This is a genomic window from Jannaschia seohaensis (assembly GCF_900116765.1).
In the GTDB taxonomy this organism is placed as follows: domain Bacteria; phylum Pseudomonadota; class Alphaproteobacteria; order Rhodobacterales; family Rhodobacteraceae; genus Jannaschia; species Jannaschia seohaensis.
In genome coordinates this window covers 1-41,909 of record NZ_UETC01000020.1, presented here as the reverse complement: position 1 = coordinate 41,909, position 41,909 = coordinate 1, and the positions used below count along the sequence as shown (strand labels likewise).

General features: G+C 67.9%; 40 protein-coding genes and 3 pseudogenes. 18 read left to right on the top strand and 25 right to left on the bottom strand.

Annotated elements, in window-relative coordinates:
- The first annotated feature begins 843 nt into the window (after positions 1-843).
- On the top strand, positions 844-3,459 hold the full coding sequence (locus tag DTQ71_RS21710; RefSeq protein WP_109566391.1) for an EAL domain-containing protein: 2,616 nt from the start codon (positions 844-846) through the stop codon (positions 3,457-3,459).
- Between the two features lie 155 nt (positions 3,460-3,614).
- On the opposite strand, the gene DTQ71_RS21705 is transcribed toward DTQ71_RS21710, so the two are convergent.
- The 4 genes from DTQ71_RS21705 to DTQ71_RS21690 form a co-directional block, all read right to left on the bottom strand.
- A complete protein-coding gene (locus DTQ71_RS21705) occupies positions 3,615-4,583 on the bottom strand; it encodes an ABC transporter ATP-binding protein (protein WP_109566390.1) in 969 nt (322 codons plus the stop codon).
- Positions 4,580-6,460 (bottom strand): dipeptide/oligopeptide/nickel ABC transporter permease/ATP-binding protein, encoded by a 1,881-nt coding sequence (locus tag DTQ71_RS21700; protein WP_109566389.1) that lies wholly within the window; start codon positions 6,458-6,460, stop codon positions 4,580-4,582. Before DTQ71_RS21700 ends, DTQ71_RS21705 begins: the two co-directional genes overlap by 4 nt.
- On the bottom strand, positions 6,457-7,404 hold the full coding sequence (locus DTQ71_RS21695) for an ABC transporter permease (RefSeq protein WP_109566388.1): 948 nt from the start codon (positions 7,402-7,404) through the stop codon (positions 6,457-6,459). Before DTQ71_RS21695 ends, DTQ71_RS21700 begins: the two co-directional genes overlap by 4 nt.
- A gap of 133 nt (positions 7,405-7,537) precedes the next feature.
- On the bottom strand, positions 7,538-9,121 hold the full coding sequence (locus DTQ71_RS21690; protein WP_109566387.1) for an ABC transporter substrate-binding protein: 1,584 nt from the start codon (positions 9,119-9,121) through the stop codon (positions 7,538-7,540).
- Between the two features lie 118 nt (positions 9,122-9,239).
- Here DTQ71_RS21690 and DTQ71_RS21685 point away from each other — a divergent pair, with 118 nt between their 5' ends.
- Positions 9,240-9,929 carry a DUF1028 domain-containing protein gene (locus tag DTQ71_RS21685; protein ID WP_109566386.1) on the top strand — a complete coding sequence of 230 codons (690 nt, stop codon included), beginning with the start codon at positions 9,240-9,242 and terminating at the stop codon, positions 9,927-9,929.
- Here the strand turns inward: DTQ71_RS21685 and DTQ71_RS25005 are convergent.
- Both DTQ71_RS25005 and DTQ71_RS21675 read right to left on the bottom strand, forming a co-directional pair.
- On the bottom strand, positions 9,842-10,066 hold the full coding sequence (locus DTQ71_RS25005; RefSeq protein ID WP_407066423.1) for a glutaminase: 225 nt from the start codon (positions 10,064-10,066) through the stop codon (positions 9,842-9,844). The two genes, DTQ71_RS21685 and DTQ71_RS25005, sit on opposite strands and share 88 nt — an antisense overlap.
- Positions 10,067-10,426: 360 nt before the next feature.
- Complete coding sequence (locus DTQ71_RS21675; protein ID WP_109566384.1) at positions 10,427-11,194, bottom strand: FadR/GntR family transcriptional regulator; 768 nt, start codon at positions 11,192-11,194, stop codon at positions 10,427-10,429.
- Between the two features lie 74 nt (positions 11,195-11,268).
- Between DTQ71_RS21675 and DTQ71_RS21670 the strand changes: the two genes are divergently transcribed.
- Complete coding sequence (locus tag DTQ71_RS21670; RefSeq protein WP_109566383.1) at positions 11,269-12,492, top strand: M20 family metallo-hydrolase; 1,224 nt, start codon at positions 11,269-11,271, stop codon at positions 12,490-12,492.
- 391 nt (positions 12,493-12,883) lie between these two features.
- Here the strand turns inward: DTQ71_RS21670 and DTQ71_RS23710 are convergent, their stop codons facing one another.
- The 7 genes from DTQ71_RS23710 to DTQ71_RS23705 form a co-directional block, all read right to left on the bottom strand.
- On the bottom strand, positions 12,884-13,042 hold the full coding sequence (locus DTQ71_RS23710) for a hypothetical protein (protein ID WP_170125538.1): 159 nt from the start codon (positions 13,040-13,042) through the stop codon (positions 12,884-12,886).
- A gap of 328 nt (positions 13,043-13,370) precedes the next feature.
- Complete coding sequence (locus tag DTQ71_RS23275; RefSeq protein ID WP_146204916.1) at positions 13,371-13,601, bottom strand: hypothetical protein; 231 nt, start codon at positions 13,599-13,601, stop codon at positions 13,371-13,373.
- Positions 13,602-13,942: 341 nt separating this feature from the next.
- Entirely contained in the window at positions 13,943-14,773 is an 831-nt protein-coding gene (locus tag DTQ71_RS21660; RefSeq protein WP_109566381.1) for a 3-oxoadipate:acetyl-CoA acetyltransferase, read from the bottom strand.
- Complete coding sequence (locus DTQ71_RS24480; RefSeq protein WP_245947691.1) at positions 14,770-14,934, bottom strand: hypothetical protein; 165 nt, start codon at positions 14,932-14,934, stop codon at positions 14,770-14,772. The genes DTQ71_RS21660 and DTQ71_RS24480 overlap by 4 nt, the downstream gene beginning before the upstream one ends.
- Positions 14,931-15,203: a dioxygenase family protein gene (locus DTQ71_RS24475; protein ID WP_245947690.1), complete on the bottom strand. Its 273-nt coding sequence runs from the start codon at positions 15,201-15,203 to the stop codon at positions 14,931-14,933. The genes DTQ71_RS24480 and DTQ71_RS24475 overlap by 4 nt, the downstream gene beginning before the upstream one ends.
- A gap of 27 nt (positions 15,204-15,230) precedes the next feature.
- Entirely contained in the window at positions 15,231-15,470 is a 240-nt protein-coding gene (locus DTQ71_RS24470) for a hypothetical protein (RefSeq protein ID WP_245947689.1), read from the bottom strand.
- A gap of 61 nt (positions 15,471-15,531) precedes the next feature.
- Positions 15,532-15,678, bottom strand: coding sequence for a hypothetical protein (locus tag DTQ71_RS23705; RefSeq protein ID WP_170125537.1), 147 nt, complete (start codon positions 15,676-15,678; stop codon positions 15,532-15,534).
- 253 nt (positions 15,679-15,931) lie between these two features.
- Here DTQ71_RS23705 and DTQ71_RS21650 point away from each other — a divergent pair, with 253 nt between their 5' ends.
- From DTQ71_RS21650 to DTQ71_RS21640, 3 genes are all read left to right on the top strand, one after another.
- On the top strand, positions 15,932-16,219 hold the full coding sequence (locus tag DTQ71_RS21650) for a hypothetical protein (RefSeq protein ID WP_109566380.1): 288 nt from the start codon (positions 15,932-15,934) through the stop codon (positions 16,217-16,219).
- Between the two features lie 217 nt (positions 16,220-16,436).
- Entirely contained in the window at positions 16,437-16,625 is a 189-nt protein-coding gene (locus tag DTQ71_RS21645) for a hypothetical protein (protein ID WP_109566379.1), read from the top strand.
- 61 nt (positions 16,626-16,686) lie between these two features.
- Entirely contained in the window at positions 16,687-17,145 is a 459-nt protein-coding gene (locus tag DTQ71_RS21640) for a TauD/TfdA dioxygenase family protein (protein WP_170125536.1), read from the top strand.
- A 357-nt stretch (positions 17,146-17,502) separates the two neighbouring features.
- On the opposite strand, the gene DTQ71_RS21635 is transcribed toward DTQ71_RS21640, so the two are convergent.
- Complete coding sequence (locus DTQ71_RS21635) at positions 17,503-18,423, bottom strand: LysR substrate-binding domain-containing protein (protein WP_170125535.1); 921 nt, start codon at positions 18,421-18,423, stop codon at positions 17,503-17,505.
- A 107-nt stretch (positions 18,424-18,530) separates the two neighbouring features.
- On the opposite strand from DTQ71_RS21635, the gene DTQ71_RS21630 reads away from it, so the two are divergent.
- From DTQ71_RS21630 to DTQ71_RS24465, 5 genes and pseudogenes are all read left to right on the top strand, one after another.
- Complete coding sequence (locus DTQ71_RS21630) at positions 18,531-19,661, top strand: TauD/TfdA family dioxygenase (protein WP_109566376.1); 1,131 nt, start codon at positions 18,531-18,533, stop codon at positions 19,659-19,661.
- The gene (locus tag DTQ71_RS21625; RefSeq protein WP_109566375.1) at positions 19,658-20,401 is read left to right on the top strand and encodes a class II aldolase/adducin family protein; all 744 of its coding nucleotides are present in this window, start codon (positions 19,658-19,660) and stop codon (positions 20,399-20,401) included. The genes DTQ71_RS21630 and DTQ71_RS21625 overlap by 4 nt, the downstream gene beginning before the upstream one ends.
- A gap of 43 nt (positions 20,402-20,444) precedes the next feature.
- A complete protein-coding gene (locus DTQ71_RS21620; RefSeq protein ID WP_109566374.1) occupies positions 20,445-21,410 on the top strand; it encodes an NAD(P)-dependent oxidoreductase in 966 nt (321 codons plus the stop codon).
- 358 nt (positions 21,411-21,768) lie between these two features.
- Positions 21,769-22,011: a hypothetical protein gene (locus DTQ71_RS21615; protein ID WP_146204915.1), complete on the top strand. Its 243-nt coding sequence runs from the start codon at positions 21,769-21,771 to the stop codon at positions 22,009-22,011.
- Positions 22,012-22,189: 178 nt separating this feature from the next.
- Positions 22,190-22,496: pseudogene (locus tag DTQ71_RS24465) on the top strand (integrase core domain-containing protein); the annotation flags it as partial.
- Positions 22,497-22,690: 194 nt separating this feature from the next.
- On the opposite strand, the gene DTQ71_RS21605 reads toward DTQ71_RS24465, so the two are convergent.
- Positions 22,691-23,413 carry an SDR family oxidoreductase gene (locus DTQ71_RS21605; protein WP_211317175.1) on the bottom strand — a complete coding sequence of 241 codons (723 nt, stop codon included), beginning with the start codon at positions 23,411-23,413 and terminating at the stop codon, positions 22,691-22,693.
- Between the two features lie 234 nt (positions 23,414-23,647).
- Between DTQ71_RS21605 and DTQ71_RS21600 the strand changes: the two genes are divergently transcribed.
- The 3 genes from DTQ71_RS21600 to DTQ71_RS21590 are packed head-to-tail and all read left to right on the top strand — an operon-like array spanning position 23,648 to position 26,504.
- Positions 23,648-24,673, top strand: a complete 1,026-nt coding sequence (locus tag DTQ71_RS21600; protein ID WP_109566371.1) for a TRAP transporter substrate-binding protein — start codon at positions 23,648-23,650, stop codon at positions 24,671-24,673.
- Complete coding sequence (locus DTQ71_RS21595) at positions 24,670-25,191, top strand: TRAP transporter small permease (protein WP_109566370.1); 522 nt, start codon at positions 24,670-24,672, stop codon at positions 25,189-25,191. Before DTQ71_RS21600 ends, DTQ71_RS21595 begins: the two co-directional genes overlap by 4 nt.
- Positions 25,188-26,504, top strand: coding sequence for a TRAP transporter large permease (locus DTQ71_RS21590; RefSeq protein WP_109566369.1), 1,317 nt, complete (start codon positions 25,188-25,190; stop codon positions 26,502-26,504). The genes DTQ71_RS21595 and DTQ71_RS21590 overlap by 4 nt, the downstream gene beginning before the upstream one ends.
- On the opposite strand, the gene DTQ71_RS21585 is transcribed toward DTQ71_RS21590, so the two are convergent.
- Entirely contained in the window at positions 26,501-27,481 is a 981-nt protein-coding gene (locus DTQ71_RS21585) for an NAD-dependent epimerase/dehydratase family protein (protein ID WP_109566368.1), read from the bottom strand. The genes DTQ71_RS21590 and DTQ71_RS21585 overlap by 4 nt on opposite strands.
- Here DTQ71_RS21585 and DTQ71_RS21580 point away from each other — a divergent pair.
- Positions 27,480-28,898 (top strand): NAD(P)-binding domain-containing protein, encoded by a 1,419-nt coding sequence (locus DTQ71_RS21580; protein WP_109566367.1) that lies wholly within the window; start codon positions 27,480-27,482, stop codon positions 28,896-28,898. The genes DTQ71_RS21585 and DTQ71_RS21580 overlap by 2 nt on opposite strands.
- 847 nt (positions 28,899-29,745) lie before the next feature.
- Here DTQ71_RS21580 and DTQ71_RS21575 read toward each other — a convergent pair.
- The 9 genes from DTQ71_RS21575 to DTQ71_RS21535 all read right to left on the bottom strand — a co-directional run bounded on the left by DTQ71_RS21575 (position 29,746) and on the right by DTQ71_RS21535 (position 39,871).
- Complete coding sequence (locus DTQ71_RS21575; protein ID WP_109566366.1) at positions 29,746-30,447, bottom strand: SDR family oxidoreductase; 702 nt, start codon at positions 30,445-30,447, stop codon at positions 29,746-29,748.
- Positions 30,448-30,574: 127 nt separating this feature from the next.
- A complete protein-coding gene (locus DTQ71_RS21570) occupies positions 30,575-31,336 on the bottom strand; it encodes a sulfite exporter TauE/SafE family protein (protein ID WP_109566365.1) in 762 nt (253 codons plus the stop codon).
- A 4-nt stretch (positions 31,337-31,340) separates the two neighbouring features.
- Complete coding sequence (locus DTQ71_RS21565; RefSeq protein ID WP_211317174.1) at positions 31,341-33,215, bottom strand: ABC transporter ATP-binding protein; 1,875 nt, start codon at positions 33,213-33,215, stop codon at positions 31,341-31,343.
- On the bottom strand, positions 33,212-34,153 hold the full coding sequence (locus DTQ71_RS21560; protein WP_109566363.1) for an ABC transporter permease: 942 nt from the start codon (positions 34,151-34,153) through the stop codon (positions 33,212-33,214). The genes DTQ71_RS21565 and DTQ71_RS21560 overlap by 4 nt, the downstream gene beginning before the upstream one ends.
- Positions 34,154-34,158: 5 nt before the next feature.
- The gene (locus DTQ71_RS21555; RefSeq protein ID WP_109566362.1) at positions 34,159-35,085 is read right to left on the bottom strand and encodes an ABC transporter permease; all 927 of its coding nucleotides are present in this window, start codon (positions 35,083-35,085) and stop codon (positions 34,159-34,161) included.
- A 19-nt stretch (positions 35,086-35,104) separates the two neighbouring features.
- Entirely contained in the window at positions 35,105-36,589 is a 1,485-nt protein-coding gene (locus DTQ71_RS21550; protein WP_211317173.1) for an ABC transporter substrate-binding protein, read from the bottom strand.
- Positions 36,590-36,812: 223 nt separating this feature from the next.
- A complete protein-coding gene (locus DTQ71_RS21545; protein ID WP_109566361.1) occupies positions 36,813-38,048 on the bottom strand; it encodes a D-amino acid dehydrogenase in 1,236 nt (411 codons plus the stop codon).
- Between the two features lie 3 nt (positions 38,049-38,051).
- Positions 38,052-38,996, bottom strand: a complete 945-nt coding sequence (locus DTQ71_RS21540; protein ID WP_109566360.1) for a dihydrodipicolinate synthase family protein — start codon at positions 38,994-38,996, stop codon at positions 38,052-38,054.
- Between the two features lie 95 nt (positions 38,997-39,091).
- On the bottom strand, positions 39,092-39,871 hold the full coding sequence (locus DTQ71_RS21535; RefSeq protein WP_109566392.1) for an SDR family oxidoreductase: 780 nt from the start codon (positions 39,869-39,871) through the stop codon (positions 39,092-39,094).
- Positions 39,872-40,207: 336 nt separating this feature from the next.
- On the opposite strand from DTQ71_RS21535, the pseudogene DTQ71_RS21530 reads away from it, so the two are divergent.
- The 3 genes and pseudogenes from DTQ71_RS21530 to DTQ71_RS21520 form a co-directional block, all read left to right on the top strand.
- Positions 40,208-40,327, top strand: a pseudogene (locus DTQ71_RS21530) (IS5/IS1182 family transposase); the annotation flags it as partial.
- Positions 40,328-40,432: 105 nt separating this feature from the next.
- A complete protein-coding gene (locus DTQ71_RS21525; RefSeq protein WP_109566359.1) occupies positions 40,433-41,491 on the top strand; it encodes an IS110 family RNA-guided transposase in 1,059 nt (352 codons plus the stop codon).
- A 335-nt stretch (positions 41,492-41,826) separates the two neighbouring features.
- Positions 41,827-41,909, top strand: a pseudogene (locus tag DTQ71_RS21520) (IS5/IS1182 family transposase); the annotation flags it as partial.

Here is a 41,909-nt window from a genome sequence, read left to right as displayed (position 1 = left end):
GATCGGCTCGATCTGTCGAATGTTCAGCGCAGACGAATGCCGGAACTACCTCCGTCATGCAGGCTATGCGCCTACGTAAAGGTCCGCCGCTTTAGATCACTCCTCCGCTGCTGTCACGGCCCTTCGATGGAGATGCGATGTCGTGTGGCCAAGGGATGGGCTGGGTGAAGATCAGGCCCAGAAATGCCGGATTCTGCGACAAAAGCATGGTGACCGTAATGATCGCTGCCCAGGCGAGCATGACCACCCGGCTTTCCCGAACGGCGCGAATGGATGTCAAAATGACAGAAATGAAATCGATGGCGTCTGTAAGGTCGCAACAGCGGCTCCGAACCGGCTCAATGACGCTGCCAGATCGTCCGTGGAGAGGGAGACCATCTCGCTCGGCCGAAAGCGCGTATCCGCCGGCAGCGGCTCAGCCATGATGCTGCGCGCAACGGTCGGCTGCACCATGAGATGCACCGCCAACCGCTACCCGTGGAGCGTCGCGTGTCCAGTGGTGGGCCCCACGACGGGCGCGGTAACGACGGCTGCCTTTTGACAGACCGGCGACACCGTCGTTAACCGTTTTTTAACAAGGAGAGCCTACCGAAGGGACCTGGGTGTCAGGCTGGCCGGACCACGCCGAGCGGGATGAGATTTGTAGTGTGGATGCGCCCTGAGACCCTTGGGGCAGGCGGCACGGCCTGTCGCGTGGCGTCGCAATGCGCCCCAAAAACGAGAGGCATGAGGCCATATTCGACCGATCGGGGCGGCCACGTCACGCGACGGGGACCAAACGTACAGCACGCCCCCCATGGATCAGGACGCTCCGATGGCTGATGCGACTTTCGGAAAGACGATATGACGCTTCCCCCTCTCTCTCGGCTCTTCGAGCAATCCGCGCTGATCGAACGTCTCTTGCGCGTGGTTTTGCAGGACGCGCCGCTTCGGGATCTCCTGACCGAGGCCTTGAAGGAACTGCTTCAGGTAAGCTGGCTGAAATTGTTGCCCAAGGGCGGAATTTTTGTCGCCGACGAAGGGACCGAGACACTCCGTCTCTACGCGGAGCACAATCTCGGTCACCAAATCACACGGCTCTGCAAAAACATCGAGTTCGGCCAGTGCTTATGTGGTCGAGCGGCGCTGCACCGTGTGACACAGTATGCGCATTGCGTGGACGGACGGCACGAGATCGTCTTCGAGGGCATCCAGCCGCATGGGCATTACAACGTCCCGATCAAGAATTCCGGAAAGCTCATCGGCGTTCTGGTCGTCTATCTGCCGCACGGCCATTCCCGGAGCGGTGAGGAAATCCGTTTTCTCGAGAGTTTCGCCGACATCTTGGCGCTCATCCTGACGGCAAAACAGCGTGAAGAGGATTTGAGCCTGGCGCATGAGCAGTTGAAATCGGCTCTGGCCGATTCCAACAGTCTGATGCGCGCGGTTCGACAGCATACGATCTTTAGCCAGACGACGCGCGAAGGCCTCATCACCGAGGTCAACGAGGCCTTTTGCAGGATAAGCGGATACGCCCGGAGCGAGCTGATCGGCGCGGATCACAGGATCATCAATTCCGGAACGCACCCGCCGGAATTCTGGGCGGATTTCTGGCGCACGATCCGATCGGGGCAGGCCTGGCGCGGGGAAATCTGCAACCGGGCCAAGGATGGCGAGGTCTATTGGGTTGATAGTATCGTCATGCCGTTTCGCGCGGCGGATGGCGCGATCGAGCGCTTCATCTCGATCCGCAACGACATAACCGAGCGCAAGCGCGCGGAAGAGGCTCTGGCGCGGATGGCGCGGATCCTGGAGCACTCGTCCAACGAGATCTACGTATTCGATGCCGCCACGCTCAGATTCCTTCTGGTCAATCGGGGCGCGCGCGACAATCTGGGATATTCCCGCGACGAGATCACGGCCCTCGGCCCGCTCGACATCAAGCCCGACTATTCCGAAGAGGCGTTTCTGGGCCTCATCTCGCCGCTTCTCGGCAACGAGACCGACATGCTCACCTTTGAGACGATCCACGCACGCAAGGACGGGTCGGTCTATCCGGTTCACATCAACCTGCATTTCGCGCGGGAGGAACATCCGCCGGTCTTCGTCGCAGTCGTCCAGGACATCACCGATCGCCGCCGCAAAGACGAGGAGATCCGCAAGCTGGCGCATTACGATCAGCTGACGGGCCTCGCCAATCGCGCCCTCTTCAGCGAACGCATGGAGGAGGCCATCGCCCAGGCCGTGCAGCAGGGCGCGAACGCGCATCTGCTCTATATGGACCTGGACCGGTTCAAGCAGATCAACGACGCGCTCGGACATGCGATCGGCGACGAGGTGCTCAGGCAAGTGGCCAACCGGCTGACCGAGGCGCTGCCCAGCGGTCACACGCTCGCGCGGGTCGGCGGGGACGAATTCGTCGCCGTTCTGCCGGGCCAGAGTGACGACGCCCTCAGCCATATCGTGGACGCCGCGCTCGACATCGTTGAGACCCCTTTCGACATCGACGGTCGCAAGCTGGATCTCGGCATCAGCATGGGGGTGACGACCTATCCCGACCACGCGCAGACAGCGGAGGAACTGCTCCGTTTCGCGGATATCGCGATGTATGCGGCCAAGGTCGGTGGCGGCGGCGCACGCATCTTCGAGCACAATATGGACGGGCAGCTGACGCGCAGGCAGCTTGTCGGCGAACGTCTGATCCATTCTCTGCGTAATGACGCGCTCGACCTCGCCTTCCAGCCCATCATCGACCTGTGCACGGGCTGTCTCTCGGGGGCTGAGGTGCTGCTGCGGTGGGAGGACGATGAACTCGGGCAGGTCAGCCCCGCCGAGGTGATCCCCGTCGCCGACGAATACCGGCTGACGTCGAAGCTCGGCGCCTGGGTCATCGACCGCACCTGTCGGCAAATCGCCGAGTGGGAGCGTCAGGGCATGGCGGTGCCGCCGACCGTCGCCGTCAACGTCTCCGTTCAGCAACTCGAAGACCGGACACTCTGCCAGGATATTCAAGCGGCCTGCACCGCGCACGGGGTCTCGCCGCGGCGGCTCGCGGTCGAAATCACCGAGAGCAGCATGATGTCGAACACCGAAACCACGCAGACCATGCTGACCCAATTGAAGACGCTCGGCGTTGCGGTCTCGATCGATGACTTTGGGACGGGCTATTCGTCTCTCGCCTATCTCAAGCAGTTCGCCGTCGAGAAGCTCAAGATCGACATCTCTTTCGTTAAGGATCTTCTCGACGACGAAACGTCCGGTCAGATCGTGGCGGCCACCATCGCCATGGCCAATGGCCTGGGGCTTCGCATCGTGGCCGAAGGCGTGGAGTCCGCGGACGTTGCGGCAAAGCTTCTGTCGATGGGATGTTCCGATGCCCAGGGCTTTTTCTACGAGGCCCCCGTCTCAGGCACGACGTTCAGGGAGAAATGGCTCGCGCCGCGCGAGGATGTGAGCAAGGTCATATCCGCCTGCGCCTGAAGCGCAGGGGGCGATGCGCTCCGTTAGCCGGGCTCCGCCCCCGGGTGGCGGCCTGCCCGCGCCCGGATGCCGGCCCGACGGATCATAGCCGGTCCGCCGAGGCGGGGCCGACATGCCGTCGTGCGGGCGGGATGTAGGACGCAAGGGCGGTCGCCTCAGGCGGTGGGCGCGTCCAGCGGGTGGAAACAGGCCGCGCGCGTCCCGTCGCCGGTATCGTCCAATCTCGGGACGGTGCTGCGGCATTGTTCGGTCGCGCGCAGGCACCGGGCGGCGAAGGCGCAGCCCGGGGGCGGGTTCAAGGGATCGGGCAATTCGCTGCCCTTGGCCTCCGGCGCGGTCAGCGGGCGGCCGACGACCGGGGCGCTGTCGGCCAGGAGCTTGGTGTAGGGATGGCGGGGCGCGGCGAAGACCTGCGCCGCCGGCCCGATCTCCACGACGGAGCCGAAATAGAGCACGGCAATCCGGTCCGCGACCGCCTCGACCACGGCGAGGTCGTGGGAGATGAAGAGGTAGGTCAGGTCACGCTTACCTTTCAGGTCCGCCAGCAGGTTCAACACCTGCGCCTGCACCGAGACGTCGAGCGCGGAGACCGGCTCGTCCAGGATCAGGATCGAGGCGTCGGCGGCGAGCGCCCGGGCGATCCCGATCCGCTGCGCCTGTCCGCCGGAGAACTCGTGTGGGTAGCGGTCGAGAAACTCCTCCCGCAGGTTCACATCGGCGAAGATCTCGCGGATGCGCGCCTCCCGCTCGGCGCGCTTCATGCCGTGGAGGTGCCGCAACGGCGCCTCCATCACCTGCCGGATGGTCTTGCGCGGGTTCAGGCTGCTGATCGGGTCCTGAAAGACGTATTGGATGCGCTTGCCGAAGGCGGTCGGGTCGGCGGTATCGAGCGCGGCGCCCTCGATCTCGATGCTGCCGGTGCTCGGCGGCAACAGCCCGACCAGCATCCGCGCGAGGGTGGACTTGCCGCACCCGCTCTCGCCGACGATGCCCAGCGTCTCGCCGCGCGGCACCGTCAGGTCGATGGGATGGACGGCCTTGACGCTGGCGGTGGGCTTTCCCAGCCAGCCACGGCCCACGGGAAAGGTCTTCGAGAGGCCGTCGAGGCGCAGCGCGGCGGTCATTGTGCAGCCTCCATCACAGGCGTTTCGGGGTAGAGACAGCGCACAGCGCGCGGCCCCGCGCGGCTGAGCGCGATTTCGCCCTGGCGGCACTCCGCCCGCGCCTTGGCGCAGCGGTCGGCGAAGGCGCAACCGGGCGGCAGCTTGTCGACGGCAGGCGGCAGGCCGGGGATCGCCTCCAGCCGCCGCCGGCCTTCGCCCAGTTCGGGCACGCAGGCCATCAGCCGCGCGGTATAAGGATGGCAGGGCGTCTCCAGGATGGAAGCGGTCGGTCCTTCTTCGACGATCCGGCCCGCATACATCACCGCCACTCGGTCGCAGAGTTGCGCCACGACGCCGAAATCGTGGGTGATGAAGACGATGGCCAGGCCCCGGCTCCGCCGCAGATCGTCGAGCAGGCTCAAGATCTGGGCCTGCACCGTCACGTCCAGCGCGGTCGTCGGCTCGTCGGCGATGATGACATCCGGGTCGTTCGCCAGCGCCATGGCGATACCGATCCGCTGGCGCATCCCGCCCGACAATTCATGCGGATAGTCCGAGATGCGCTTGGCGGCATTCGGAATGCGCACCGCCTCCAGCAGTTCGATCGCCTTGGCCCGGCCCTCGGCCCGCCCGATGGGCCGATGGGCGCGGATCGCCTCCACCAACTGATCGCCCACGCGATAGAGCGGGTGCAGCGTCGCCAGCGGGTCCTGGAAGATATAGGCCACCTTGCGCCCGCGCAGATCGCGCAGCCGCCTATAGGGCGTCCCGATCATGTCCTCCCCCTCGACCCGCACCGCGCCGCCGGTGATGACCCCCGGTGGCGAGGCAACGAGGCCCATGACCGAGAGCGCCGTGACCGACTTGCCCGAGCCGGACTCGCCGATGATGCCCAGGCACTCGCCCTGCTCGACATGCAAGCTGACGCCGCCGACCGCGCGATAGGTGCGCGGGCCGACATGGAATTCAGTCCGCAGGTCCTGAACCTCCAGCAGGCCGCGGCCCTCGGAGGCGGGGACGGGGCCTTTCCGCTCCACCAGCGTGGCGGCGCGCGGACGAGACAGCGCGCCCGATTTCAGCCGCGGGTCCAGCGCGTCCCGCACCCCGTCCCCCAGCAGATTGATCGACATGACCACGATCAGGATCATCGCGCCGGGCACGATCGAGGTATGCGGATGCGAGATCAGCGCCGCCCGCGCCTCCCCCAGCATCGACCCCAGATCGGCCTGCGGCGGCTGGCTTCCGAGGCCCAGGAAGGACAGGCCCGCCGTCTCCAGGATCATCCAGCCCACTGTCGTAGACATTGCGATGACGATCACGGGCACGACATTGGGCAGCACCTCCGACAAGATGATGCGCGTGTCCGACAAGCCCGAAAGGCGTGCCGCGTCCACGAACTCCCGATGGGCCAGTCCTACGGTGATGCCGCGGATATTCCGCGCGAAGAAGGGCACGTTGACCGCCGCCACCGCGATCAGCGCGTTCATCAGGCCGGGGCCGAGCGCGGCGACGATGGCCAGAGCCAGCAGGATGTAGGGAAAGGCCATCAGCATATCGACGCCGCGCATCACCACATTGTCGAGCCAGCCGCCGAAATAGCCCGCGACGATGCCGATGGCGGCGCCGATCGTGGCCGCGGAGATGGCCGCCGCAAAGCCCACGGCCAGCGACAGCCGCGTGCCCCAGAGCAGCCGCGAGAGCAGGTCGCGCCCCAGATGGTCGGTGCCCAGCAACGCGCCCTCCGAGAAGGGCGGCAGGAAGCGGCGCGCCGTGTCGGTCACGTCCGGGTCCGCCAAGGGCAGGATCGGAGTCACCAGGGCCAGCAGGACGACCAGTGCCATCACGACGCCGCCGCCCAACGCCAGGCGGTTGCGCGCCAAGAGGGTCAGGAACTTCATGTCTTGATCCTCGGGTCCAACAGGGCCTGGCCGACATCCACTGCGATGTTGAACATCACGTAGCAGGCCGCGACCACGACCACGCCGCCCTGCACCAGCAGGATGTCGCGCTTGAGGATCGCGTCGACCAGCATCCGCCCGATCCCGGGCCACTGGAACACGATCTCGATATAGACCGCCCCCGACAGCACGAAGCCCGCCTGGATGCCCAGCACGGGGATGATCGAGACCATGGCGGCGCGCAGCGCATGCCGCCAGATCACCCCCCGCTCCCGCACGCCCTTGGCGCGGGCGGTGCGTATGAAGTCCTGGCGCAGCACCTCCAACATGGCGGAGCGGGAGAGGCGCGCGATCACCCCCGTGGCGACGACGGCCAGGGCCGAGGCGGGCAGGATCAGGTGGTCGAGCAGCGCCCAGACGTCCCGCGCCCCGTAGATCGGCCACATGCCCGAGACCGGGAACCAGCGCAGCTGCACCGAGAAGATCAGGATCATCATCATGCCGAGGAAGAAGGACGGGATGGAAATGCCCAGGAGGACGGTGAAGGTGATCGCCTTGTCCGCCGCCCCATATTGGTTGGCCGCGCTCACGACTCCCGCCGCGACCCCAAGCAGCGAACACAAAACGAAAGCCGTCCCCGCCAGGATCAGCGTCGCCCCGAACCGCTCCATCACCTCGTCCAGCACCGGGCGGTTGAGCGCGAAGGAGGTCCCGAAATCCCCGGTCAGCATATTGCCGAGCCAGATGAAATATTGCTGCACGAGCGGCTTATCGAGCCCCAGATCGGCGTTCAGCTTGGCCACGTTCTCGGGCGTCGCATAGCTGCCGAGGATCGCCGTCGCCGGATCGCCAGGGATCAACGCCATGATCAGGAAGACGATCACCGTGATCCCCAACAGCACCGGGATCGCGGAGACCAGCCGCTTCAGGATGTATCCGCCCATTCGACGCCCTCTCTCGCCAGGCCCGCGACGGGGGCGCCTGCGGTCGGCGCCTCCTCATCTTGCCTGAAATACCTCGGGGGGTCCGGGGGGCGGAGCCCCCCGGCGGGTTGGACCGGCGAAGCCGGTCCGAAACTCAGTTCTTCACGACATCGTCGAGCAGCAGGAAGAAGGACGGCTGCAAAGAGAAGCCCTCGACCCGGTCCGAGGTGACGGCGTTCTGCTTCCAGTTCGCCACGAAGACCCAGGGCGCGTCCTCCTGCACGATCTCCTGCATCTCCTTGTAGAGCCGCGCGCGCTCGTCTTGGTCGGTCGCCACGCGCGCCTGTTCCAGCAGCGCGTCCACCTCCGGGTTGGAATAGTAGCCCGAGTTGAAGCCGCCCTGGTCCGGCCAGGCCTCGGTGCGCAGCGCGAGATAGGGCAGGGTGTCGGGATCGTTCGTCATCCAGGCCATTTGCGCCATGTCGGCCTTGCCTTCGAGACCCGGGTTCACGTTACCCAAGAAGGTGTTCCACTCATAGGTCTCGATGCTCACATCGAAGCCCACCGCCTCCAGGTCGGCCTGCATCGCGGTGCCCATGGCGACCGGGTCCAGCATGCCCGAGCCGCCCTCAGTCACGTAGAAGGTCAGCTCCGCCCCCTCGGCCCCCGCTTCGGCGATCAACGCGCGCGCCTTGTCGGGATCGTAGGGATAGGGCTCCAGCGCCTCGTTATAGGCCCAGGCGAAGGCGGGCGGGGTCGGCCCCGCGGCGACTTCGGCGGTGCCCTCCAGCACGTCGTTCACGATGGCCGATTTGTTGATCGCGTAATTCGCGGCCTGGCGGACGCGGACATCGGCGAAGGGGCCCTCCTTGGCGTTCAGGATCAGAAACCAGACATGGGGGCCGGCCTGTTCGTGGACGGTGTAGGGGGCGTCCTGGAACTGCGACAGCGCGACGGGGGGCACCTCGACCATCAGGTCGATGCCGCCCGCCAGCATCTCGGCGGTGCGGGTGTTCGCATCGGTGATCGGGCGGAAGACGACCGCCTGCAACTCCGGCGCGCCGTCCCAGTAATCGGGATTGGCCTCGATCACGACGGCCTCGTTGGCGCGCCATTCCGCAAAGGTGAAGGCGCCGGTGCCCGAGGGGTTACGGCCGAACTCTGCCCCGTGCTCCGCGACCGCGGCGGGCGAGACGATCAGGCCGGTGGGGTAGGCGAGGTTCGACAGAAAGGGCGCGTAGGGCGCGTCCAGCGTGAACTTGACCGTCAGCGGGTCGACGACCTCGACCTCCTGGACGGCCGAGAAGAAGAAGGCCAGCGGGAAGGGCCCGGTATCGTGATAGGGATGGCTCTCGTCGAGCATCCGGTCGAAGTTGAACTTCACCGCTTCCGCGTCGAACGCGCTGCCATCATGGAAGGTCACGCCTTCGCGCAAGGTGAACGTGTATTCGGTGCCGTCCTCGCTGATCTCCCAGGAGGTGGCCAGCGCCGGTTCCACCTCCAGCGTGCCGTCCTTGTAGCGCACCAGCCCATCATAGACGTTCATCAGGATGCGGAAATCGTTGACGGCGGTGACGGCGGCGGGGTCCAGCGCCTTCGGTTCCGCGATCTGGCCCACGATCAGCACGCCCGGCGGCGTCTGGGCAGTGGCGGGGGGCGGGGAAAGGGCCAGAAGCCCCAAGCCAAGGGCCGTCCCTGCGGCGAGCAGACCGCGGCGGCTGAGGGAGAGAAGGGACATGTTCGGGGCCTCCGTGCTGGTGCCGGGGGTTGCTTCGGTCCGGCTAATTTATCACTATAAATTCAGTCTGGGCGAATTCTCATGATAAATGCAAGCCCCGAGGAGGAGGACAGCACGCATGACGATCTCGATCCTCGCGCGCGATGAAGAATCGGGCAGCCTGGGGAGCGCTGCGGCGACCGGCAGCCTCTGCGTCGGCGGCTGGGTCTTGCGCGGCGACCTGGAGGCGGGGCTTTCCGCCTCGCAAGGGGCGCTGCCCTCGACGCTCTGGGGCGAGGACGTGCTGGCGGCGATGCGCGCGGGGCAGGGCGCTGCGGCGGCGGTGGCGGGCGTGGTCGCGCCCGATCCGGGGCGCGAGATGCGCCAGTTGTCGGCGCTGGACGCGGGCGGCGGCACCGGCGCCCATACCGGCACGGGCAACACGCCCGCCGCCGGGGCGCGGACGGCCCCGGAGGTGATCGTGGCAGGCAACCTTTTGGCCTCGGAGGCAGTTCTGGACGCCTGTCTCGATGGCTTTCTCTCCGCGCGCGGCGATCTCGCCGCCCGGCTGCTGGCCGCGCTCGACGCCGCGGCGGAGGCGGGGGGCGACAGCCGCGGGTTTCAGTCGGCGGCGCTCCTGGTGCTGGCTCGGGACGCCGCGCCGCTGACGCTGCGCATCGACCGGGCGGAGCGGCCCCTGGCGGATTTGCGTGCCCTGCACCTGGCCGCCACGACCGGAGACTATGCCGCCTGGGCCGCCGAAGTGCCCACCCGCGCCACGCCTTGGCGCGGCGCCGCCAGCCGCCAGAAGGCGGACCACCCCGCATAGATGGCGACCTGCTCGGTCAGCTGAGTCCCCACCTTGCGGCTGCCGTAATAGTCGAAACCCGGCGACCGCACCGCGACAGAAGCGCGGCCCGGCGCGACGACCAGAATGTCGCCGTCCACACCGCTCCTGCCCGGCAGGCCGGCTCGGAGGGCGAATTTGCCGAACCCCTCATATTGGCCGCAGGTGCCATCCTCGCGTGCACCAGCCGCGCCGCGTCAGCACCGGACCGCGCCAACCGCGCGCAATCCATCGCGACGGCGCAATGACGGGCATAGATGCCGAAATCCGTGTCCGGTGGCTCCTGCCCGACGCGGTGCTACGGATCGGCGCCGCTCCGGCCCAGCACCAGCGCCAGGGGACCCCTTCGAGACGCTCCGGACCGAGTAGGGCAGGCGCCCGTTCTCCGGGCCGATCACCTCTCCGCCGGGCAGGCAGAGGCCGACACGGCGACGGGTAGACCGACGCGGCGAGATGGGGCCGCACGCCTGCGGGATCGGTCAGTCCGCGAAGAAGCGCTTGAGCACCACGGCCTGCTGGTCCTCCATCAGGCGGCGGGCCAGCTGCATATGTTCAAGCATGATGTCATGGGCGGCCTCCGCGTCGCCCCGCTCCAGCGCGGCGATCAGGGCGATATGGTGGTCGCGCCCCTCGCGCCACAGCTGGTGGTTCGGCTGGGAGTAGAGCTTTTGGAAGACCGTCAGATCGGTCAGGATCTGCGCCAGGAAGCCGATGAAGAAGCCTAGCAGCGCGTTCTCGGCAAAGGAGGCGAGCCGGGCGTGGAACTCTAGCGACGCGACATGCTGCGCGCGTTCCTCGGCGGCGTCGGTGGCGGGGGCCGCGTAGCGGCTGAGGATCGCCCGCAACTCGTCCAACTGCGCGGCGGTCAGCCGTCCGGCCAGGGCCGCGGCGTTGTCCGGCTCCAGCCGGATGCGCAGCGCGTAGACATCGTCGATGGAGATGTCGCGGAAGTAGAAGTAGTTCGCCAGCAGCGACTGCGCCCGCTCGGTCGAGACCTCGCCCACGAAGCTGCCGCCCCCCGGGCCGGTCTTAGTCTCGATCAGCCCCTGGGCTTGGAGCAGGCGCATCGCCTCGCGGATCGTGCCCTTGGCCATGCCGAACCGCGCGATCATCTCCGCCTCGCCCGGCAGCCGGTCACCGGGCCGTAGGCCCTGTTCCACGACCCAGCCCTTGATCGCTTCGGCGACCTGGACCGGGCGGGATCTTCGCGGGCGGAGCGGGTCGGGTCGGGACAAACGGGCCTCCATGGGGCTGGCGCGCTTCGGCGGAAGGCGTTAGGAACAGAAGCAATTTATCATGATAAATGCAAGGAGCTTTGCGCATGCCCGATGACGGATCCCTCGCGGCGGAGCGTCTGGCGCGCATCGCGGGCTGTAGCGCGGGCAGGCCGGGTGTTACGCGCTTGCCCTGGACGCCCGAGCATCGCGCCGCCTTGCAGGAAATCGAGGCCTGGATGCGGGATGCGGGGCTGGAGGTCGCGCTGGACGCGGCCGGCACGCTGCGCGGCCGGTCGCCCGCGGCGGCGGCCACGCCCCGGCTGCTGCTGGGCTCCCATCAGGACAGTGTCCGGCGCGGAGGCGCCTACGACGGCATCATGGGCATCGCGCTGGGCTGCCTCGCCGCCGCGCGTTTCCGGGACCGCTGGGACGCGCTGCCCTTCGGGCTGGAAGTGCTGGCCTTCGCCGACGAAGAGGGGGTGCGCTTTCCCACGGCGCTGATCGGCCCGCGCGCGCTGGCCGGGACGCTGGACCCGGCCGTGCTGATGATGCGCGACGCGGACGGGGTCGAGATGGGCGCCGCGATGCGCGATTTCGGGGTCGAGACGTCGGGTCTCGCCTCCTTGGCCGATTGGGACGCGCCGCCTGTCGGGTATCTGGAGGCGCATATCGAGCAGGGCCCAGTGCTGGAGCGGGCGGGCCAGCCGCTCGGCATCGTGACGGCGATCTGCGGCATCGCCCGTTATGCAGTGACCGTCGCCGGAGAAACCGGCCATGCCGGGACGGTGCCGATGCGCGGCCGCCGCGACGCGCTGGTCGGCGCCGCGCGCATGATCGACGCCGTGGCGCGGGAGGCGGTGGAGGCCGGAGAGATCCGCGCGACGGTCGGTACGCTGACCCTTGGCCCCGGCGCGGTTAACGCGATCCCCGACCGGGTCGCTTTCACCCTGGAAGTCCGGGCGCCCAGGGACGCCGCCCGCGATGCCTTCGTCGCCCGGATGAAGGAGCGCTTCGCCAGCCTCGCCCAGGCGGAGGGTCTCGGGGTCACGATGGAGCGGACCTATGCCCAGGCCGCAACCGCCTGCGACCCCGGCCTGATGGCGGCCCTTGCCACCGGCGCGGGCGGCGATGCACCGCATCTGCCCTCCGGCGCGACCCATGACGCCTCGGCCATGGCCGACCTCTGCCCCGTCGCGATGCTCTTTCTGCCGTGCCGGGGCGGCGTCAGCCACCGCCCGGACGAATACGCCGCGCCAGAGGACATGGGCGCGGCGGTCGATGCGCTGGAGGGCGCGATCCGGGCGCTGGCCGCTCGGACGCCCCGCTGATCCCTGGCCTCAGAGCGCGCGTCCAATGGCCAGCAGCCGCTCCTCCCTGGCCGGGACTGCAGGTGCGGACTTGCCGCTCCTGTTGAGGATGGAGGCGTAGGGGCGCCAGCACCAGTCCTCTGGCGCTTCGCCCGGCGGCGCCTCCGTCGTCTCGATCAAGCAGGCGGGGCTGATCGCCGAGGGGTAGAGCAGGGCGTCGTAGGGTTTGACGAAGCGATGCGCCTCGGCCGTGAGCGCGCGCCGCTTATTGAGAGCGTGCTGACAGGCGCCTGTGTCGATCGCGCGGCTTGCTCCGGCGGGGAGGGAACGAGAAAGCCCACATAGCTGGTGGTCCGGAACACGCCGAAGGGTTCGGCCCTGGGGCACCGGCCGATCGGGGAGCTCGAACCGCTCACCCAGCTCCGAGAACCGGGCGCTCTTGCCAGCGGATGCCGCGGATGTCGTTGTCCTGTTTGTGCCCTTCGAAGCCAGTGCCCGCGATCACGATCCTGTCGCCCGGCGCCCAGCCCTCGGGCAGCGTGGCGAAGGCGATGGAGGTGTCGCCCGACATGGGGCGCGTCCGAGACCTTGGCATGGGCCTGAACCGTCGCTCCATGGATCGTCGGGCTGCTCAGCGCGATCATCTCGCGGCCCGGCAGCATCGGGTCCCATCCGGTGTCGACGGCACCGGAATGGACGTAGTCGATGGTCACCTCGCCGGTGACCAGGATCTCCGCCGTGCCGATGGTCAGGCGACCGCTCGGTCACGTGACCATCCTGTCGAGCCGCATTCGCGCGGCCCCCTCGGTGGTGAAGGTCAGTCCGGTGGCCGTCGACCTGCAGCGTGAACAGGGCTGCCTCCGCAACGCCGCCATAGGCGAGCTCGATCCTCTCGGGGATCAAAACGCGGGGGCTCGCGCCCGGCACCTCGCCCTCGGACCGGATGGCGGGATCGAACCAGTCGCCATGGACGACCGCGCGACCAGATAGAGCACGGCCATATGCTCGGCATGCTTGGCAGGGGCGGCGTCATGCGCGGATGCCTCGGGCGCGACCCGGGCCTCCGCGCCCTCGGGCGTGTCGATGCGGTGGAAGGCGCCGGTCCGGTGCGCGTCGCTCTGGGGGGGCATGAAGCGGGGGCGCCGTCTGGACCGGCGTGGATCACGTCACCGATGGGCCCGGTCCGCGCCTTCAGGGGACTTGGAGCATCGGTTAGGCGAGCTGTGGAACGCGGATACGGTGGACCAGAGGCGCGCCGTCCGGTGTCGATCCGCGATGACCAGGCGGGCCGTCGCCCAAATCCCCGCAAAGCCGCACCGGGCTCCCATCTCTCCCGGAAAAGCCCTTGGGGCGCTCCGGTCCGGGCAGGGTGCGCCCCATCCTGACCTGACGCCTTCGTCCCGCCCTTCGTACCGGGCCCCGCGATGCCGCCCGCCCCACGGTGCCCCGTGCGACAGGCTCACGCGCCCCGTCAGGCGGCGCGCAGGCCCAGAATCGCGCGGGCCTCGGCGGGGGTGGCGACCGGTCGTCCGTGACGCGCGGCCACCTCGACCGTGCGCGCGACCAGGGCGGCGTTCGACGGCGCCAGCGTATCGCGGTCGAGGCGGATGTTGTCCTCCAGTCCGGTGCGGGCATGGCCACCGGCCGCGATGGCCCAGTCGTTCAGCTCCAGCTGCGCCGGGCCGATCCCCGCCGCGCACCAGGGCGCATCGCCGAAGAGGTGGCGCTTGGACGTCAGCATCGCGTCGAAGGCGACGCGATCCGCGGGCATCGCGTTCTTCACGCCCATCACGAACTGGCAATAGGGCAGCCGGGGCAGCCGCCCGTCCGCATGCATCTTCGCGGCCTGGTAGAGATGGCTCAGGTCGAAGCATTCGATCTCGGGCACCACGTCATAGGCGGCCATCTCGGCGGCCAGCCAGTCGACCAGATCGGGCGGGTTCTCGTAGACGCGGGTGGGGAAGTTGTTGGATCCGACCGAGAGCGAGCACATGTCCGGGCGCAGCGGGATCATCCCACCCCTTTCCTGGCCGGCCCCCGACCGACCTCCGGTGGAGAGCTGAACGATCATGCCGGGGCAATGCGCCTCGATGCCCTCCTTGAGCCGTGCGAAGCGCTCCGGGTCCGAGGTCGGCGTGCCGTCATCCAAACGGACATGGCAATGGGCGATGCTGGCGCCCGCCTCGAAGGCCGCCTGGGTGGACTCGAGCTGTTCCTCCACTGTGATCGGCACCGCCGGGTTGTCCGATTTGCGTGGCACGGAGCCGGTGATTGCAACGCAAATGATGACTGGATCGCTCATGTCGGAGTTCCCGGATCGTGATGGGTAACGGCCATCTGACCCTGATCTGCGGCCAAGGTAAAGTCGAAGACAACGTCCCAGAACGGCCCGGGCATGCCGGCCTCGGCGGTGGCGGCCGGGTCGTCGATGAATACGAACTCGGCAAGCAGCGATTGCTTCACGCCGGACACCGCGTCCGAGCGGATATGGGGGCGCCCGGATCAAAGATATGCGTGGCCAGCGGGTCGTGCCCCGGCGCCTGCACGGTGTAATGCAGATGCGCGGGCCGGTAGGGATGACGTCCGAGCGCGCCCAGCAGCTTGCCCACCGGCCCGTGATCCGGGATCGGATAGAATTTCGGCTTCACCGCCTTGAACCAATAGCTGCCATCCGCGCCGGTCCTGAACCGGCCGCGCAGGTTGAAATCGGGTTGCAGCCCCTTTTGCTGCACGTGGTAGAAACCTTCGTCATTGGCCTGCTAGACATCGAGCAGGGCGCCCTCGACGTCATGGATATCGAACCCGTCTTTCTTGAAGGCGATGGCTGCGCGGGCCGCCGCCCGCTGGGCCTCGGCGGCTTCGGTCGCGTCGGTGCGCGCGGCCATCGCGGCCCGAATGCGCGCGGCGTCCATGGCTTTGACGGTCCGAGTATTTGCCGAGGTCAAGTCGATTTCCAGCTCCGCGTCGCCCACGACTTTCCTTGCGCCCCGCGTCGCCATGGCGGCCTCCATCCCTCGCGGTAGGCCACGAAGCGGATGAGATCCGAGCGGAACAGAATGTTCATCGAGCTGCGAATTCCCGCCCTGAGAGGCGGTCGCGCAGGCGCTCGGTGACGCCGCCGGCGGCCTGGGAATGGCCCAGTGCCCGGGTCGAAATCCGCGCCTGGATGCCGCGCTGGCAGCCGGTCTTGAAAAGCAGCGACCCCATGTTCTGATGGGGCGCATCGATGAAGGCTTCGTCTGAAGAGCATCGCGTCGAGCATGTCTTCGACGCCGAGGACGCGCTTTAGATCCTCCGTGCCTGGGGCCTTAACGGGGCGATCACGGAGGTTACGCTCCGCACGGTTCCGGCCCGTGACTGGATCGGCTGAATCACTGGCTTCGACAGCTATCGCGGCTGCTATGCGGCGGGCTATGCGCTGGCCATATCGACGGAGATCGGGCGGAAGCTCTGCCGCACCGTGGACGCCCGGATCATCGACCATTTCCCGAAGCTGGAGGGCCATGTGCCCAATGGGTCGAACCTGCTCGTCGCGCTGGTGCCGCCCGAGGACATGGTCGAACGCCCATGCCCCGATGTCTGGCCGCATCACGAGTTCGCCCGCGTCGATGGGAAGATCGCGGCCTTCGACCTTCGGATCATCTGGTTCCGGGACGCGGCTCGCCTGCGTGAGTTCGACGCCACCCATGAGGCGGGCGGCTTCTCGGTCGCGGATGCCCATACCCCTTTCGTCGAAGGCGGGGACTGAAGAATGTCGATTACCGGCATTCAGCCTGGAAGAAGCGGCTGGACCCCAAGGAGGCACGGACCTCGTCGCATGAGCTCTCTTTCCGCCACCCCCTCTGCGATAGCTTTGGCCTGCGCGTGCGCGGTCTCGATCTCAACGAGGTCACGGCTGACCGGCATTTCGGCGACATCCATGCCCTCGTCGAGGCGCATTCCGCGCTGCTCTTCCCGCGCCAACGATGACGGAGGAGACGCATCATCCGCTGGCTGTTCCCGTCGCCCCGGTCGAGGACCGGACGGCCGATGGGCGCAAGCCCGAGGACGCCATGGCGATCGCTGAGGTGTCGAATGTGCGGGCCGATGGCTCCGTGACGGGCGAGATGGATCTGCACACGCTCAATCTCCGGTCCAATTTCCTGTGGCACTAGGACAGCACCTTCCTGCCGGTGCCTGCGCTGGTGAGCATCCTGACCGTCAAGGTCGTGACCAGTGAGGGCGGCGAGACCGAACTCGCCTGCACTTGCGCGGCCTGGGCGGCGATGCCGGAGGCTCTCAAGGCACCGCGACAGCCAGTCGCGGCGCAAGATCTCGGAGCGACTCGCCGCCTTGCCGATGTTCAACAAATGGCCGGATCAACTATGGAAATCGGTCTGGACCAACCCCGTAAACGGGCGCGAGGCGCGATATGTCGCCAGCCATTCCTTCGCTGTCGAGGGCTATGACGCCGCCGAGGGCGAGGCGCTGTTGGAGGAGTTGATCGCCGTCTGCAGCCAACCGCGTTTCGTTTGCGCCCATCACTGGGATGTCGGGGGCGTGCTGCTTTGGGATCAGCGCGCGGTGCTGCATCGCGGGACGCCCTGGCCCTACGACCAGCCGCGCAAGCTGGCCAGCCTGTGCTCCAGCGCGGGTCCGGAAGACGGGCTTGCGGAAATGCGGCCAGCCTCCTGAAGAAGGTAGGGCATCCACAGCCTGTTGTTGCGCGTCGCCGCTGTGCTCGTGCTGGGGCTTGCCGCCTGGAGGATCGTTGCGGTCGCCATGGTGGTCCGCTTCGTTCTGATGGCACAGGACGACCCGGAGGATTTCGCGCTCCTGGCGCATCGCCGGATCGAGGACTGGCGCCGGATCAGGCGCTTGTTTCGGCGATGCGCTTGGCCGAGACGGTGGCGGCTGGCGTTCGGCTTGTCGGGGTCGTCCTGCTGGTCGGGCGGCGCTGGGCCTGGAGCCCGCCTGGGCGGCTCGGGCACCGGCGATCGTCGGCGCGGCGTCCTTCGTCTGGATCGGGGCGCCGGGACAGGGCCGCCGCGCTTATTCGGCCACCTTGTCCATCGCGACCGCCGCGCGCGGTCGCACCGCCTCTGTCAGCCAAGCGGCGAAGGCCTCGGTCGCCGCGCCACGCCGTTTGCGACGCAGAACGAGGTGGAAGGCGTCCGATGGGGCGAAGGCCGACAGGCCCGCCGGGACCAGCTCGCCCGTTTCCACCAGCGCCCCGGTGATCGAGCGCCAGCCCAGCATCATGCCATGGCCTTCCAGCGCGGCCTGTGTGGCCTGGACGTAGTTGGTGAAGCTCTGGCCGCCGCCGCGCACGACCGGCTGGCCCGTGCCGATCAGGTAGTCCGGCCACGTCACCCAGGAGGGCTCGGACGAGCGGACGTGCAACAGCGACACGGCGCTCGGCGGGACCGGCCCCTGGAATCGGACGCGCAGGGAAGGGGCGCAGACGGGCTCTACTCTCTCGTCGAAGAGATGGCGGACGAGCCCGTCGCTCCACCGCCCGTGGCCGTAACGGATCGCCAGGTCGATCCCGTCCACCAGCGCGGGCACGCCGGTCTGCGACGTCACCACATTGACCAGACAGTCCGGGTGGGCGCGGTAGAACGCCGTCAGCCGCGGCATCAGCCAATACGTCGCGACCCCGACCGAACAGGCGACCGTGACCGCGACACTGTCCCGCGATTCCGATTGGCGGAGCGTGTCCAGCAAGTCGGCGATCCGCGTCAGGCTCTCGGTGGTCGCGGCGGCGACGGCGTAGCCGGCCTCGGTCGGGCGCGCCGGACGGCTGCCTCGATCCAGGAGAGCCACGCCGATATGCGCCTCCAGCTTGCGCACCGATTGGCTGATCGCGGGCTGGGTCACGTTGAGCTCCGCCGCGGCCGCCTGGACCGAGCCGGTGCGGACCACGGAGGCGAAGGCCGTCAGCAGGCGAAGGGGCGGAACGTCACGGTCCATAAGATAAGCTAGAGCTAATACTGCCATTACCGCAATCGCCATATCCCGCGGCCCCGCGCTGGGATTAGCGTCGAGCGGAGACTGGCATCCCGAGAGGCGGACAAACCATGGACGGCGCACGGATCGAAACGGTGGCCTTGCAGGAGAACGGGCTGACGGTGCTCCTTCCCGACGGCCGCCCCGCCTATTTCAACGCCTGGTGGCTGCGGGACAATTGCCCGAGCTCCTTCGACCCCGTGACCCGGGAGCGGGTCTTCGACATCTTTCATCACGCGACCACGCCGCGCCCGGACGAGGCGCGGATCGAGGAGGGGGCGCTTGTGGTCTACTGGTCGGGCGAAGACCATGTCTCGCGCTATCCGCTCGACATGCTCTCTGCTTATTCCGACGGGCTGGATCGGGCCGACCCGGCGGACCTGCCGCGCCGTCCGTGGTTCGCCGACCACTACCCAAACCTCACCCGCGTCTCTCACCCCGCCCTGCTTGAAGACGCCTCGGAGCGGCGGCGCTGGATGGAGGCGCTGCTGGTCGAGGGCGTCGCCATCGTCACCGACATGCCCGATAGCGACGAGGCCCTGACCCGCACGTCGGGCCTGCTCGGGACGATCCGGCCCAGCTTCTTCGGGTCCTATTTCGACGTGCGCGTGCATGTGAAGCCGACGAACCTCGCCTATACCTCCGCGGCGCTGGAGCTGCATACCGACGTCCCGGCGGAGGAGCTGGCCCCGGGCATCCAGTACCTCCATTGTCGCCGTAACAGCGTCGCGGGCGGGCGGAACCTGTTCCTGGATGGGACGGCCGTGGCCAACGACCTGCGCGCCGCCGACCCGGAGGCGTTCCGGCTGCTGACCGAGGTCGCGGTGCCCTTCTACAAGGAGCATGACGGCATCGACATGCGCGCTCGCCAGCGCGTGATCGAACTCGACCGCAAGGGCGAGGTCGCGGGGGTGACGATCAGCCAGCACATGGCCGATATCTTCGACCTGCCGCAGGATCTGATGGACAGCTACTACCCCGCCTTCGTGAAGTTCGGGCGGATGTTGCAGGACGACAAATACGTCATGCGCTTCTCGCTGAAGGCAGGCGAATGCATCAGCTTCGACAATCATCGCATCGTCCACGGGCGCGAGGCCTATTCCGCCACCAGCGGTGAGCGCTATCTGCGCGGCACCTATACCGACCGGGGTGAGTTGCGCGGGCTCTACCGCGCGATGGTGACCCGGGGGCGGTTTGCGTGAAGGACCTCGTCCGCGCCGGCGACGTGGCCCTGCGCACCGATCTTGCGGCGGCCTTTCGTCTGGCCGCGCGCTTCGACTGGCACGAGTCGGTCGGCAATCATTTCAGCGTCGCGGTGTCGGAAGACGGGCGGCGCTTTCTGATGAACCCGAAATGGCGGCACTTTTCCGAGATCCGGGCCAGCGATCTTCTGCTGCTCGACGCGGACGACCCCTCGGTGATGGAGGGGCCCGACGCGCCCGACGCCTCGGCCTGGACGATCCACGGTGCGCTGCACCGGGCGCGGCCGGATCTGCGGGTCGTGCTGCATTGCCACCCGCCTCACGCGACGGCTCTGGCCGCGTTGAAGACACCGGCGATGCCGCCGGTCGACATGAACACGGCGCGGTTCTGGGGTGATCTCGCGATCGACATGGATTGCGGGGGGATAGCCGATGACGCCGCCGAGGGCGCGCGCATCGCCGCCGCCCTGGGCGATTGCTCGACCCTGCTGATGGCGAACCACGGCCTGACCTGCACCGGCGCGACGGTCGCGCAAGCCTTCGAGCAGCTGTATTTCTTCGAGAAGGCCGCCCGCACGGTGCTGCTGGCGCTGGGGTCGGGCGCGCCGCTTGGCGTGATGTCGGATGCGGTCGCCGCGCGGACGGCGGCGGGCTGGGCGGCCTATGCCGGGATGGCCGACGCGCATTTCGCGCATCTGAAATCGGTGCTCGATCGGGAAGAGCCGGACTATCGCGACTGAGCGAAACCGGCAAAGCTTCGGGAATGAACGCAGAGGGGACGCCATGAAGACGGGTTTTATCGGGTTGGGGAATGTCGGCGGCAAGCTCGCGGGCAGTCTGCTGCGCAACGGCATCGACTTGCGGGTCCACGACCTCGACCCTTCTCTGGTCGCGGATTTCGTGGCGCGGGGCGCGGGCGAGGGGGGCGGCCCGGCCGAGATGATGCGTGCGTGCGACGTGGTCATCACCTGCCTGCCGTCGCCCGCCGCTTCGGCCGCGGTTATGGCCGAGATGCTGCCCGAGATCCGGCCAGGCAAGATCTGGATGGAGATGTCCACGACCGATGCCGATGAGATCCTGCGGCTGGGCGCGCTGGTCGCCCAAGCCGGCGGCACGGCGGTCGAGTGCCCGGTCTCGGGCGGCTGCCACCGCGCCGATACCGGCAATATCTCGATCTTCGCGGGCGGGCCGCGAGCCGCTGTCGAGGCGGCGATGCCGCTGCTCAAGCATCTTGGCCGCCGCATTCTGCATACTGGCGATCTGGGCACGGCCTCCAAGCTGAAGGTGATGACGAACTATCTCGCCACCGTCCATCTGGTCGCGCTCTGCGAGGCGATGACCACCATGAAGGCCGCCGGCTTGGATCTCACGACCACCTACGAGGCGATCCGCATCAGCTCCGGCACCTCCTTCGTGCATGAGACCGAGAGCCAGTTGATCCTGTCCGGCTCGCGCGACGTGAACTTCACGATGGACCTGATTCAGAAGGATATCGGTCTGTTTCAAAAGCTCGCCGACCAGGGGGGCGTGCCGCTCGAAATGTCGCCCCTGCTGATCGAGATCATGCGCGACGGTCAGAGGCGGTTCGGCGAGCGCGCGCAATCCAACCGCATCATCGAGCGGCTGGAGCAGGCGACCGGGCTCCAGGTTCTGGCCGACGGCTTCCCGCTGGTCCTGGTCGACGACGAACCCGAAGCGGAGGGGGCCGAGGTGACGCGTTCGGTCTCGCCCCTGGCCGCGGCGGAGTGACGTCCGGCCGCCAGGGCCTCGCGCTCTGGCCCGCGGCGCCCGCGCGCCTGACTGGCTCAGCGAGCCAATACTTGCCGGCGTCCTGCCGCAAGAGCCGCGCCGCGGGCCGGCTGGTAGTCGGAGGCGGCCGCAGCCCCAGAACGCCCCTGCGATCAAGTCGTGACTTTGTTGAAGAATGCGCCCTGAACTGACCCGCAGGACGGTTTGGATCGAATTGAGTGCGCGAGGAGTGCCGGAAGGGGCGGGCAGGGGGCAGTCAGCCGTTGGAACGAGGTTTCGCTGGAAGCGGTTCGTTTGGGTGGCGCCAACCCGACGGAGATCACGCGGTCTCTGCATGTTGCGCATTCGGTGCGCTACGATGCGTGGGTGGGGTAAGACGCTTCGGTGGGGGCGTATTGGGACGGAGATCCCGGAGGCGGCGTGGGAGGCCGGGCTGGCCGCGGCGCAGGCCGTGCGGGACCCCCGGTTTGAGGACGGGTCGAATGCCGAGGACGACGACGCCGACACTACCGGCTGCGCGCCGGTCAATCCCGATGACGGCGAAGCGCTGGTCGATCCGACCCAGTGGACGCCCTTGCGGGTGGCTCATGGCGGTGGATAAGCAGGGCAAGAGCGCCGCGACGGCCTACGCCTACCGCAACGCGGTCGAGACCGATCACCTGCGGGGCATCTGGAGCGATCGGCCCCTGAGCGATCTTGCGACCGAGACCGGCATGAACGCGGTCGTCGCGCGACACGAGAAGATCACGAAGGGCGAGACCGGGCGGGGCTGGGGAGCCTATCCGAGGACGATCCCTGTGGACAACGGCTCCGAGTTCATCTCGCGCGACCTTGATCTCTGGACCTATGCGAACGACGTCGTCCCGGACCTCACCCGGCCGGGAAAGCCCACGGACAACGGCTTCATCGAGGCGTTCAACAGCACGCTCCGCGCGGAATGCCTGAACGCCCACTGGTTCAGACGGGCGCGAAACGTTGGTTGCTTGGCTTAGAGACGACAACGAGGTTCGGCGGCACAGCGCCATTGGGTCCAACGCCCCGGCGGCCATCCATAAGCCCGACGGATCAGCCAGCCCGCCCTCGTGATCAGAGGCCGGAACCTCCAGACCAAGGCGGTCCAAGGTCCGGGGCGGAGCAGCCGGAGCGCTACAACCCGTCATGCACTCCGATGAAGCCCAGACCACTTGATTGGGGCTGGTCAGACGTCAGGGCGGAGCACTTCTTCAGGGGGGCGACTGGGAGGACGCTGGTGGCGGATGGCCACGCGGCCTCTGGGCGTTCTACCCGGCGAGCCACCCGCCCTCGACCATCAGGCAGGACCCGGTCGTGAAGGAAGATGTGTCGGCCGCCAGGAAGAGGATTGCCTCGGCCACCTCCTCTGCGCGTCCGAGCCGCTGCATCGCATGGCGCGCGGCTGAGCGGGCACGGGCCGCCTCAGGATCAGGCTGGCGCGCGAAGGCCCGCGCCAGAAGCGGCGTGTCGATCGCACCGGGGATCACCGCATTGACGCGGATGCCCGCCTCCGCGTGATCGAGCGCCATCGTGCGCGCCAAGCTCATGACCGCGCCTTTTCCGGCAAGATATGCGGCGTTCGAGCGCCCGCCCGCCAATGCCAGTTGGGAGCCGACCATGACGATGGAGCCCCCGCGCCCCTCCATCGCCGCGACGGCCTGATGCGCCCAGAGATAGGTGCCGTCGAGAACGGTATTCAGGACGGCCTTCCAACTCTCGTAGTCGCCGGAGGCGACGCTCTTGCCGTCGGACCATCCTGCTGCCGTGACCAGAATATCGAAGCCGCCGAACCGCTCGCGGATCTGGGCGGCATGCGTTGCAACCGTCGCCGGATTTCCCACATCTCCCGTGAGACGCAGCGCGCTGGGAAAGGTGTCCTCCAGGTGCGCGCTGTAGGAGCGGTCGACGAGCACGAGACGCGCGCCCGTCTCTTCAAAGAGCCGGGCCGTCGCAAGACCGATCCCCGAGGCTGCGCCGGTGATCACTGCCACCCGGCCGGCAAGAGGGGTGCTTCGGCTCGGGGCGTCGGTCGTCATGTATCAGGGCTTTCTGGCGGCTTCGGATGAAAACAGGCAGCGGGTTCAGCCGTCAAAAAGGGGTCTCCCTCGAGGCATGCACATTTTTGCGGCAAAGCTTCTCGTGACCCAGGTTGTCGTAGCTGAATTGTCTCGCTCGCCCAGCGAACGTCGATACAGTCACGCTAGGAAAATGCAGGAGGGTAGGCAATGCGTTCGTTCTCGAGGGTGGCCGCGGGCGTCACATTGGCTTTTTGCCTCGCACCTGTGGGCGTTTCCGCTCAGGAGGTGACGCTCAGGCTCCATTCGTTCGGTTCGCCGACGTCGCTCGACCATACCGAGCATCTTGATCGGTGGGCCGAGCAGGTCGAGGCCGACAGCGACGGGCGCATCGCGGTCGAGGTCTACCCCTCGCTTCAGCTCGGCGGCGGGGTCGCCGATCTCGTGCCGCAACTGGAGGATGGGATCGTCGACATCATCTGGACGCTGCCGGGCTTTGCACCTGGGCGCTTTCCCGGCACGCAGGGGCTTGAGCTGCCCTTCATGAACACGGGCGACAGCGCGTCGATGAGCCCCGCTGCGATGGAGTTCATCACCACTCATCTCGGGCCCGAGTTCGAGGGCATCAAGATCATCTCCGTTCATGCGACGGATGCCTCCCTGGTGCATACGGTGGACACGCCCATCGAGACGCTCGAGGACTTCGAGGGGCTGAAGCTTCGCGTTGCCGGGCGCTTCATCGGCGAGGCGGTCAAGGGTCTCGGCGCGACGCCCGTCGGTATGGGGTTGGGCGATGTCTATGAGGCGCTGGAGCGAGGCCAGGTCGACGGGATGCTCATCAACTGGGCCATCACCAAGCCGTTCCGGTTCTACGAAGTCACCGAGTATCACACGGAGGTGCCGCTCTATCAGTCGATGCTCATGACGCTGATGAGCCAGGCGAGCTACGATGCGTTGCCCGACGACCTCAAGGCGGTGATCGATCAGAACTCGGGTGTCGAATACGCCAAGCGCATGGGCGTCATCTGGGACGGCGAAACCGAGCCCGCGCGTCAGGCGACCATCGATGCCGGCGACACGATCATCACGCTCTCCGACGAAGAGATCGCGCGGTGGAAAGAGGCCGTTCAGCCCGCCTACGACGCCTGGATCGCGGAAATGGATTCGCGGGGCTACGATGGGGCGGCGCTGTTTGAAGCGTTGAAGGAGATCACCGCCAAATACGGACGCGAATGAGTCTACTGGAGACTGGCCGCCGTCGCCTCGAGACGGCGGCAACGGTCGCGGCGCTCATGGGCGGGATCGCCCTGAGCGCCACGGCGCTCTTCACGTTCGGGGCCGTCATCGCCGATGCGTTCGGCGCCCCTGTCCTTGGCGACAGCGAAGTGGTCGAACTCGTGGTCGGCGCGTCCATCGCGACATTTCTTCCGCTGTGTCAGATCAAGAACGGCCATGTGGCGATCACGATGTTGACCGATCCGTTGCCGAGGGTCCTGCGCGAGAGTGCGGATGTGATGGCGGCCGCGCTGATGCTCGTCGTGGCATTCCTTCTGACGTGGCGCATGGGGATCGGCGGACTGGACGCGTTCGAGCGGGAGCGCGCCACGATGTTCCTCCGCCTGCCTTTGTGGTGGGGATACCTTGGTGCCTTCATGCCCTGTCTTCTTTGGGTTGTCGCCGCGGCTTTCGTTCTCCTCGAACGGCTCGCGCGGCTCCGCGGCCATCGGACAATCGACCCAGAGGGCCAGCCTTGAGCAACTACGAGATCGGCGTCACGATGTTCGGCGGCGTGCTTGCGATGCTGGCACTCCGCGTCCCCGTTGCCGTGGCTATGCTGGTCGCCGGCGGCCTCGGCTACGCCGCGATCCTCGGCTGGGGGCCTTTGCTCGCCAACCTAAAGACGCTCACCTTCAGCCGGTTTTCGAACTATAACCTGTCGATCATCCCGCTCTTTCTGCTGATGGGGGAGTTCGCCACCAAGTCCGGCATGAGCGCCGCGCTCTTCCGCTGCGCGCGTGCCTATCTCGGCCACCGTCCGGGCGGGCTCGCCATGGCCACCATCGGCGGATGCGCCGCCTTCGGCGCGCTCTGCGGCAGCTCGATCGCCACGGCCGCCACGATGAGCCATGTGGCGGGACCGGAGATGCGCCGGAACGGCTATTCGGGGGCGCTCACGACGGGGACGCTCGCGGGCGGGGGCACCCTCGGCATTCTGATCCCGCCGTCGGTCATCCTGGTCATCTACGCCCTCTATACCGAACAGAGCATCGGCGCGCTTTTCGTGGCCGCCATCGTGCCGGGGCTTATGGCGGTCGCCGGCTACATGGCCGTGATCTGGATCTACGTGAAGCTCGCGCCCGCCTCCGCGCCGACGGTCGAGCGCTTCGGCTGGCGGGTCCGCTGGCAGGAGACGCGCACCGTCTGGCCCGCCGCACTCGTCTTCTTCATCGTGGTGGGAGGCATCTACAACGGGTGGTTCTCGCCCACCGAGGCCGCGGCTATCGGCGCCGTCGCGGTCGGGCTTCTGGGCATCATCGGCGGAACCATCCGCATGAAGGAGTTCGGCGAAGCGATCACCGGCACGGCCATCACGACGGCTTTCATCTTCCTGATCCTTCTCGGAGCAGAGCTGTTTTCCTCGGCTCTGGCGCTGACGCGGATGCCGGCCGAACTCTCGGCACAGATCGTCGCGCTGGACGTCCCGCCGCTCGCAGTCGTGGTTCTGATCCTCTGCGTCTACATCGTGCTCGGCTGCGTGCTCGAAAGCCTCGCGATGGTGCTCCTGACGCTTCCCATCTTCATTCCGGTGATCCTCGCGCTCGATCTCGGGATGAGCGAGGCGGAAACGATGATCTGGCTTGGCATCCTGATCCTGATCGCGGTCGAACTGGGAATGATCTCTCCGCCATTCGGACTGAATCTTTTTGTCATCAATGCAATGGCGAAGGATGTCCCCATGGGCACCACCTATCGCGGCGTGGCCGGGTTCTGCATTTCCGACATCCTGCGGATGGCGCTGCTCGTCGCATTTCCGGGGCTCACGCTTTGGCTGACCGGCGTCAGCTAGCGGCGGGGGCAGGGCACCCCGTCGCCATCGAGACCGTCGAGCCACGCGAAATACCGGTCGAGCGCTTCGTCGATCGGGGCGACGTCAAAGCGCCGGCCCGTCATCGCAGCGAGGCGGCCCAGGCGCATCGGCGGGCGGTTCACGGCGAAGAACGGCACGTTGGCCCGGCCCGCGTCGATCTCGGCTCTGACGCCGAAGGCCCGCGCCACACGTTCCGCCATTTCGAGCAGATCGACGGAGCGGTCGGCCCCGACATTGACGACCCCTTCGGCGGTCTCGGTCTCGATCAGCGCGAGGAGCATCTCGCGGGCCGCGCTCACCTCGCAGAGCGGTGCCGAGGCCGGGAAGGGCAGGACGACATCCCTGCCGCTGCGTGCGGCCTCGACCATGCAATAGACCGGCGACGGCGTCGCGCGTTCACCGGTTCGGTGCTCCCAGGGTCCCCAGAGAACGCCGAGGCGAGGGGTGAGCACCGACACGCCATGGACCGCGCCAAGACGCAACGCCAGCATCTCGGCGGACAGTTTGGAGATCGCATAGAGAACCTTGGGGGACGGCGGCATCTCTTCGTCGAGCCCCGCACACTCCTCCAGCGTGCGCCCGTAGACCGCAACCGACGAGAGCGCGATCACGCGCCGGACGCCCAGGGAAGCGGCGCTCTCGATCACGCGCGCCGTCCCGCCGGCGTTGATGTCGAGGATCGCGGCCGCATCGCCCGCCGCCTCTCGGGCTGCATCGGGGGTCGCGGCTGCGGCATGCACCACCAGATCGGGTCGCGTCGCCTGCATTGCCGACTTGACGCTCGCCATGTCTCTCACGTCCATGCTGTGGAACGGGATGGACTGGCCGAGCGCCCGGCTTGCCCAATCGGGCGGCCTTTCGGATGCTGCGAGAACGACCTCGTGGGTCTCAGCCACCAATCGCTCAGCCAGGGCGAGACCGACGAACCCAGAGCCTCCAGTCAGCAGGATGCGCATGAAGACCTCCAAGGATGATGGCCGCTCCGAGGCCGACGCCGGACTGTCCAGGCTGGAAGCCAGGATAGCAAGTGATCTCGAAAAGATCTCCTGGCCGCCGGATTACTGGGTCAAGCCGCGGACTGCCGCCGATGACTCACCCATGCTCAACGTCCTCGTCGTCGGTGCGGGCCAGGGCGGGCTGACCATCGGATTTCAGCTCATGCGCGAGCGGATCGACAGGATCCTGCTGGTGGATTCCGCTCCGCCCGAGCAGCGCGGCCCCTGGAGGACCTACGGTCGGATGAAGACCCTGCGATCGCCGAAATTCGTGACCGGGCCGGATCTCGACATCCCCTCCCTGACGTTCCAGAGTTGGTTCGAGGCACAGTTCGGAGCGCTAGCCTGGGCCGAGTTGGGCAAGATCCCGAACGCCATGTGGTCGGACTATCTCGCCTGGTACGAGCGTGTGCTCGTCCTGCCGGTCGAGGCGGGCTCGACCGTCACGGCGCTCCGACCCTACGATGACCGCGTAGAGGTCGATGTCTCGGGACCAGAGCCGCGCACCCTCCAGGCCCGCCACGTCGTCCTGGCCAACGGGATCGAAGGCTTCGGGCGCTGGTGGATGCCCGATTTTGTGGAGGCCCTTCCGGAACCGTTACGCAACCACACCGCCGATCGGATCGACTTCCCACGGCTCAAGGGCAAGACCGTCGCCGTCCTCGGCGCGGGCGCCTCGGCCTTCGACAACGCCGCCGCCGCGCTCGTAGCCGGCGCCGAGGCGGTGCATATCTTCGTTCGGCGCGATGCGTTGCAGCGGGTGCAGCCCTTCAAGCAGATCTCCTATTCCGGCTTCCTGCGCCATATGGGCGATTTGCCGGTCGACATGCGCTGGCGCTTCCTGCGTCATCTGCTGACGATCCGCGAAGCCTTTCCGAAAGAGACCTGGGACCGGGTCATGGCGCATCCGAACGCGGTGCTCCACACCGGAGCGGGGTGGACCGCCGCGCGTGCCGAAGGGGGGCGCGTGCGTATCGAGACGGCCAAAGGTCCCTTCGCGTGCGACCATGTGATCTGTGGCACCGGCCTCGCGATTGGTGCGGAGCACAGGCCGGAACTGGCAGACATCGCACCGCGCATAGCGACCTGGGGCGACCGGTTTCCACCTGCACGCGAGGAGCCGCGCCTTGCGGCCTATCCGTTTCTCGGAAGCAGTTTCGAATTGCAGGCCCGCGCCCCCGCTGACGCGGCGGCCCTGGCGCGCATTCGGGTCTTTTCATTCGGATCTACAATGAGCTTCGGCCCGTCGGGATCCTCGATCAACGCCCTGAAATTCGGCCCAAGCCGGCTGGTCGGCGGTATCAGTGCTGCGCTCTTCGCCGAAGGGGCCGAGGCGCATCTTGCGGATCTCCTGGCCTATGAGACCCCCGAATTCTGATCCCCAGACCCATCAACGCCGCGCCATTGCGTGGTCTGGAGCTTGGCTCGCGGAATATGGCACCGAGAGGAGTTGCCTTCACTTGGCACAAGATCCGCAACGCCCCCGGCCTTGAGGGCGCCCGATACGCCCGACGCCTCAGGGTCGGGAGCCTGTGGACGCGCCTCAAGAAATGGCGCGCTATCGCTACGCCTTACGGCAAGACCGGCGGAACCGTTCGGCGCGCCATAGATCGCGCCGTCGGTCCCGATGGGGTGTCTAACAGGCCCTGGCTCAGAAGCTCTGCGGACCTGAACAAGTCTGGGCGGGGACAGGCGCGCTCTGCTTGCGTCATGAGACAACCGGCCATCGTCTGGCATCTTCGGCTTTGAACCCAGGCTCTGGACACATGACCTTTGGCTGGCGGTCGCGGCGAAGGCCTTTGAACCAGTTTCGACCTCGGACAGGGGGAGGCTGGCATACGGGCCCGAGGCGCGACCCAGAGACTTGGATCGACGTCCCGCTCGACCGGGACTGCAAGGCGACCGTCCAGCGGCCGTCATCCGTAGACCTGCCGCCAGATCAGCACGGATGACGTGCAGGACGGCGACCACCGCCTGCGGTGTTTGAGCGGACAGCACCTCCCGGTCCGTCGAGGCGGAGCGCAGGCCCATGGATCCTGGTCGCGCGCGTCGGAAAGCTGTTCCAGCTTGGGGCGGCCACAGCCGGAAGCGGATGCAATGCATCGCATCGTGGCGGATCGCATCGAGGACGGTCTCGGCATTCGTGAAGGGAATGCGCTTGGGGGCGGAGGCGGGGGCGGGGGCCGCCGCCTCGATTCAAGCGCCGGCGCCCCGGTCCTCAGCGGTTACATGTGACGGGTGACCCCGCCATCGACCCTCAGGGACTGCCCTGTGATGTAGCTCGAGTCGTCGGTCAGCAGGAAAGCCGCCGCCTTGCCCTGTTCCTCCGCCCGCGCGAGACGCCCGAGGGCGGACATATCCGCGAATTTCTGTGGCAGGGCGAGGCTGTCGGTAAAGCCGGGCAGCAGGCAGTTCATGCGGATATTGGCGGGGCCGTACCGGTCCGAATAGAGCTTGGCGAAGCTGGAGACGCCGACGCGGTAGACGCTGGAGGTCGGGAAGGTCAGCGACGGCTCGAAGGCCGAGAACGTGGTGATCGCGACGATGGACCCGCCGCCCTGGGCCTCCATCACCGGGGTCAGGAGCTTGGCCAGACGGATCACCGGCTTCAACACCATCTCATGTGCGCGGTCCCAGTCCTCTTCGGGAATCTCCAAGAGATCGCCTTTGGGCGGGCCGCCGACATGGATCAGGCAGGAGTCGATCCGGCCGTAGGTCGACATGGCGGCGTCGACGATTGCCTTGGTGTCTTCGGCCACCTGCGCGTCGCCTCGGCGGGCGATGCCGCCCAACTCCTCGGCCAGCGCCTCACAGCTCTCGGACGGGGACATGAGCACCAGCTTGTAGCCCCGCGCATGCATCTCCCGCGCTGCGGCCGCGCCCATCCCGCGGCCTCCGCCGACGATCAGGCATACTTTGTCGGTCATGGTCCTGTCTCCTTTGGGTGTCTCTTTCCCTCCGGGCCGCGCCCGGCGCCCCGCGATATCTGAATACGGGCCGTCCGAGCGGCCTGCATCCTCTTTGGTGCGGCATCGTCGTCGCGCGAGGTTCGGGTCACCGGAGGAGCCCCGCGCGCAGCAGCAGCGCCACGCTCGACGCGACGCAGAGCGTCAGGATCGCCGGGCGCAGCCAGGCGGCGGCGCGCGGATCGCGGATCACGAAGCGCGCAAGCCAGAAGCCGGCCAGCGCCGCCGGGATCAGGCTCAGTCCGCGCAGGATGTCGGCCCAGCCGAAAGCGCCGAACGCGGCCAGCGCGGCGATCGAAAGGATGGCTCCGAACATCAGGACGGCGTTCATCGTCGCCCGCAGCTCGCCGCTCGGCGCGTTCTGCAATGCGATCGCGAAGGGCGGCGCGCCTACCCCGGTGAGCGTCCCCATCAGGCCCGACACGATCCCCGCCGCGGCGACCCGCGGCACCGTCGGCCGGAATCGGGGGGCCAGGACAGACAATCCGACCGCCAGCAGGATCGACAGCGCGAAGAGCGCCTCGAAGGTCGCGGCGGAGGCGCCGGCCACGAAGAAGGCCGCGAGCAAGGCCGCCGGGGCGCGGCCCGCCAGCCCCGCCACGACATAGCGCCTCTGAACATGGCGCAGGTCGCGGAGTGACGACAGGGCGCTCACCAGGATGCCGAGAAAGATCACGCCTCCTGGCACCAGGGCCGGGTTCAGGAACATGAGTGCGGGCGCCGCCACCAGGCCGAACCCGATCCCGGCGGAGGACTGCACGACACCCGCGGCCATGATCGTGGCGAATGTCAGAAGGTAGATGCCAGGAGATGCGACGGCGCCGGAAAGGGCCGCGACAGCCGCGTCCATGGGCTCAGGTCCCGGTCAGGGCGCCGGGACTGTCGTCGATCTCGGGCACGGAGGCGAGCAGGGAGCGGGTATAGGGATGCTGCGGGTCGAAATAGACCTGCTCCACGGGGCCGATTTCGACGATGCGGCCTTTCTGCATGATCGCCACCCGATCCGCGATGTGGCGCACCACCGCAAGATCGTGCGCGATGAAAAGGTAGGTCAGTCCGAGCCGCGCCTGGAGATCCTGCATGAGATTGACCACCTGCGCCCGGATCGACACGTCGAGCGCCGAGACGGGTTCATCGGCGATGATGAGACGTGGCTCCAGAGTGAGGGCGCGCGCGATGCCGACCCGCTGCCGCTGTCCGCCGGAGAAGGCGTGGGGGTGACGGTCGGCGGCATCCGCCGGAAGGCCGACGAGTCCCAGCAAGTCCTCGACCCGAGCCCTCAGGCGGGCGGGGTCGCGTTCCAGCCCGTGGACGATCAGCGGTTCGCCGACGATCTGGGCGATCGTCATGCGCGGGTTGAGGCTGGAATAGGGGTCCTGGAAAATCAGCTGCATGTCGCGCCGCAGGCGGCGGAGTGCCCGGGCGTCCTGTGCGCCGACATCCTGCCCGTCGAAGGTGACCCGACCGCTGCTGATCGGCGCGGCGCGCAGCAGGGCCCGGCCCGTCGTGGTCTTGCCCGAGCCGCTTTCCCCAACGAGACCCAGCGTCTCTCCGGGGTAGATCTCAAAGCTGACACCATCGACGGCCGTCATCGTTCGGGCCGGTCCGAACAGCCGCTGCTTGCCGACGGGAAATGTCACGGTCAGGTCCTCGACCCGCACCAGCGGCTGGACGGCGTCGGGTGACTGGGTGCGGGCTGGCGCCGCGGTCGCGGTCGCGGTGGGCCGGGGCTCGGCACGAGGTGCGGCGCGCATCGGGTTGTGGCAGGCCAGACGGCCGGCGCCGTCGGGCAGGGGGCGCAGGTCTGGCGCCTGGGCGCAGGCGGCGACCGCGTTGGCGCAACGGGGCCGGAAGGCGCAGGCGGTCCGGGGCAGACGGAGGTCGGGGGGCTGGCCCTCGATGGTGCTCAACCGGTCGCCGCTCTCCATCAGGCGCGGCGTCGCGGCAAGCAGACCGGCGCTGTAGGGGTGCTCCGGCGCGTGCAGCAGGCGGGACGCCGCCCCCTCCTCGGCGATCTCGCCCGCATACATGACCGCGACGCGCTGACAGAGCCGGGCGACGACGCCGAGATCGTGGGTGATCATCAGAATGGACAGCCCCAGCCGGGCCTGAAGGTCCGCCAGAAGGTCGAGGATCCCCGCTTGCACGGTGACGTCCAGCGCGGTCGTCGGCTCGTCCGCGATCAGCAGGTCGGGTTCCGCCGCCAGCGCCATGGCGATCAGCGCGCGCTGGCGCATCCCGCCCGAAAACTCGTGCGGATATTGGTCCACGCGGTCCTCGGGATGCGGAATCTGCACGAGGTCCAGCAATTCCGTGGCGCGCGTGCGGGCCGCGTTCGCGCTCATCCCCCGGTGCCGTTCCAATACCTCGGCGATCTGGGCGCCGATGGTGAAGAGCGGGTCGAGGCTGGTCATCGGATCCTGGAAGATCATCGCGATATCGCGGCCGCAGACCTCGCGGCGATAAGCCTCGGTCGCGGGGTCGCCCTCGGTGTTCAGGATGTCGCGGCCCTTCCAGCGCACCCGCCCCGCCTTGAGCCGGCCCGGCAGGTCCACCAGCCCCATCAGTGCCATCGCGGTCACGGACTTGCCGCAGCCGGATTCCCCCACGAGGCCCATCGTCGTCGCGGGGCCGAGGTCGAACGAGATCCCTCGCACCGCATGGACCGTGCCGCGGCGGGTGAGGAACTCCACCTCCAGCCCGTCGACCTCCAGCAGCGGCGCGCTCATCGGGCGGGCCGGGCGCGCCGAGCGAAGCGCTTCTCCCGCTCCAGCGGATCGGAGGTGACGCGCAGCCATGTTGCGATGAGGTTGATCGCCAGAACCGTCAGCGCGATGGCGAGCCCCGGGAAGGTCACGAGCCACCAGGCGCGGAACATGTACTCCTTGCCCTGCGCCACATCGAGCCCCCAGGAGGTGGCGGGCGGCTGCACCCCCAGCCCGAGGAACGAGAGCGCCGCCTCGGCCAGCACGATCCGGGCGAATTCAAGGGTGGCGAGCGTCAGCAGCGGCGCCGAGAGGTTGGGCAGCAGATGCCGCAGCATCACCCGCCAGGTGGAACAGCCGAGCAACCCGGCCGCCTCGACGAAAGCGGTATGCTTGAGCGACAGGACCACGCCACGGGTGACCCGCGCGTAAACCATCCAGCCGTTTAGCGCGAGCACGACGATGACCGTCATCGTCGACGGACCAACGACGGCGAGGATCATCAGCGCCAGAAGCAGACCGGGAAAGGCCACCTGCGTGTCGATGACCGCGCTGATCCAGTTGTCGGTGCGCCCACCGACATAGCCCGCGGTCAGCCCCATCAGCACCCCGAAGCCGCCGGCGAGCGCCACGGTCGCCGCGCCCACGATCAGCGAGATGCGCGAGCCGTGGATGAGCCGCGACAGCACGTCCCGGCCCAGATGGTCGGTGCCCAGCACATGGGCCCAGTCGCCGCGATCCATCCAGGCGGGCGGCTTGAGCCGCGCGATGATGTTCTGCGCCTCGGGGTCGTGGGGTGCGATCAGGGGGGCGAAGATCGCCACCAGCAGCAGCAGGACGAGAAAGACGACGCCGGTCATGGCCGTGCCGTCGCCTCTGAGATCCGCCCACAGGCCCGGGGTCGTCTGGCCCGCCGTTGCGCCGGGCGACGTTTCGACCGAGGTCACGTCACTGCCCTCCATGGCCGTCACGAGGCACGCAGGTCGATCCGGGGATCGAACGCCTTGGCAAGGATGTCGAGCAGCAGGTTCAGCGCCACGACCATGATCGCGGTCAGGAAGACGATGGCCTGCAACAGAATCAGATCCTGACGTTCGATCGCCTGGATCGCCGTCAGGCCCAGCCCGGGCCAGGCGAAGACGCTCTCGACCACGACGGTATAGCCGGACAGCGCGCGGATCAGCTCCCACCCCGCGAGGGTGACGATCGGCACCGCCGAGTTCTTGAGCGCGTGGACCGCGATCACCCGCCACGGGCTGAGGCCCTTGACCCGCAGCACGCGGACATACTGGGCGTTCAACTCGTCGATCATGGTCGAGCGCACGACCATCACCAGCCGCGTCATCGCCGGGATCGCCAGTGTCAGCGCGGGCAGGATGATATGCGCGGGCGTGCCGGAGCCGGAGGTCGGCAGCCAGCCCAGCGTCAGGGCGAAGAACACGATGAACAACAGGCCTAGCCAGAACTGTGGAATGGAGAGGCCGATCAGGCTGATTAAGACCACGATCCTGTCGACCACCCCCTCGGGCCTGAGGGCCGCGACGACGCCCAGTGGCACTGCCAGCGCGACGGCCAGCCCGATCGCCGCGAAGGTCAGAAGCAGCGTCGCGGGCGCCCGTTCCACGATGATCTCCATGACCGGGCGCCGCTGCCAGAGGCTCTCGCCGAAATCGAGCACCGCGACGTCGCTGACGTAATCGACGAACTGCACGCCGATGGGCCGGTCGAGGCCCAGCTGCGCCTCGAACTGGTCGCGCTGTTCCTGGGTGGCCTCAAGCGGGAGCATCACCCGGACCGGATCGCCGACCAGCCGGGTGAGGATGAAGACGACCACGACGACCGACAGGACGACGATGACGCCCTGCCAGAGTTTCGCGAGGATATAGCGGCCCATCCGGTCGTCTTCTGTCGGCTCAATCCACGGTCATGGTGGAGACGAACATTTTGCCGTCCACCCGGGGCTGCCAGTCCAGCCGCTCGGAAAGGCCGTAGACGTTGTTGATGTTCAGAAGGAAGGTCAGGATCGCCTCCTCATGCGCGAACTCAACGGCCTGTTCATAGAGCGCCTGACGCGCCTCGGGGTCGGTCTCGGAGCGGGCCTGGGTGATCCAGGTCTCCAGTTCCTCGAAGCTGTTGGAGGAGCCGAAGCCTGAGGGCGCGTAATAGGCCGAGAAGGACCGGTCCGCATCCAGAAGCTCGTTGCCGGAGACGACGAAGATCGCATCGGCCCGGTTCTCCTTGTCGAAGAGCCGCTGAAGGTATTCGTCGAACTCGAAGATCTGCACGTCGACATTGAGGCCCACGGCCGACCAGTAGCCCGCGACGACCTCAGTGACCTCGCGGTCCTTCAGCCAGCGGCCCGACGTGCCCACGAGGGTGATGTCGCCGCCGGCGGCGCCTGCCTCCTCCAGCAGCGCTTTGGCGCGCTCGGGGTCGTAGGGGTAGGGGCCGACCTCCTCGTTGAAGCCGAAATAGGTGGTGCCCAGAAGTTGCCCCTGCTCGACCTGTGCCTGCCCCTCGAACAGGGCCGAAGCCAGCGCCTCCTTATCGACGGCGAGGTTCAGGGCCTGCCGCACGCGCTTGTCGGCGGTGATCCCGCCATTGGTGTTCAGGATCACGGTGGGGTGCTCGAGCCCGCGCATCGAGGCGGAGGCGGGCACCTGGTCGGTGAATTCGGGCAGCAGGTTGGTGATCAGGTCGACCTCACCGGCCATCAGGGCGGCCATGCGCGTGCCGCTTTCCTCGATGAAGCGGTAGGTGACCTCGGTCACGTCGGGGGCTTCGCCGCGCCAGTCGGGATCGGCCGCCAGCACGATCTCGTTGCCACGGTCCCAGCTGACGAACTCATAGGGGCCGGAGCCCACGGGGTTGGAGGCGAAGTCTTCGGCCTCGGAGGCCACGGGCGGGACGATCATGAAATAGTACATCCGCGCGGGCAGGATCGGATCCGGCCCGTCCGTCAGGATGCGCACGGTGGTGGCGTCCACGGCCTCGGCGCCCGCCAGCGTCGAGAAATAGCTCAGCTGTTCGGAATTGAGGTCGGGGTCGATCATCCGCTCGACCGAATGGACGATGGCGGCGGCGTCCAGAGGCTCCCCGTTATGGAAGGTGAGCCCGGCGGGAATCGTGAATTCCCAGGTGGTCTCGTCGATCTGAACCGGCTCGCCGGTCGCGAGGCCGGGGACGAGGTTGCCGTCGACATCCCGTGCCATCAGCGTCTCGAAGACGTTGTCGTTCACGGCCTTTTCGGCCCCGTCATCGGCCGCGTGCGGGTCGAGCGTCGTCGGCTCGGCCCCGAGCACGATGGTGATCGCGTCGGCAAGTGCGCAGACAGGCATCAGCACAAGGGTGGCGGACAGGAGCGCGGCCCCTGCGGTCTCGGTCAGTCGTGTCGGCACGGATCGTCTCCCTGATCTTTCGCGGTCTTTTCTCGTTCCCTAGGGACCGGTTTGCCGCGGGCCCACATGACTGTGTTTGTCACGAACGATCAAGTCCAATGAACATTGGCTGTCCGGCCAGGGCCGGTTTCCGGGATGCCGCGTCGCTACCGACGCGCAGTGCCGGATTCTTCGGCACTCGCCGCGGCGGATCGCCCATTGAACCACTGCCCGCGGTCCGAGGTCACCCGACAGGCCGATAAGGCGCGGGGTCAATGGCGGGTGCGTGCCCGGCGATCAGGTCGGCCATCAGCCGGCCCGCGCCGGCGGCCTGCGTCCACCCATTGGAGCCGTGACCGGCGTTGATCCACAGCCCCTCGACGCGCGCGCTGGGCCCGATCCGGGGGCGGCCGTCCGGCGTCATCGGGCGGTGGCCGGTCCAGGGCTCGGGCGCGCTGGCGGCCGCCTCGGGGAAGAACCTGTGCGTGATGTCGGTCATCCCGGCAAGCTGCGCCTTCGGCAAGCGCGTCGAGAAGCCGTCGAGCTCCGCCATGCCGCCGACCCGCAGCCGGTCGCCCAGGCGGGTGAACATGATCTTGCTGTCCTCGTCCATGATCGAGGAGCGCGGCCCGGCCCCCTCCGCGATCCCAGGCCAGGTCAGCGAATAGCCCTTGACCGGATAGACGGGGATCTCGGGCACGAGGGCCGGGATCCACGGCCCGCCCGCCAGCACCACGGCATCGGCCGCGATCTCCCCGTCGGGCGTGCGCAGGCCGGTGAGCCGGCCATTCGCCTGCCGAAGCCCGGTGATTTCGGTTCCGTACCGGAAGGACACGCCCCGATCCTCCAGCCATGCGGCCATGGCCCGGCAATAGGCCTGGGCGTCGCCGGTCCCATCGTCGGGGAAATGCAGCGCGCCGGTGAAGGACAGGTCCGTCCGCGCGAGCGCCGGTTCGATCTGCGCGATCTCCTCCGGGTCCAGCAGGCGGTGGGCGATCCCCATCTCGGACAGCACTTCGGCCGCGCGCCGACCGCCGGCAAGGCTGTCGGGGCTACGGAACGTCTGAAGGATTCCCCCCTCGCCCCGGTCGAAGCGCAGCCCGGTTTCCTCCACGATCTCTCGCAGGCAGGCATGGCTGTAATGGGCGATGGCCTGCATGGCGCGTTTGTTGGCTTCGAAGGGGCTGGGCTTGCAGGCCTGGGCGAACTGCCAGAGCCATCGCCATTGCGCCGGGTCGAGCCGGGGCCGGATCTTGAGCGGCGCGGAGGGCTGCGCCAGCCACCGCACGGCCTTGCCGATCATGCCCGGCGCGGCCCAGGGGCCCGCGAAGGAGGGGCAGAGCCCTCCCGCATTGGCAAAGCTCGTCCCCAGCCCTGGCCCGGACAGCCGGTCGACGACGGCAACGTCCTGTCCGTCGGAATGCAGCGCATAGGCCGTCGACAGTCCGACGACTCCCGCGCCCACGACGATGATGGCCAAGACCTACTCCGCGGCGGTCAGCGCCGTGGCCCCGGTGCGGAACCCGTAACGCTTGTCGAGCCCGAGGCGCGACATCATCTCCAGCGCCTCGGCGACCGCGGGCTGGGCCAGCGGCTGCAAGGGGCGCCGCAGCGGACCGGCGGGCATGCCCATGGCACGCATCAGCGTCTTCACCGCCACGGGGTTGATCGCGGAATAGGCGAAATGCAGGACCGGCAGGTTTTCGAGCCAGGCCGCGCGGCAGGCGAAGGCGTCTTCTCCGGTCTTCCAAGGCGTCGAGATGACGGCCATTTCGCGCGGGATCAGGTTGCCGGTCATGTTCGCCGTGCCATGACCGCCCAGCGCCATCGTCGGCACCACGAGTCCGAGATTGGGCGAACAGCAGCACATGATCGACATGTCCGGTTGCGCGGCGCAGACCTGCGCGACCTGCCCGACGCGAGTCGTGCTCTCCTTGAGGACGACCATGTTGGGATGTTCGGCCAGACGCAGCAGGTTGGACCAGTGCAGATCGGTCTTCACCCGGGGCGGGTTGTTGTAGAAGCCCATGGCCAGGTCGGCGCTGTCGAGCACCTCGGCCATGTAAGCCTCGATCGCGTCGTTGTCGGCGCAGATATACGAGGGCGCGGCGACGATCGCGCCATCCGCCCCTTCGGCGGCGGCGAACCGCACCTGCGCGATGGTCGCGTCCGTGTTGTTGCCGGTGCAGCCATACCACATCGTCATGCCCGGGCGGCGCATGGCGAGCGTCCGGCGCACGATCTCCTGCCGCTCCTCGGGGGTCAGCATCGAGACCTCTCCGGTGGAGCCCATGATCAGCAGCGCCGAAGTTCCGTTCTCCGCGTGCCAGTCGATCAGGGTCCGAAAGCCCTCGTAGTCGATGGACCCGTCCGCGTTCATCGGCGTGATGAGCGCCACGAAGGAGCCGGTGGGCTTTTGATGAGCCATGGCGAAGATCCTTTTCTGGCTGGCCCGTCGAAGACACGGGCGGGTGAGTGACGCATGGTCAGGTAACAGATTTCGACGCGTCGCGCGAGGGCCGGTCAGAGCGTGCCGGGATAGTCCCCGCCATCCATCAGGATCGATTGCCCCGTCATCAGCCCCGAATGGGCGGAGGCGAGAAAGGCGAAGAGCGCCCCGATCTCGACCGGCTCTCCGTAGCGTTTCGCCGGCGAGGAGGCCGCGCGCTCCGCCCAGATGTCGTCGAAGCTGCGGCCGGTGCGCTCGGCCAGGGCGCGGACATGGGTCCGCTGGCCGTCGCTGGCGACGATGCCCGGCAGGATCGTGTTGATCGTGACGTTGCGGGCGACGCCCTCGCGGGCGAGGCCCGCGCAGAACCCCACAAGCCCGGTGCGCGCCCCGTTCGACAGCCCCAACTCCGATTGCGGCAGCTTCACCCCGCGCGAGGCGATGTTGACGATCCGGCCGAAGCCGCGCTCCGTCATGCCGTCGAAGGTCAGCCGGATCATCTCGATCGGCGCGAGCATCATCAGGTCGAGCGCCTCGATCCAGGTGTCGCGGGTCCAGTCGCGGAAATCGCCGGGCTTCATCCCGGCGGCGTTGTTCAAGAGGATATCGGGCGCGGGGCAGGCCTCCAGCGCGGCGGCGCGCCCGGCTTCGGTGGTGATGTCGGCGGCGACCGTGCGGATCTCGGCGCCGGTTTGGGCGCGGATCTCGGCGGCGGCCGCCTCCAGCGTCTCCGCCCCGCGTGCCACGAGCGTCAGCGCGCAGCCCTCGCGGGCCAGCGCCTCGGCACAGGCGCGTCCCATTCCCTTAGACGCGCCCGTCAGCAGGGCACGTCTGCCCCTGATCCCCATGTCCATCCAGATCACTCCGCATTTTCCGACCGCACGGCAGCCCATCCCGCGCGGCCGCCGGAGCGGACGATGCCGAGGCGGCCCCCTGACTGCAACCCCATGACCTGACCGCATTCCGTCCTCGTCCCGTCGGTCGGACAGTGGCCGGCAGGGGCCTAAACGTCGAGGGTGAAGGGTGACGCCCGCCTGGACATCGATCCGGGGCGCTTCATGCAACGGCGCCAACGAAAGTGACTCCGTACACTGCAAATAGGTTACAGGCTAGGCTCCGGACCCATTGACCGTCTAGCGACGTCAGCCTGTTGGTGAGTCACGTCGGCCATCCTGGATGGGGGGATGGTCATGTCCGAGAACTTGTTCTGGCTGAGCGAGGTGCAGATGGAGCGGCTCAGGCCCTACCTGCCCGACAAGGTCCGGGGCGTGGCGCGGGTGGACGATCGGCGGGTGATCTCGGGCATCGTCCACGGCGAGGCATGAGCCCGCCACTGATGGTGTGGATGGCCCCGCCCACGGCATCTGGTGTGCCAAGGTGGGAGCTGCGTAGCATTCCACCGAGAGGAGCCATCCATGGGCCAGCCTATCACCATCGGCCTCGATCTGGCCAAGTCCGTCTTTCAGGTGCACGGCGTGGACGTCGAAGGGCGGGTCGTCGTCCGGCGTCAGCTGCGGCGCTCGCAGGTCTTGGCGTTCTTCGATCGGCTGGGACCGTGCCTGGTGGGCATGGAAGCCTGCTCGGGGGCGCATCACTGGGCACGGGAGCTTGGCGCTCTCGGCCATCAGGTTCGGCTTATGCCGCCGGCCTACGTCAAGGCGTATGTGAAGCGGGGAAAGACGGACGGTGAGGCGGACCGTGGCCCCAGTGGGGCCACGCAGCCGACGAACGACGCGGAGGCCATCTGCGAGGCGGTCACCCGCCCGACGATGCGGTTCGTTCCGGTGAAGTCGGCCGAGCGGCAAGCGGCGCTCTTGGACCACAAGGCCCGGGACTTCCTTGTCCGGCAGCGGACGCAGACGGTGAACGCCATCCGTGCGCATCTGGGCGAGTTCGGGGTCGTCGTGGCCAAGGGCATCCACAACCTCGACCGGCTGCTCGAAGCCGCGCAGGACGTTCCCGAGGCGGCACGCCCGGCGCTCGACCTGCTCGCCGGCCGGCTCGGCGACTTGGAGGAGCGGATCGAGGCGGCGACGGCGCGCATCACCGCCGCCCAGAAGGCGGACCCGCTCGCCCGGCGGCTCGCCACGATCCCCGGGCTGGGACCGATCGCGTCCTCGGCCTTCGCGGCCACGACGCCGGATGTCGCCGCCTTTCGCTCAGCCCGCGACTATGCGGCGTGGCTCGGGCTGACACCACGGGCGCATTCCTCGGGCGGCAAGGAGCGGCTGGGGCGCATCAGCAAGGCGGGAAACCGCTATCTGCGCCGGCTGCTCTACCTTGGCGCCATGGCCAGGATCAGCGCAAGGCGCGGACGGCGCGCCGCCAGGCTGGAGGGCGCGCCCGACTGGCTCGATCGGATGCTCGCGAGGAAGCCGGTGAAGGTCGCAGCCGTGGCCCTCGCAGCCCGCATGGCCCGCGCCGTCTGGGCGCTCATCGCCCGCGGCGGCAGCTACCGGGCCGTGCCCGGCTGAGAACCGGATCGTCGCCGGGCGCGCCTGGCGGCTCCGAGATGGTGAGGCGCGACGTGAGGCCCCTCTCGGGACATCGCCTGCGGCGATGCCCTGCCGGGCAGTGGATGGCGCGAGGCGGAGAACAGGCGGACGGGACACCCAGCTCGAACCGGTGCGGCTCAGACCGCGGGCCATTGATCGGGACCCGTCCACCCCAGCGGACTTCATCAGGGCGCGCAGCAGATCACGCCGCATACAGGACGCCGTATACATGGCCGCGACCGACTAGATGCCACCAGCCGAACAAAGCGCTTGCCAAGGGGCCATCCATACATGGTCCGAGTGCCAGGCCGAGCAAGTCGGGCTGCCGGTGGGTGGACGCAGCTGAGGAGTATGGACCGCGCAAGACCCTCTACAACCGTTGGCGGCGGTGGGCCGA

What these genes read in the sequence shown, in the direction of transcription:
- DTQ71_RS21710 (WP_109566391.1), top strand. Translation starts at nt 844, where the DNA reads ATGACGCTTCCCCCTCTCTCTCGGCTCTTCGAGCAATCCGCGCTGATC.
- DTQ71_RS21695 (WP_109566388.1), bottom strand. Translation starts at nt 7,404, where the DNA reads ATGGGCGGATACATCCTGAAGCGGCTGGTCTCCGCGATCCCGGTGCTG.
- DTQ71_RS21675 (WP_109566384.1), bottom strand. Translation starts at nt 11,194, where the DNA reads ATGGAGGCCCGTTTGTCCCGACCCGACCCGCTCCGCCCGCGAAGATCC.
- DTQ71_RS21690 (WP_109566387.1), bottom strand. Translation starts at nt 9,121, where the DNA reads ATGTCCCTTCTCTCCCTCAGCCGCCGCGGTCTGCTCGCCGCAGGGACG.
- DTQ71_RS21525 (WP_109566359.1), top strand. Translation starts at nt 40,433, where the DNA reads ATGGGCCAGCCTATCACCATCGGCCTCGATCTGGCCAAGTCCGTCTTT.
- DTQ71_RS21615 (WP_146204915.1), top strand. Translation starts at nt 21,769, where the DNA reads ATGCGTGGGTGGGGTAAGACGCTTCGGTGGGGGCGTATTGGGACGGAG.
- DTQ71_RS21620 (WP_109566374.1), top strand. Translation starts at nt 20,445, where the DNA reads ATGAAGACGGGTTTTATCGGGTTGGGGAATGTCGGCGGCAAGCTCGCG.
- DTQ71_RS23705 (WP_170125537.1), bottom strand. Translation starts at nt 15,678, where the DNA reads ATGGGGTCGCTGCTTTTCAAGACCGGCTGCCAGCGCGGCATCCAGGCG.
- DTQ71_RS21700 (WP_109566389.1), bottom strand. Translation starts at nt 6,460, where the DNA reads ATGAAGTTCCTGACCCTCTTGGCGCGCAACCGCCTGGCGTTGGGCGGC.
- DTQ71_RS21585 (WP_109566368.1), bottom strand. Translation starts at nt 27,481, where the DNA reads ATGCGCATCCTGCTGACTGGAGGCTCTGGGTTCGTCGGTCTCGCCCTG.
- DTQ71_RS21660 (WP_109566381.1), bottom strand. Translation starts at nt 14,773, where the DNA reads ATGAGCGATCCAGTCATCATTTGCGTTGCAATCACCGGCTCCGTGCCA.
- DTQ71_RS21600 (WP_109566371.1), top strand. Translation starts at nt 23,648, where the DNA reads ATGCGTTCGTTCTCGAGGGTGGCCGCGGGCGTCACATTGGCTTTTTGC.
- DTQ71_RS21645 (WP_109566379.1), top strand. Translation starts at nt 16,437, where the DNA reads ATGACGGAGGAGACGCATCATCCGCTGGCTGTTCCCGTCGCCCCGGTC.
- DTQ71_RS21630 (WP_109566376.1), top strand. Translation starts at nt 18,531, where the DNA reads ATGGACGGCGCACGGATCGAAACGGTGGCCTTGCAGGAGAACGGGCTG.
- DTQ71_RS21705 (WP_109566390.1), bottom strand. Translation starts at nt 4,583, where the DNA reads ATGACCGCCGCGCTGCGCCTCGACGGCCTCTCGAAGACCTTTCCCGTG.
- DTQ71_RS21575 (WP_109566366.1), bottom strand. Translation starts at nt 30,447, where the DNA reads ATGACCGACAAAGTATGCCTGATCGTCGGCGGAGGCCGCGGGATGGGC.
- DTQ71_RS21535 (WP_109566392.1), bottom strand. Translation starts at nt 39,871, where the DNA reads ATGGACATGGGGATCAGGGGCAGACGTGCCCTGCTGACGGGCGCGTCT.
- DTQ71_RS21635 (WP_170125535.1), bottom strand. Translation starts at nt 18,423, where the DNA reads ATGGACCGTGACGTTCCGCCCCTTCGCCTGCTGACGGCCTTCGCCTCC.
- DTQ71_RS21595 (WP_109566370.1), top strand. Translation starts at nt 24,670, where the DNA reads ATGAGTCTACTGGAGACTGGCCGCCGTCGCCTCGAGACGGCGGCAACG.
- DTQ71_RS23275 (WP_146204916.1), bottom strand. Translation starts at nt 13,601, where the DNA reads ATGCCCCCCCAGAGCGACGCGCACCGGACCGGCGCCTTCCACCGCATC.
- DTQ71_RS21685 (WP_109566386.1), top strand. Translation starts at nt 9,240, where the DNA reads ATGACGATCTCGATCCTCGCGCGCGATGAAGAATCGGGCAGCCTGGGG.
- DTQ71_RS21670 (WP_109566383.1), top strand. Translation starts at nt 11,269, where the DNA reads ATGCCCGATGACGGATCCCTCGCGGCGGAGCGTCTGGCGCGCATCGCG.
- DTQ71_RS21540 (WP_109566360.1), bottom strand. Translation starts at nt 38,996, where the DNA reads ATGGCTCATCAAAAGCCCACCGGCTCCTTCGTGGCGCTCATCACGCCG.
- DTQ71_RS21565 (WP_211317174.1), bottom strand. Translation starts at nt 33,215, where the DNA reads ATGAGCGCGCCGCTGCTGGAGGTCGACGGGCTGGAGGTGGAGTTCCTC.
- DTQ71_RS21570 (WP_109566365.1), bottom strand. Translation starts at nt 31,336, where the DNA reads ATGGACGCGGCTGTCGCGGCCCTTTCCGGCGCCGTCGCATCTCCTGGC.
- DTQ71_RS23710 (WP_170125538.1), bottom strand. Translation starts at nt 13,042, where the DNA reads ATGTCGGGCGACACCTCCATCGCCTTCGCCACGCTGCCCGAGGGCTGG.
- DTQ71_RS24470 (WP_245947689.1), bottom strand. Translation starts at nt 15,470, where the DNA reads ATGGCGACGCGGGGCGCAAGGAAAGTCGTGGGCGACGCGGAGCTGGAA.
- DTQ71_RS21555 (WP_109566362.1), bottom strand. Translation starts at nt 35,085, where the DNA reads ATGGGCCGCTATATCCTCGCGAAACTCTGGCAGGGCGTCATCGTCGTC.
- DTQ71_RS21560 (WP_109566363.1), bottom strand. Translation starts at nt 34,153, where the DNA reads ATGGAGGGCAGTGACGTGACCTCGGTCGAAACGTCGCCCGGCGCAACG.
- DTQ71_RS21580 (WP_109566367.1), top strand. Translation starts at nt 27,480, where the DNA reads ATGAAGACCTCCAAGGATGATGGCCGCTCCGAGGCCGACGCCGGACTG.